The organism is Streptosporangium sp. NPDC048886 (assembly GCF_055586905.1).
On the sequence record NZ_JBVJHH010000025.1, the window covers coordinates 7,363 to 63,596 of the forward strand.

Consider the following 56,234-nt stretch of genomic DNA (forward strand, 5'->3'; position numbering starts at 1 on the left):
ACGGCCGGTCCCTCGCCACGACGGGGGAGGACGGCACGGTCAGGCTGTGGGACCCCGTCACCGGCCGGCAGCTCGGGCAGCCCCTCACCGGCCACGACGGCCCGGCCGAGGACGTGGCGTTCAGCCCCGACGGCCGGTCCCTCGCCACGACGGGGGAGGACGGCACGGTCAGGCTGTGGGACCCCGTCACCGGCCGGCAGCTCGGGCAGCCCCTCACCGGCCACAGCGGCGCGGTCTACGGGGTGGCGTTCAGTCCCGACGGGCGGACGCTCGCCAGCGCCGGAGTCGACGGTTCCGTCAGGTTGTGGGACCCCGCCACCCGCCGCCGGCTCGGCCGCCCGCTCGGCAACCCCGGTCCGGTGTACGACGTGGCGTTCGGCTCCGACGGCCGCACCCTCGCGACGGGTGGCAACGACAAGGTCGTCCGGCTGTGGGACGCGGTCACCCGCCGCCGGCTCGGCCGGCCGCTCTCCGGGCACACCGAGACGGTGCTGCGGGTGGCGTTCAGTCCCGACGGGAAGACGCTGGCCAGCGCGGGGGACGACGGCACGGTCAGGTTGTGGGATCCGGCCACCCACCGGCAGCTCGGGGAGGCACTCACCGGCCACACCGACAACGTCATCTGGGAGGTGAGGTTCAGCCCCGACGGCCGGTCCCTGGCCAGCGCGGGAGGCGACGGCACGGTCAGGTTGTGGGATCCGGCCACCCACCGGCAGCTCGGGGAGGCACTCACCGGCCACACCGACCAGGCCAGGGCCATGGTGTTCAGCCCCGACGGCGGCACCTTGGCCAGCGCGGGTAACGACGGCATGATCAGGTTGTGGAATCCCGCCGTCCATCGCCGGCTCGGGCGGCCCCTCACCGGTCACACCGGCCCGATCAGGGCGTTGACGTTCAGCCCCGACGGCAGGACCCTCGCCACCGCCGGGGACGACAAGACGGTCAGGTTGTGGGACCCCGTCACCCGTGAGGAGACCGCCGCGCCGCTCACGGGTCACACCGACGCCGTCCTGGGGGTGGCGTTCAGCCCGGACGGCCGTGTGCTCGCCGGCGCCGGAGGAGACGGGACCGTACTGCTCTGGGACGCCGCCACCGGCCGGCGGCTCGGGGCGCCGCTCACCGGGCGCTCCGGCCCGGTGTACGACGTGGCGTTCGGTTCCGGCGGGCGGATCCTGGCAGGCGCCGGCGCCGACGGGACGATCAGGCTGTGGGACGTGCGGACGCGCCGGCCGCTGGGCCGGCCGCTCACCGGGCACACCGACACGATCTGGACGGTGACCTTCAGCCCCGACGGGAAGACCCTCGCCACCGGTGGCCTCGACACCACGATCAGGTTCTGGGACGCCGCCACCGGCCGGCGGCTCGGGGCGCCGCTCACCGGGCACCCGGGTCCGGTGTACGACCTGGCCTTCAGCCCCGACGGCAGGACCCTCGCCGGCGCCGGAGTCGACGGGACGGTCAGGCTGTGGGACGTGCGGACGCGCCGGCAACTGGGCCAACCGCTCACCGGGCACACGGGCACGGTGCTGCGGGTGGCGTTCAGCCGGGACGGACGGCTGCTCGCCAGCACCGGGATCGACGGGACGGTCAGGTTCTGGGACCCCGAGGCGTACCGGCAGATCGGCCGGCCGATGACGGACTCCGGCGGCTCGTCCCTGGGGGTGGCGTTCAGCCCCGACGGCCGTACCCTCGCGACCGCGGGCGAGGACGGCGCCGCGCGGCTGTGGGGGACCGCGACGGTGGCCGACCCGGTGGCGCTGCTCTGCGCGACGGCGGGCCGTACTCTCACCGACGCCGAGTGGAACCTGCACCTGAAGGACGAGCCGCGCCGGCCGATCTGTCCATAGTGCGGTGACCGGAAAGGTTCACCGGGTCTGACCGGTTACGACATGAATGGGAGGAGATGCGCTCCGCCCGCCCCACAGGCGGCGACGTATGCACGTCGGTCACCTTCATCGGTGACGCGCTGACGGCCCCTGTCGCTGTACTTTCCTGCTGTGCCGCAGAGTGCCTGGGCCGGCGGACGGTGCAAGGCGCCGCGGCTTCGATCCGACTTCCGAGCGGACATCGGTCAGTCTGGCACCGGCGAGGACCGGGCGACAGCCGCCAACTGAGACCGAGAGGTGATACCAAGCTTGGGGAACGCCTTGTAGAGGTGATAGCCGACGGTCCGCGGGCTGAGGAAAAGCTGAGCGGCGATGTCGCGGTTGGAGGTGCCGTTGGCCGCCAGCCGTACGATCTGGCGTTCCCTGGGGGTGAGTACGCTGAGCGGGTCGTCGGCCTTGCGCGGCGCCGCCGGCACGTCTCCGGTCGCGCGCAACTCCGCTCGGGCGCGCTCGGCCCACAGCTCCGTGCCGAGCCGGTCGAAGATCTCCAGCGCACCCCGTAACTGCGCGCGGGCGTCCGCTCGCCGCCGTGCCCGTCGCAGCCACTCGCCATAGGCGAGCTGCGTCCTCGCCCGCTCGTACGGCTGATCGCCTGCCTCATGGCAGCGCACGGCATGCACGAAGTGCGCCTCGTCCTTCTCGACGAGGGCACGGCAGCGCAGGGCGATCGCGTCCGACGACGGCTGGCGGACGTGCCGTGCCCACTCCAGGTATCTGGCGAGCGGCTCCTTCGCCCGCTCGGGCCGGCCGCCACGGATGGCGGCCTCGACCTGGTCAGCGGCGGAGAGGACGGTGAGGCCCGTCGACAGGATGCCCTCAAACTGCTGGAGGGCGGCGTCCGGACGGCCCAGGCCGAGTTCGAGCCGGCCGAGCGCCCAGCGCCCGATGGCCGCCGCGAGGACCAGTCCCTGGTCGTCGGCTCTCGCGATGCCCTCCTCGGCGTTGGCGCGACACTGATCCACATCCCCTTGGTGAGCGAGCACCCAGGCGAGAGAGCACATGAGATGACTGACCTGATGCTCGTGCCCCAGTTCCGCCGCCAGCCGCAGCCCTGCGTTGAGGGTCGCCTTGGCCTCGCCGTACCGGCAGAGCCACCCCTGCGCGAGACCATGATCCTGGAATGCGGCGGCGAGCCAACCGATCATTCCGCTTTTCTGGCACTCCGCCACGACCCGTCCGGCGATCTCCTCGTAGCGGGCGGCGCGGCCCAGCGGGAAGCACAGGGAGGCGGTGAAGGTCAGCCCAGGCACTCCCAGCTCGGCAAGCGCATGTCCGTCGACCGCCTCGCCCATGAGCTTGGCCCCACCTCCGATGTCGCCGCTCAGCAGGCGGGTCAGCCCGAGCGCCCCGGAGACCAGCGGCGAGCCGATCTCCGGGAGCGCGCGGAGGCCGGTGGCCGCCTCCTCGGCCAACCCCGCATCGCCGGCGGACCAGGCGCAGCGGACGGCTTCCACCAGCAGCCAGGCGGCCCGCTCGGAGGAACGGGCCAGCACACGAGGAACACCGTCCATGATGATCCGGCCCGCCGCGAGCGGTGTGCCCTGCTCGAATTCGCGATGGGCACGTACCTGGATCAGCGCGCCGATCACGATGGGGTCATCCACGTCAGGCGTGGCGCTGTCAGCGAGCGCGGCCGCACGCCCCATCAGCCCGGCATCGCTTGCCGCCAACGCGGCAGCGGCCAGCCGTCCCGACCGCCGTACCGGATCGGCGGTGAGCTCGGCAGCACGCTCGTAAGCGGCCGCGATCGCGGCGTGGCCACTGCGAGTACGTGCCCGTTCCGCCACCTCCTCCAACTCTCGCGCGACCTCCTCGTCAGGGCCGAGCACGGCGGAGGCCAGGTGCCATGCCCGCCGGTCGGCCGCGTCCACGGCGACGGAGGCGGTCAGGGCGTCGGCAAGGGCTCGATGTACGGCAAGGCGCCGGGTGACCGGCGCGCTCTGGTAGGCGGCGGCCCTGATGAGGGGATGGCGGAAACCGACGGTCGCCCCCCTGATCTCCATCAGGCGGTTCCGCTCGGCTGACTCAAGGCCCTGGAGGGAGGCACCCGCACCCACCACCGTCTCAAGCTCACCGGACCCGTCCGCCGCCGCGATCAGCAGCGCGGTGCGCGCCGCCTCGGGAAGGGCGGCTATCTGGTTTCGGAACATCTCCTGAACCCGGTCGGCGACGGGCATCGCACCCACCGGCGACAATCGCCCGGCGCGCTGTTCGGCGGTGAGCGCGGCGGGCAGTTCGATGAGCGCCAGGGGGTTGCCGTCCGCTTCCTCGATGAGACGTTCTCGCACCTGCGGTGGGAGAACGTCCGGAAGCAGGGCGGCGGCGGCGGCATCGTCCAACCCACCCAGCCGGAGCTCGGGCAGCCCTGCGGCGGGGAAACCCTCTCGAGCGGCGAAGATCATAGCGACGCCTTCAGCGTCGAGGCGGCGGGCGGCGAACAACAGCGCGTCGATGGATGCCTGGTCGAACCACTGTGCGTCATCGATGAGACAGAGCAGCGCGCCATCCCCTGCGACTTCGGAGAGAAGACTCAGCGTGGCCAACCCGACCAGGAACCGGTTTTCCGGTGCGATGTCGCCCAGGCCCAAGGCCCCGCTGAGCGCGGTGGCCTGCGCGTCCGGCAGGGTGCGGATCTGGCCCAGCCCGGTGCGAAGGAGGGAATGAAGCGCGGCGAAGGGCAGCTCGGCCTCTGATTCGATGCCGACGCCGCGCAGCACTCGCATGTCTTCCGCTCGCGCGGCGGCATGGTGCAGGAGCGCCGACTTACCGATGCCCGCCTGGCCCCGAACAACAAGAGTCCCGCTCTGGCCGGCCCTGGCCTCCGCCAGGAGCCGTTCGATGTCCGCTTGTTCCCTGGATCGTCCGTACAGCACGTTCAGGAACCTACCGTCACGATGACTGATTCGGGGTTGTGCAGACCTGCGTAGCTTCGTGATCACACGCACGTCAGCACTGCGAAGGGAACTCCCGAATGGCCACCGTCGCCAGCACCGTCAAGACCGTCGCCGACGCCAAGCTCCTCCGTTTCGCCCTCAAGCAGGATGCGATGGCCTCGGGCGCCAATGGAGTCGTCTACGCCGCCGCTGCGGCGATCTTCGGCGAGTTGTTCGGCCTCCCCGCCGCCTTCCTCTACCCCGTTGGCGCGTTCCTGGTCGCCTGGGCGGCCGCCCTGTTCCTCCTCGCCTCCCGGCCGACGATGAGCAAGGCCGCCGTGGGCATCGTGATGGCTGTCAACGTCGCCTGGGTCGTCGCGAGCGCGGAACTGCTCATCGCCGGTTGGTTCCCGCTGACCAACCTGGGCACCGCACTCGTGATCGTCCAGGACATAGTGGTCGCCGGTTTCACCGGTCTGCAGTTCGCCGGTCTTCGCAAGACCAGGTGAACTCACCGCAGTCCATCGGTGCCCGTCGCTTCACGGTCTGGCGCGCGAGGAGCAAGAGCCGATCGGGCACGCGACGGGCACGGCGCCGAGGTTGCTGGACAGCACCGGAGGCCGTCGCCCTGTACGTTAGGGAAGCCAGCAGATGCGCGCACAGTACGCGGGTGAGCAGTCATGGGCTTCAACCCGGCCGATGAGGTGAGGCGGGCAGCGTGCGGGCGAGGTTGCGAAAGCTGTATGCGGGCGGGCGAGAGTTCGTATGGACGGGCCCGGTCCACCACGTGTCCGGTGAGCGTGACTGTCACAGGTGTATTCGCTTGCGGGTCTGGGGTGCCGGGAAGAACAGCCGTGCACTCCAGGCGGATCTGTCGTCAAAGGCGGTCCTGCCGGGGGGCTGCGCGACTGATTCCACCTATCCGACCCCCAAGGACGTGCGGAGGGTCATCGACTACGCCTTGACACATGGCTGGGATCCCGACCTCGTCGGCGGGGCCTTCTTCCTGAGCGAGAACGAGCACGCTTCCGGGTTCGAACTGGCTGACTTCCTCCCCACCGATCGCCTTCGGGACGATGGGGCACCAGATCCAACCGTGCGAGTGTTCCGGGCCTTCGACGAACGCGGGACCGCTGAGATCGGATCGTTGGTTGAGCCCTTTCTCGCGGCCCAGCTGTTCGCCGCGATGTTCCTTCTCACCGCCTTCTCCGGCCCCGCGCGTGCCGACACCCCTCAGAGCGACGCCGAGCTCGCCGCCGAGTGGCAGGCCGCGTGGGACACCTACAGGTTCTACGACTCCGCGCCCCCTCCCTCTCCGGGCTCGGGGCGGAGCAGGGAGAAGGCCATGATCTCGATCGAGATCGACGCCCCGGTGGAGCATGTGTTCGACAAATATTCGAACATCAACAACCACATCGGCATGCATTCGTTCCTGAAGCGTGTCGTCACCCACGACGACCGGCTTCAGGCCGGCACGCGCTACATCGACTTCACGGCCATCGAGGAGATCCCCTACCAGGGCGCGATCGTCACCAGCAAGACCCACGCGCAACAGCGCATCGACCGCGCCGCCCTCAAGTACGAGACGGACACCTGGTCGCTGCCCGGTGTCGTCACGCACCAGAAGATCGTCTTCGAGGAACTGGACAGCGGGACGGCCAGGGTCACCGAGCAGCTCGTCTTCGACGCAGACACCTCGCTGATCGACTTCGTCGTCACGAACGGCGTCGCCTCCCACCAGGCGACGCAGGCGGCCCTCAAGCAGGCGATCGAGAGCGGCCAGCTCTGATCCGTCACCGGGCGGGACCCGCTCTTCGGCGCGTCCCGTCCGGTCCACCGCTCCTGTCCGCGGCGGGGTGCGGCGACTCAGTCGGCAAGTCGGGCCCGGCTCCGGCCGTCCACCGGACGACCGCTCATGAAACACCCTCCGCCCCCAAGGCGGGCCTGTCGGAGCGTTGCCGATCAGCCGCCGACTGCCCGTCCCGGGGTTGCGAGGGTGTCGAGGTCGCCAGAGTGCTCGCCGTGAGGCTTCCTGACCTTTCCGCCCGTCTTCTTCGCTGGTCGGCTGCATCGAGGACGCCTGATCCACCTCGTGCTCTACAGCAGGGCCCCGACGGCCGAGCCCGCCGCGGCCCGCTCCCGCGTGATGCGGCGGCGCCGGGTCGGCAGCCCGAGCGTCGGGTTGGCGACGCCCCAGGCGGCGCCCTTGCAGACCAGCTCCTTGTAGACGGCGGCGAGCCGTCCGGTCAGGACCGCCTGCACGGCGCGGTCGTCGGCGGTGACGTACTGGATCAAGCCCTCCTTGCGGCCCAGTGAGATGCACTGATTGAAGTAGCGGATCGGCACAGTCGAGAGCTTCCCGCCGGTCAGGCGCGCCGCGATCGCGTCGGCGGCCTGCCACGCGGTCGGAGTCCCCGAGGCGCACGACATCCGCAGCGGCTTGTCCCCAGGGCCCATCACCATGGCCGCGTCGCCGACGGCGTACACGTCCGGGTGCGAGACCGAGCGCATGGTCCCGTCGACCACGATCTGGCCGGTGCCGGTGACCTCCAGGGCGGTCGCCTCCGCGATCGGATGGACCGCGAAGCCGGTGGTCCACACGGTGACCGCGGCCGGGATGGCCTTGCCGTCGGCGGTGGCGACGCGCTCGGCTTCGACGCCGGTGACGGCGGTGTGCTCGTGCACGGTGATCCCGAGCTCGCCGAAGACCTTCCGCAGGTGCTCGCGGCCCTTGGGCGAGAGCCAGTCCCCAAGGTCGCCGCGGGCGGCGAGGGCGACGTCGAGGTCCGGGCGGGCCTCGGCGATCTCGGTCGCGGCCTCCAGGCCGGTGAGGCCGCCGCCGACGACGACCACACTCTGCCCGGCGTCGAGGCGGGCCAGACGCTCGCGCAGCCGGAGTGCTCCGGGGCGGCCGGCGACCTCATAGGCGTGCTCGGCGGTCCCGGGGACACCTTGAGCGTCCCAGCCGCTGCCCAGGGCGTAGACGAGCGTGTCGTAGCCGAGTTCTTCGGTGCCGTTCGCGCCGACGACCGCGACGCTCTTGCGGTCCACGTCGACGCCGGTGACCTCCGCGAGCCTGAATTCGACGCCGGTGCCCGCGAACATCTCGCGCAACGGCCGCAGCTTGAGGTCCTGACCGGCCGCCAGCTGATGCATGCGGACGCGTTCGACGAAGTCGGGCTCGGCGTTGACGAGGGTGATGGCGACGTCCTCGCGGCGGAGCCGCTTGGCCAGGCGGCCGGCGGCGATGGCTCCGGTGTATCCGGCCCCCAGGACGATGATGCGGTGCTGCATTTCCTTGCTCCTGTCTTGCGCGGGTTTGCCTCTTGAACCGGGTGGCCCGTCGTTTCCTGACAGGAACGCGATGTGAAGCACCTCACATAGCGATCAGAAGGCGTCGAACAGGGGCTCCCCGTGGTCGGCGGCCGCCCAGTGCGCGGTCGCGCGGTCGAGCTTGTCGGGGTTGACCTGGTTGCGGAACGCGGCGATGCCCTCGGCGGTGACCTCCAGGCACATGACGCCGACGACCCGGCCGTCCACGACGGCCACGACGGCGGGGTCGCCGTTGGCGGTCCAGGCGTAGACCTTGAGCGCGCCGCCGACGATGGCGCGCTTGGCCGTGCTGGGTTTGAACAGGCCCCGCAGGAACTTCGCGACCGCGACGACGCCCTCGAACGCCTTGGCGCGGGCCGGGACCTTCCCTCCGCCGTCTCCGATCGAGATGGCGTCCTCGGTGAGCAGGCGCACGAGCGGTTCGGTCTGGCCGCTGGTGGCGGCTGCCAGGAACTCCTCGACGATCCGCCGGGCGGCGGCCTCGTCGATCTCGGTCCGGGCCCTGCCGTCCGCGACGTGTTTCTTGGCGCGGTGGAAGACCTGCTGGCTGGCGGCCTCGGTGATGTCGAGGATCTCGGCGATCTCCCGGTGCGGGTAGCCGAAGGCCTCCCGCAGCACGTACACCGCCCGCTCGTTGGGGGACAGGCGCTCCATGAGGGTGAGGACCGCGTAGGAGACCGATTCGCGCTGCTCGGCGGTTTCGGCCGGGCCGAGCATCGGGTCCCCGGCGAGCAGCGGCTCGGGAAGCCATTGGCCCACGTAGGTCTCGCGGCGCGCCCGCGCTGAGGTGAGCTGGTTGAGGCACAGGTTGGTGAGGACCTTCGTCAGCCAGGCCTCAAGGACCTCGATGCGGTCGACGTCGGCGGCCTGCCAGCGCAGGAACGTCTCCTGCACGGCGTCCTCGGCCTCCCCGGCGGAGCCGAGAAGGCGGTAGGCGATGGCCTCCAGGCGCGGCCTGACGGCTTCGAACCGGTCGACGTCGTTCGCGGTCAAGGGCATGGCCCGATCCTAGATCGCGCGACGCGGGTGCCGCGAGGCGATGCCGCGGGCCGGGACGCCGGTCATGGTGTCGCCGGAGCGTTCCTGCCGGCTGGTACGCCCGCTGGTACGCCATGTCCCCCCGGCAGCAGGCCATTTTCTCAGATGAACGATCAGGCCGGCTCACATTCCCGGCGGAAACCAGGCCTGAAGGTTCTGGGGGTCGATCGGCACCGAGACATGTTCATGCGTGATCAACCACTTGTCGTTCGACCGTCGGCAACAGACCGTCGACCGCACCCATATCGCGCTCTGGAGTCCGTTCTTCCGCGTTCCGCTGTCCAGGTGAAGCATGTGCGCAAGCGCGAAATCTGCACTCGCCGCAATGGCAAGGTCATGCGTTTCCAGGCCGATGGGGCCGTCGTATTCATCGAACCACCGCACGAAGTTGCCGCGGACTTCATCGGATCCCGCGAACTGGAGAGGCGGAACGACATCGTAATAAACGATGTCGGAAGAATAATGTGACATGAGTCGATCGATATCCTTTGCCTGGCAGGCCTCGACTCGACTGTCCAAGAGCGCCCTGACCTCGGAATCGTTCGAAGTCATCGCATCCTCCGTTCAAGAATCCGACCGCGACCAGCTCACCTGGCGGCGGCCCCTGTGGTCTCAGTAGTCCGACGACGCAGCCCACTGAAGTGTGAGGTGCCACAAGCTGACGGATCTGCCGTATCAGCCCCGCCGGGGTTGTCCTGGGCCAGTCGCTCCAGCGCGTACAGCCCGCCCGGCCGCACCGCGGCCTTGTCGCTGCCGAGCTGCTCGACGGCCTCCTGACATCCCGCTTACAGCGGGAGCCGGTCACGATGTAGAGGGCTCCCGGCCCTGGTTACGCGGCAGGCGCTGTCCGGTGATGTGTGATCGCGGCGGACTCGGGGCGGTTCACGTACGGCTCACATGGGGGAGCTACGTTCTACCGCATGGGTCTTGGCATATCTGTGGGAATCGAGTCGTGGGCGAGCGACGGAGAAGGCATCACGCACTACCGCGTCCAGATGGACAGGCTGAGCGCGGCCCTGATGCGGGAAGGGGTGACATGGCGTCAGCCGGAGGAACCGGTCTGGCGCGGGCCGGAGAGCACACCGCCGTTCATGCGCAGCCATGCGGCTTCGTTCCCCTACGGGTACCTGCACTATCTGCGCAGAGTTTTCGCCCTCATCAGAAGAGAGGAGCCGGTGACGCCGGTCTCCGGCCAGGAAGAACTCTCCCGAGACGACTACAAGGTCGAAGACGAGACCTTCAAGCTCTCCTCACACCTGCTCTGCCACTCCGACTGCGAGGGCTACTACGTTCCGGTCGACTTCTACGACCCGCTCTTCCTGTCCGATGAAACGGGGATCATCGGAGGCGGAACGGTCGGGTCAAGTAACCGTCTTCTGGCGGAGTTGCGCGAGTGCGCTCCGATGATCGGCGTCCAGATCGAGGAGGACGGGTCCCTGTCGGATGCCGAAGCCTCCCGGGTGTTCGCGCTGCCGGAGAGCGCACCGTTCGAGACCGAATCTGTGGTGTGGCTCGCCCTGCATGAGGCGTGCCGGGCCAGCATCGCGACCGGCTGCGCGGTCATTTTCCACTAGATGATCGATTCCAAGGGTTGGCAGGGAAATGAGTCGCCCCGGCGTGCAGAAGACCGTACCGTCGCGCGCATGAAGCTGCTCTCCGTCAATGTCGGCAAGCCCCGACCCAACCCGTGGAAGGGCCTCAGCGCGACAGGCATCGACAAGCGGCCTGTTGACGGCCCGGTTGCCGTCATCGCGCCCGGCCCCAAGGGCACCGGCGAGGTCGGTCTCGTAGGCGACCGCGTCTACGACGTGAAGCACCACGGCGGTTCCGACCAGGCCGTCTACGCCTATGCCCGCGAGGATCTCGACGGTTGGGAGGCCGAGCTGGGCAGGCCGCTTGCCAACGGCGTGTTCGGGGAGAACCTCACGACCCTCGGCCTCGACGTCAACGGCGCCCTGATCGGTGAACGTTGGCGCATCGGGCCAGACGTGGTCCTGGAGGTGTCGTGCGCGCGGATCCCATGCGCGACGTTTCAGGGCCGGCTGGAGCGAGAGGGCTGGATCAAACGGTTTACCCAGGCCGCGGTACCGGGCGCCTATCTGCGCGTGATCGAGCCGGGAGACATCCGGGCCTCCGACCCCATCGAGATCGCGCACCGGCCCGACCACGACGTGACCGTCGCGCTCGTCTTCCGCGCGATGACACTCGAACCGGACCTGCTGCCGCGACTGCTGGTCGCTGACGCGCTGAACGAGGAGGCCAGGGAACGGGCCCGCAGACGCACGACCACATAGGTGATCGATTTCAGGACATCGTCTGCGCGGATGCGACGAGGGAGGCCAACGTCGGCGGGTGAAGACAGAGCCGGACTCCCTCGCGACCGCACTTCACGTCCAGACCGACGATCTACTGAAGGATTCACCACAGCTCGCCCCCTGGCGGCCGGCCGTGGGCATCGCGCCGCGGCTCGGCGATGCCGAACTGGTCACCTCGGCGATGATGCAGGCAATCCTCGGGTTCACCTCCGAGGCCCGGTGGCTGCTGCGGGCCGTCGGCATGGTTCGCCAGGAAGGGTCTCTGAGGGCCGCACTTACATCCTCAAATATGGCGATATGTCCTCTTTAGATAGACTTCGCGGCTTGTGGAGATCTACCTGACCCAGGCGAAAATCGCCCTGCTTCTCGCCCCGCTGGCCATCGCGCTGCTGTTGCTGCCCTTCGTGTCCCGCCAATACAGCCGTTTCGGGCAAATCGGTCGATGGTCGGGGTTCGTCACGGCGGTGCTCGTCCTGTACGCCTGCGGCGTGGTGGCCTTCACCCTCTTTCCACTCCCTGAGGTGACGCCGGACTTCTGCGCGATCCGGCGGAGCCTCGCGACGCCACGCTGGCAGCCGCTGTCGAGCGTCCAGGACGTGATCAGAGAGAACGCAGGACGGGGCCTGCCCGCAGCGCTGTACAGCAGGTCGGTGCTGCAGATCGTGTTCAACGTCGCCCTGTTCGTGCCGCTCGGCTTCTTCTTGCGCTACCGGCAGGGGCTCGGCGTGGCGCGCACCTTGATGATCTCCCTCGCCGGTTCGCTGACGATCGAGTTGACCCAGCTCACCGGCCTGTGGGGCCTCTACCCCTGCGCGTATCGGCTGTTCGACCTGGACGACCTGATCATCAATACGGCCGGCGCCGGACTCGGCTGGACACTGGCGGGCCCGGCCACGCGGCTGCTGCCGGGGCCATGGCCGGCGCCCCGCCAGGACCTCGCCTCGCCCACCGCCGGCCGGCTGGCGCTCGCCATGCTGCTCGATGGCGTGGTGTGGTTCTTCGCCTCGCCGGTGTTCGGGTTGCTTTCCGTCCAGGGCTACCGGCTCGTCACGGGTGGCCCGATGCCCGACGATGCCCTCCTGAGGGACATCCTGCCCGGCTTGTCGTACGCGATGACCGGGCTGGCCATCTTCGTACTCTTCCCGGCGGTGCGCAGGGACGGCGCCACACCGGGCCGCGCGGCCGTACACGTCGCAATCTGCCACGCGGCGACCGGGCGGCCCGCGCCTGTGCTCGGGCGGCTGACCCGCTCGGCCGCGCCGTACCTCGCCCTCGTCGGGGGCGCGGCCGTCGGCAGCTTCGTGCCCGTCCTCGTCCTCCTCCCCGTCCTGGAACTGGAACGGCGCGGCGTCATGGCGCGCTGGACCCGGACGCGGCTCATCACCCGGGCCGCCGCCCGCCCGGATGCCCGCCGAGCGGGAGTCGCCGAGGAGTCCGTCGCTCACACTCCATAAGGGGTCCGGCCCACATAAGGTCAAACCCACATTCAGTGGATCATGAACGGGTGTTGCCTCCGGTGAGGGGCAGTCGGGGATGTCGAGAGCGCTCCGGGACGCATGTGCCTGACAAGGCTGTTGTCACGTACATATCCGCGCCCTGACCCTGGTCCTGTTACCGCAGGTCGGAGACAGGTTCGTTGGTTTTCCGCCATCGCTACCAGGACCCCGTCATGCCCTACACGGTGGATCGCGGGCGCGGCCGTCGTCTGGCTTCCCTGAGCTGGTCAGCCCGATCAGACAGCCGGCTGCGCGAGGACGCCGCCGCCCCTGTTTCGGGCTGAGCGCCCAGCCCTCTCATCCACCATGTGACCCAGGCCGCGAGCCTGTGGCGGCGATGCACCGATGCGGTGGCCCGCTGCTCACCTACGCCGCGACGTCGGCCATGGCCGCCGCTCGGCTCGCGGGGCACTACGAGACTCAGCACGCCCGACCCGTGTCCGAACTGCTGCAAGATCCGCTGCTGTCTGATCTGATCGTGGGCCGTCATGCACGCCCGGTATGACGCCGAGCAGGCCGCCGCCGCGGCCCGGATGCAGGAGGCCGCATCGGGCCGGCTGATCAGGTGGCGGCCGTTGCGGCGCTGCTTCACCGCGTTCGAGTCCCGCGATCCGCGATCCGCGCACGATGCGAATCGTTGAGGCGCGCACGGTCAACGACCTGTGCGGCCTGATGCAACAGGTCGGAATTGGGGTGCCGTTAAGAAACGTGTCACCGGCCGCGAACCACAACCTCTCTGCGGGTCAGGAGGGTATGCCCGCATAGAGGCATCGACCCGTCGGGCCCGTCGCAGTTCCTTGATGCAAGCCGCTGACCTGCCTCTTCTCTCTCATTTGCGGTCGGTGACACGTTTCTTAGCGGCATTCCGTCACGGTTCAGGTGGCTCGCGCACCTCGGCGAGCAGCTGTGAGACGGTGACGCGACGCGTTCTCAGCATGCGCCGGTGGCGGACGTGTCCGGTCCCGTGTCGCCGAGGGAGACGAGCAGGCGGCGCAGGAGCACGGTGATCTGGTCGCGGTCGGCGGAGCTCAGGCCGTCCAGGAGCCGCCGCTCGTTGGCGACGTGATGCTCGACGAGCCTGTTGACCAGGCTCAGCCCTTGATCGGTGAGGGAGATCAGGACGCGGCGCCGGTGGGCCGGATCGACGGCGCGGTCGACCAGGCCCTTTTCCTCGAGCCGGTCGATGCGGTTGGTCAGGGCGGCCGAGCTGACCATCGCCGCCGTGCTGAGTTCGCCGGCGCTGAGGACGTGGGGCGGCCCGGAGCGCAGCAGGGTGGCCAGCACATCGAACTCCCAGGGCTCGATGCCGGACACGGAGAAGTGGTCCCGGATGGCGCGTTCGAGGAGGCGGGAGACCCGGGACAGGCGACCGATGATCTCCATCGGTGAGCAGTCCAGATCGGGGCGCGCCCTCTGCCACTGGCTGATGATCACGTCCACTCCGTCGCGGGGTCCGTCGGTCGTCATGGTGAGTCCTGTCCTGAGCTGCCTTGAGCGTGGGCTTTGTGCAGAGGTTAACACTTAGACATCGAAGAGTTTGACTTTTGCGAAGGCCGTAGTTTAAGTTTTCGACATCGAAATTTTCGAGGGGAGACTTTGATGAAGATCTTGCTTATCGGTGCCGGCGGTTACCTCGGCTCGGCGGTTGCGGACCACCTGGACGAGGCCGGACACCAGGTCGTCGAACTGACCCGCGCCACCGACGACCGCCCGGAGAACGGGCGTGAACAGCGTGTCGGCGACCTGACCGATCCGCGTTCGCTCACTCGGGCGGTGACCCCCGACATAGACGCTGTGATCAACATGGCGACGCCCACCGGAGACGCCGAGACTGACGCCGCTGCGATCGCCGCGCTGACGGATCCGCTGCGCGGCACCGGGCGGGCTTTCGTCTACACCAGCGGCGTCTGGGTGCTGGGAGCCACCGGGCCCGGCCCCGTTGACGAGAACACCCCTGCCAACCCCATCCCGATCGTGGGATACCGGCCGACGATCGAGCGTCAAGTGCTCGACACCGCCGAGAGCGGTGTGCGCGCCATGGTGATCCGCCCGGGCATCGTGCACGGCCGGGGTGGCGGCATTCCCGCTCTCCTGGTGAACCTGGCCCGCGAACACGCGGCGCCGAGGTTCGTCGGGGAAGAGGCGGTGCGCTGGCCCATGGTGCACGTCGACGACCTCGCCGATCTGTTCGTCGTCGCAGTGGAGCGGGCGCCCGCCGGGTCGCTCTGGCACGGTGTGACCGAGACCTCGGTCGCCGTCCACGACCTCGCTTCCGCGGCCGGACGCGTCGCCGGTGTCGAGGCGGAACCGCAGGGCTGGCCGCTCGACCAGGCGCGTGAGGCGCTCGGCGCCCTGTTCGCCGACGCCCTCGCCCTCGACCAGAGCGTCAGCGGCGACGCCGCACGCGACAAGCTCGGCTGGCGTCCACAGCGTGACGGCGCGATCGCCGACCTCGTCGAAGGCTCCTACCGGTAGGACGACGGCAGCACCCCCGTATCGGGGGTGTCGGTAAGACTGCTGTCACCCGGTACACGGGATTGCATCGGCGCACGTCAACGAGAGTCTTTCCGGGACTGACGGCGAATCTTTCGCCGCTCATCGGCCCGTACGGTCAACGGTGGCCGCCGGGCGCGCGGCCGGGCCGCGCGCCCGGCGGCCTGCCGGACCCGGGCATGCGGCCTGGGGCCGGTCCCCGGCCCGGCGCCGCCGGCGCTCCCTGCCCTGCCGCACCCGCCAGTGTCGGGTTCTCTGTCAGGCCCGAGGCTGATCGGTGACATCGAGCGACTTGAACCACCAGGACACTCAAGAAGATCGGCGATCGTACCTGCCCCTATCTCCCCAGCGAACAGCTATAGTCTCGCCAGGATTACATGATTACATAGTTGTATATCTTCCTGTTTGAGGGGCGAAGGGGCCACAAGCATGAGCGCGAATGTCGACACGATGACCAACAGGAAGATCCTTATGGTCGCGTCCAACCCCGCCACGTCCGAGCAGACCGGCTGGCCGATCGGATTCTGGTGGTCGGAGCTGACTCACCCGTACTGGGAGTTCACCGAGCGGGGCTACCAGGTCGTGATGGCCAGCCCAAACGGAGGAGCGCTTCTGGCGGACAGCTGGAGCGACCCCCGCGACGAATCGGGGTATTCGGCGACCGACCTGATCACGCTGGGCTTCGTCAACTCACCTGACCACATGCGGCTCGTCGAGGACACCGTCCCCCTGACGGAGGTCTCGGTCGACGACTACGACGCGGTGTTCGTCGTCGGCGGCCAGGGGCCGATGTACACGTTCTACTCCGACAAGCGCGTCCACGACCTGGCGGCGGAGTTCTACGAGGCCGGCAAGATCACCGGCGTGATCTGCCATGCCACCTGCATCCTCCTGAATACCCGGCTGTCGAACGGCGAGCTGCTCGTGGCCGGCAAGACGTGGACCGGCTTCGCCGACTCCGAGGAGGACTACGCCGACGCATACGTCGGGCAGCGGATCCAGCCGTTCCGCATCGAGACGGAGGCCCGCAGGCTGCCGGACACCAACTTCATCGTGCACGGCCGATTCCGGCCCCATGCGGTGCGAGACGGTCTGCTCGTCACCGGCCAACAGCAGTACTCCGGCGCAGCCGCGGCGCGGCTCGTGATCGAGGCGCTCGGCCGGTAGGGCGCTCGGCGGCCGGGCGGGCCGGGCTGCGGCTCTCCGGCCGGTCCCGGCCCATGACGCCCAGATCCTCACAGGGGGTTGCCGAAAGAATCCGTGCCGCCCGGGCACGCCCAAGACATGAGCAAAGACAAGCCCACGCCGTGGGACGACAGCGCCAAGACGCGGATCATGTCCAAGGTCGCGAAGGACCCGAACAGCCCCGGCGCCAAGTGCGGCTTGGGCCGCAAGGCCCAGTCCGGCGCAGACAAGGGGCATGACGAGCATTCGACCGGAAAGTCACGGTAGGCCGCTCGAGTCTGCTCTGCTGACGGGACTTTCGCTCGCATGCCCGTCAACCCCCGAGTAGGCGGCGGAAACCCGCATGCGCTCGGGCGCGCTGATCTCGTAGGCTGCGCCCGTGCTTCCCGACCTGCCGTGGCCCTCGATGACCCACCGCGAGGCCATGGCAGAGCTGGTGCTGGCGGGCTGGACCCCGTGCGGCATCGGCGATTGGGCGACCGGCCTGCGCTCTCCTGACGGGCTGTGGGCGGCCAGGATCTGCCCGTTCGACCCGGCCTATGCCGCTTTCCTCGAGCTGTGCCGCCGCCAGCCCGGCAATCCCTACCTGCCCCGCGTGGCCTTCGACACCCCGCTGAACGGCGGCGGCACGCTGGCCGTGCTGGAATTCCTGGCCCCGCTCGAGTCGGTCCGAGCAGCGGAGGTCGCTCGCCAGTGGCGGGAAGGCGCGGGTGACCCGGCCCTGGCGGAGGTTCGGCAGGCCGCCGCTGCGGTCGACGCCGAGTTTCGGGCCCGGCTGCCCTGGTGGGACGGCATCGACCTGAACACCGGCAATCTGCGGCAGGCCCTCGACGGACGAGTGGCGATTATCGACGTGTTCTGCATGGACGGCGCCTCCATCTACGCACAGGTCCTCGAGGACGCCAGCGTGGTCCGCGGCAGGCTGCCCGACTGCCGCCACATCCTCGACATCCCGTATATCGCCCGCGAGAGCACCCCCGAGGAGATCCGGGCCCTCCACGCCGCCTGGCACCGAACGCCATAGGGGCGGCTGCGTGGACGTGGCGCGGACCAGTTCCGTGAGACCGGATCAGCTTCGCTGAGAACCGGCAATCGGGGTCCGGGCGGGTTCGGATATCCGGCAGAAGGTCGGCTGGATCTTCAAGGCCCTGCTGACCGGCCCGTTCCGACGCGGCGGACTGCGTGAGTCGGCGATGGCTGTCGCAGGACTGGACGGGGAGAAGGGCCGGCAGGCGCTCGACGCCGTCGTCCTGACGTTCACGCCCTTCAACCCGCGCAGGGAGAAGCTCCCGGTGTTCCACGACGACGCGTTGCGCGGTCTCACCATGCCCGTACTCGTCATCGTCGGTGGACATGACGCCATGTTCGACTCCCACCAGACCGCGCGGCGCGTCCGTGAGTGCATCCCGCTCTCGACGGTGAACCTGCTCCCCGAGGTCGGTCACGCCATCTTCGGCCAGGCCGAGCCAATCGCCGAGTTCCTCCGGGCCTGTCGCCGCGACCAGCCCCGCTCGCCTGGCCGGGCAGTGAGCGCGGACAGGGCCGGCCCGGACGCCGCGTCGGTGTGAAAAGTGATCGACTAGCGGTAGGTTGCCCGGGTGGAGTCCATAGCGCAGTGGTCGTCGCGCCTTCACCGCATGGAGGAGGACGCCGGTTCGAATCCGGCTGGGCTCCACACCGCGGCGGGGAGCCCGTAGCGCAGTGGTCGTCGCGCCTCCATGGCATGGAGGAGGACGCCGGTTCGAATCCGGCCGAGCTCCACCCCTCAGAAGGAGTGATGTGGACGTCCCCACCCTGCTGCGGCATCTCGGCCGGGCACGCGACCTCCCTCTCGATGATCCGGACCGTATGCGTCTGGAGCACGCCGCCCGGGCGCTGGTGCGCGACGGGCAGCGTCGCCGTCGGCGCGAACGCGAGCGGGCCGTTGCCCGCGCTGACGGAGAGGTGCTCACCGCGACCGCGATGGGGTCGCGCGAGCGGGTCACCGACGCCCCGGTGGAAGCCTCGACGGCGGCGGGAGACCTGCGCCGCTCACGCAGGTGCTACGTCTGCAAGGATCGCTACACGCGCGTGGGGGGCCTGTATCACCTGCTGTGTCCCGCGTGCGCGGCCAGCGGCGTCGCTCGCCGTACGGCCCGCACGGATCTGACGGGGCGGCGCGCGCTCATCACCGGCGGACGCGTGAAGATCGGCTACGAGCTCGCGCTCAAGATGCTGCGTGACGGCGCCCATGTCACCGTCACCACCCGCTTTCCGAACGATGCCGCCCGCCGGTTCGCCGGCACCGGCGACTGGGCCGGCCGCCTGCGGATCGTCGGCGTCGACCTGCGCGATCCACGCCAGGTCCTCGAGCTGACCGATCGGCTCCTGAAGGCCGGGGATCCACTGGACATCCTGGTCAACAACGCCGCCCAGACGATCCGTCGGCCCCCGTCGGCCTACACCGTGCTGGTCGAGGGTGAGAGCCGTCCGCTGCCCGGCGTGACCGCGCCGCCCGACGCCGGCTCGCCGGACGCGTCCGAGTCGCTGCCCGCCGTCGCACTCGACACGGGCTTGTTCGACACGGGCCTGCTGGACGTGACCGGGCTGTTGCCGGATGCGTCCCCGGTCAACTCGTGGTCGGTCAGGATCGGCGCCGTCGATCCGGCTGAGATGCTGGAGGCTCAGCTTGTCAACGCCGTCGCTCCGTTCCTCATGATCGACCGGCTGCTGCCGCTGCTGGCCGGCTCGCTCGCCGAGCGGCGCTACATCGTCAACGTCTCGGCGGTGGAGGGCCAGTTCGCGGCAGCCGGCAAGACGGGCCGTCACCCGCACACGAACATGGCCAAGGCGGCGCTCAATATGCTGACCCGCACGAGCGCCGCCGACCTGGCACGGCAGGGCATCCACCTGTGCAGCGTGGATACCGGCTGGATCACCGACGAGCAGCCCGCCCCGGTCCGCGAGCTGCTGGATCGGCGCACGCCGCTGGACGTGGTCGACGGCGCGTCCCGCGTGTACGACCCGATCATCCGCGGTGAGGCCGGCTACCCGGTGCACGGCGTCCTGCTCAAGGACTACGAGGTGGCCCCGTGGTGAACCTCGATGAGTTGCTGGCGTGGCTGCGCTCCGGCCGGCCGGTGAGGTCCCGTACCGACTTCCCGGTCGGGACGGTGATGCCGGACGGACGGCTGGACCTGTGCAAGCAGGCGATCGGCCCGCACGGCGTGCGCCTGGTCGCCGACGCCTTGCCGGTCGGCGGGCCCGCCAGGCATCTACTGCTGGGCACCGACGAGTTGGGCGACGACGGGGCCGACGCCGCGGCGGCGGGCGCGCTGCGCTCCGGCGCAACGACCCTCTATGTGGGTTGCAACGCCATCACCTCCGCCGGGGCCTGCCGGATCGCCGACCGTCTGGCCGCCTCGCCGGGGATCGTGCGGGGCCTGTGGCTCAAACGCAACCCGCTGGGCCCGGACGGTGGCCGGATCGCCGGCGTCGCCGTGGCGGCCGGTCTGGACACCCTCGACCTCGTGCAGACCGGCCTGGACGCCGGAGGGCTGAGCGTCCTGGTGGACCGGATCCTGGCCGCCGGGGGCGCGGGGCGGCTGTTCGTGAGCGGCAATCCGCTCGGCGGCGCGGGAGCCGTGCAACTCGCTCGGCTCGTCGCCGGTGACGGGGTCGAGGAACTGTACGCGTCGGCGGCCGACCTGGGCGACCGGGGAGGCGCCGTACTGGCGAGCGCCCTGCGGCCGGGGAGGCTGCGGCGCCTGTCGGTGGCCAGCAACGGCATCGGCGCGGCCGTCCTCGTGCGGCTGGTCGAGGCGGCGACGACGGTCGGGATCGAGGTCCTCGATCTTGGGCGGGTCCCCGCGGCCCGGCACCTCGGCTCGGCCGACAACCACCTCGGCGACGGCGCCGCGGCCCGGGTGGCGCACGCGCTGTCCGACGCCCCGCACCGGCTCGCACACCTGGACCTGCGTCACACGGGCGTCACCAGCCGGGGTGCCCTGCACTTCCTCACCGGCGCCCGCCAGGCCCTCACTCCCACCAGGTACACGCTGGGTGTGGGAGTGGCGTCGCGTGTGAAGCGGGACCTCAACGCGCTGGCCGCCGAGCTGCCCAGTCTGCGTCCGCATCCGGCCGTCGCCGCGGTCCGCAGTGTCTACCGAACCGCCGCGCGCCCATGACCCCGGGTGCGCCGGGCGCTGGTCGTCATGGCGTCCGCGTCGGGGACACCCGCCCTGGCCATCGGTGGTCACCGCACTAGCCGGAGAACCTCTCCGCGAGATCCCGGGCCCATTGCGCGGCCTTGGCCGCCTGGTCGCCGGTGACGGGCGCGCCAGGCATCCGGCTCAGACGCTCCACCTGCTCGGCGAAGCGCAGGTGCTCCCGGTGAGCGTGTTCCCGGCAGGCGAGGCAGGTGACGCTTTCCGGATGAGGAGAGGTCATCGCATAGGGCGCCTGGAGTCCGCAACCGGTGGTGACGACACTCGGTGCGTCGGGCACGAGCCCCAACGACGACACGATCACATTGCGGAAGGCGGCGCCGGCCTGCATCACCTTCTGCTCGACGTGGACATGCGGATCGGTCTCGCTCATCTGCGTCCACGCCTCCGTCCGAGTCGTCCCAGAGTAGTCGAGCGACGGGTTCCGGTCGACGGTCTCCCAGTACAGCATGGTCTCGTACAGCCGCCGTCCCAGCAGATGGACGCCGACCTTGCGTACCTCGTCGGTGGCGAGGTCGAAGACCTCCTCGTCGGGTGCCGTCCAGTCGAAGGAGCCGTCCGGCCCGACGACGTAGCCGTCCAGCGACACAGCCATCGAATAGGTCACGCTGCGCATCAGGAGCCCTCCTCGGTAACTGGTTCGACAGTACGACCGCCGGACGCCGCAGGATTCATCACGGCTCGCGGGATTCTCCGACGAGCCCGGCAGGGCTTGGTGCGCCGGGTGGAGAAGGCGCCGTGGATTCCCGACGAATGGGACCGGCGGCAGACCTTGCAGGCCGGTGCCGCCCAGCCGCTGCGCAACCATGAGCCGGTTTATAGCCTCCCCGGAAGATCGTCATGAACCTCTTCGTGCGCAGGTCGCCTCAGTCATCCTGGCGGAAGATGATCGCGGCGCCCAGGGCGGCGCCGGCGGGCACGAACATCTCCTCGGGACCGGTCCGCGTGACCGGGACGTCGTTGTCGCGCAGGAGCCGCTCGGTGGCAGCGATGTCGCGTACCGACACCGTGTAGGCGACGAACGCCGGCAGGGTCGCCGGACGCTCACCGGGCAGCAGACCGGCGAGCGCCGAGGCGGACACGACGGTGATGTTCGCCCGGTCGAAGTGCGTCGTGCCCGCGCCCGGCGCCACCTGACCGTCCCGCAGCTGGCCGAAGTAGGTACCGTAGCGCCGCCTCAGCTCGGGCAATGCCGAGTCGGCGACGCACAGCACGCATTCGACCAGACCTGTCGCACCGTTGGGATGGTCGGTGTGCCGCTGGTCCTCCAGCGCCTCGACCGGCGTGTTCTCGGCGAACCCGATCCTGCCTTCTGGTACGCGCCCCGCTGGAAGATCGGGATCGGAGATCTCCAAGTAGCGAGCGGGCTCCATCCTGGTCCCTGTGCTGGTCTCGACGGGCCGCTGGATGGCGTGCACGCCGCCGTGGCCGACGCCGCCGGCCGTCAGCCGCGCGGCGACGCTGTCGATGTCTGGCGTATTGGCGATCATGATGTGGAGGCCCTCGAGACGCTGGAGCAGGGACCTGATGTTCGCGGCGGTGGCGCGGATGGCGGTCACCAGCCTCGGCAGCTTGTCGTCGGGCACCCGCAGCGGGATCGGGCGGGCTTCGCCGGGCATGCGGCCGGTCTCGTCGATGACGGCCACGAGCTCGACGAAGTTGCCGGGAAAGTACACGTGGGTGTTGGCCACCCCGAACGGCTCGGCAGGGCCTCCCGCCACGCGGGGGAGAACCGGATAAGCAGGTGCCGGCACCGTGAAGCCCAGCCGGCGATACCGCTCCATCGCCTGGTCCATGTCCCGCACGATGTGACCCACATGATGCAGGCCGTTGATGTCGTCGCCCATAACGGGCCACCTCCGTTGTCATGGATGAAGCGCTCGGATGTCGTGTGCAGGCGGCCGTGAAGGGGCATCGCCGACGAGGTCGCGGCGGAGCTTCGCCGGTTGGACGGACGCGGCCCGCAGCTGTCACGGCTTCTCCCGCTACAAATTTTAAGAGACGACTACCTTTTGAGAGCAAGCTATCATTTGAGTGTGCGGTAAAGTTCGATGCATGGGTGACAGCGGGCTACGCGAACGCAAGAAGGCCAGGACCAGGGAGGTGATCCTGCGCGAAGCGTTCACGCTCTTCCGCGAGCGCGGCTATGGCGCCACCACCGTCGAGCAGATCGCTGAAGCCGCCGAGATCTCTCCCGCCACCTTCTTCCGCTACTTCCCGACGAAGGAGCATCTGGTCACGCTCGATCGTTTCCCGCCTCTCATCGAGGTCCTGGCCGCTCAGCCGCCGGGCGCACCGGTCACCGTGCTGCGCAGCGCGTTCCGCGCGGCATTCGCCACCCTGTCCGCCGAAGAGATCGCCGCGGGCCACGCGCGGGAGGTGTTCGCCGCCACCGTGCCCGAGTTGCTGGTTGCCAACCTGCGCAGGAGTCCGCGTTTGATCCGCGAGGTCTGCGAGATCGTGGCGGACAAGGCTGGATGCAGTATGGACGACCCGCGGATCCGGAATGCCGTCGGCGCGGTCTTCGGGGTCGTGGCCATGGTCTGGGTGCAGTGGGCACAGGACGCGAGCATGGACGGGCCGGTCGAGATCGACAGGGCGCTGGCGCACCTGGAGTCCGGCCTGAGCCTGTGATGTGTGGCTGTGTGAGGGGTTCCAGTAGTAATCGCGGAAAATCCAACGGGTATCGCTGACCGGCGTCGACGTAGCGCATCCGGGCCGGCCTGGAGCGCGTCTGCCACCGGCTGGCCGACCTGGTGCCCGTCATGCCCAGCGTGCTCACCCACGGCGACCTGCGGCGCGGCAACCTGGTCGGCACCAGGACAGGCCGGCCCGCCGTCATCGACCCGGCGATCCTGAAAAGACACGCCTGAGCACGGGGGACCACCCGCTCCGCTTCACCGCCGGACGCTCTCGGTCGTCGGGGACGGCCCCTACCCGATCGCGCTGACCGTGGGCGTTCTCGGGCCGGGGCTCGGTGTCGCCGTGCCCCGGCCACGCCGTGGCCGCCCTCGGCGGCGTGGCGGCCGCGCTCTTCCAACCGGAGAGGACCGCGCTCCTCCAGCCGGAGAAGATCCGTGTCTTCTTAGGGACTTTCGGCCCTGCAAGTGCGGACATTCGCCTCGGTGAACGGTCTGCCGGGTCCTTCTAGCCTGGTCCGGGCCGCAGTCAGCGGGTCCCCTTCACCGTGCTTCTGGAGGCTTCATGCTGTCCGCGGAATCAGCCGCGATCGTCCGTGCCACGCTGCCGGTTGTCGGCGCCTCGCTCGACGCCATCACCACGCGGTTCTACGAGACGATGTTCAGCGAGCGGCCCGAGCTGCTCGACGGCCTGTTCAACCGAGGCAACCAGGCCAACGGCGAGCAGCGCAGGGCGCTGGCCGGCTCCATCGCCTCGTTCGCCACCGTGCTCCTGGACCACCCCGACGAGCGGCCCGACGCCCTGCTCGCCCGCATCGCCCACAAGCACACCGCGGTGGGCGTCACCGACGACCAGTACGTGATCGTTCACAAGTACCTGTTCGGCGCCATCGCCGAGGTGCTGGGCGAGGCCGTCACCGCGGAGGTCGCCGCGGCCTGGGACGAGGTGTACTGGCTGATGGCCGGCGCGCTCATCGCGATGGAGGCCCGCATCTACGCCGAGGCCGGCGCGCGCGGCGGCGACACGTGGCGGCGGTGGCGGGTCGTCGCCCGCCGGGACGAGACCCCGGACGTGGTCTCGTTCCTGCTGCGCCCGGCCGATGACGACCCGGTCCCGCCCGCGCGCCCCGGCCAGTACGTCAGCGTCCGCGTCCGCATGCCCGACGGCGTGCACCAGCTGCGCCAGTACACGCTGTCGAACGCCGGCGAGGACAGGCTGCGCAGGATCACGGTCAAGCGCGTGGACGGCGACCCCGCCGGCGAGGTGTCCACGCTGCTGCACACCACCGTGCGGCCGGGTGACGAGCTCACCCTGTCGGCGCCGTTCGGCGAGGTGACGCTGGAGGACGGAGACGCGCCGCTGGTGCTGGTGTCGGCGGGCATCGGCTGCACGCCCATGGTGGCGATGCTCGACCACCTGGTCGCCACCGGCTCGCGCCGCCGCGTCCTGGTGCTGCACGCCGACCGCTCGCCGGCCGAGCACGCGCTGCGCGAGGACATGCTGCGGCCGGCCGTCGAGCGGGTCTTCTGGTACGAGAGCGGCGCGGCCGCCCCCGACCGCGACGGCCTGATGGACCTGGACGGGATCGAGATCCCGGACGGCGCGGTCGCCTACCTGTGCGGTCCGATGCCGTTCATGCGTGACGCGCGCGCCCGGCTGATGCGGGCCGGGGTGGCGGCCCGCGACATCCACTACGAGGTCTTCGGCCCGGATCTGTGGCTGGGGGCGAACTGATGGTCCATCGGGCCGGCGGTCAGGGACTTTGGTCCCTGCCACGGCCGGGTGGTCAGCCCGAATCATGATCTATGTCCGCTGTTACCCCTGGGGCGAGGAAGACCTGTGACTGATATCGACTCCACCCCCGGCATGGGGCCGTTGCTCGCCGCCCGTGCGTTCTTCACCAAATCGGAGGTGTCGGCCGACGGCCGCACCCTGCACCAGATCAACCCCAGCGGCTGGGACCGCTTCTACCGGGACCGGTGGGCGCACGACAAGGTGGTGCGCTCGACGCACGGTGTGAACTGCACGGGATCGTGCTCGTGGCAGGTGTTCGTCAAGGACGGCCTGATCACGTGGGAGCACCAGGCGACCGACTACCCGTCGGTCGGCCCCGACTCGCCCGAGTACGAGCCGCGCGGCTGCCCCCGCGGCGCGTCCTTCTCCTGGTACACCTACTCTCCCTCGCGGGTGCGCTACCCGTACGTGCGGGGCGTGCTGTTGGAGATGTGGCGCGAGGCCAAGGCCAGGCTGGGCGACCCGGTGCTGGCGTGGGCGGAGCTGACCGGCGACCCGGAGCGGGCGCGGGCGTACAAGCGGGCGCGCGGCAAGGGCGGGTTCGTCCGCTCCGACTGGGACGAGGTCCTGGAGCTGATGGCCGCGGCGCACGTGCACACGGTCAAGCAGTACGGCCCCGACCGGGTGGTGGGGTTCTCGCCGATCCCGGCCATGTCGATGGCGTCGTTCGCGGCCGGTACGCGGTTCCTGTCGATGATCGGCGGCACGCTGCTGTCCTTCTACGACTGGTACGCCGACCTGCCGATCGCCTCCCCGCAGGTGTGGGGCGACCAGACGGACGTGCCGGAGGCGGCCGACTGGTGGAATTCCCGCTACCTGATCATGTGGGGTTCCAACATCCCGGTCACCCGCACTCCGGACGCTCACTTCATGACCGAAGCCCGCTACCAGGGCACGAAGGTGGTCGCGGTCAGTCCCGACTACGCCGACAACGTCAAGTTCGCCGACGACTGGCTGGCGCCGCACCCGGGCACGGACGGCGCGCTCGCCATGGCCATGGGGCACGTCACGCTGACGGAGTTCTTCCGTGACCGCCAGGTCCCTTACTTCACCGACTACGTCCGGAAATATACGGACCTTCCGTTCCTGGTGACGCTGGAGCCGCGCGGCGACGCGTACGTGCCGCGCCGGTTCCTCACCGCCGCCGACCTGCTTGAGGACGGGGGCGAGACCAGCGAGAACGCCGAGTTCAAGACCGTCTTCCTGGACTCCGAGACGGGCGCGGCCGTCGTGCCGAACGGCTCGCTGGGCTTCCGCTGGGGCCAGGAGGGCGAGGGCCGCTGGAACCTCGGCCTGGACGGCGCGAGCCCGGAGCTGACGCTGATGGACCGGTCGGAGCGGGCGGTCGCCGTCGACCTGCCGCGCTTCGACGAGGGCGCCACCGAGGGCGGATCGATCATGCGCCGTGGCGTGCCGGTCACCGAGGTGGGCGGCAAGCTGGTCACCACGGTCTTCGACCTGCTCATGGCCCAGTACGGCGTCGCCCGCGACCTGCCGGGCGAGTGGCCGCAGTCGTATCTGGACGCGAGCCAGCCGTACACGCCGGCGTGGGCGGAGGAGATCACCTCGGTGCCCGCCGAGACGATCGCCAGGATCGCCCGCGAGTTCGCCCGTAACGCCGAGCGCACCCAGGGCAAGTCGATGATCGCGATGGGCGCGGGCACCAACCACTGGTTCCACTCCGACCAGATCTACCGCTCGTTCCTCACGCTGGTGCTGCTGACCGGCTGCCAGGGTGTCAACGGCGGCGGCTGGGCGCACTACGTCGGCCAGGAGAAGGTCCGCCCGATCACCGGCTTCCAGCACCTCGCCTTCGCCTTCGACTGGCAGCGGCCGACCCGGCACATGGCCGGGACCGCGTTCTGGTACCTGGCGACCGACCAGTGGCGTTACGAGCAGTTCGGGGCGGCCGAACTCGCCAGCCCGCTCGGCCCCGGCACCTTCGACGGCAAGTCGTTCGCCGACTGCAACGCCCAGGCCGCGAGGCTCGGCTGGCTGCCCTCGCATCCGACCTTCAACCGCAATCCGCTCACCCTCGCCGACGAGGCCGACCGGGCCGGCGTCCCGGTGGCCGAGCACGTCGTGAACGAGCTGAAGTCCGGAGACCTCCGCTTCGCCGCCGAGGACCCGGGCGACCCGGCCAACTTCCCCCGCGTGCTGACCGTGTGGCGGGCCAACCTGCTCGGCTCCTCCGGCAAGGGCAACGAGTACTTCCTGCGGCACCTGCTCGGCACCGACGCCGAGACCCGCAACCAGGAAGGGCTGCACCCGGCCGAGGTGACCTGGCGCGAGGAGGCCGCCGAGGGCAAGCTCGACCTGCTCACCGCGATCGACTTCCGGATGACGTCCACGGCGCTGTTCTCCGACGTCGTGCTCCCGGCCGCCACCTGGTACGAGAAGCACGACCTGTCCAGCACGGACATGCACCCGTTCGTGCACGCGTTCAACCCGGCCATCGCCCCGCCGTGGCAGACCCGCAGCGACTACGACACCTTCCTCGCCCTCGCCGACCGCTTCTCCGAGCTGGCCGCCGATCACCTGGGCAGGCGCACCGACGTGCTGGCCGTTCCGCTCACGCACGACACACCCGACGAGCTCGCCCAGCCGGGCGGCCGGGTGCGGGACTGGAAATACGGCGAATGCGAGCCCATACCCGGCAAGACGATGCCGAAGATCGTGACGATCGAGCGCGACTACGCCGCCGTCGGCGAGCGCATGCGCTCCATCGGGCCGCTCTTCGCCGAATTGGGACTGACGACCAAGGCCGTGACCTACCGGGTCGGCCCGGAGCTCGACTACCTGGCCGGAAAGAACGGCACCACCGGCGAAGGACGCGTCTCGCTGGACACCGCCGACCGGATGTGCGAGGCCATCCTCGCGCTGTCGGGCACCACCAACGGCCGCCTGGCCACCCAGGGCTTCGAGAGCCTGGAGCGGCGCACCGGCACGGAACTGGCCGACCTGGCGGCCGAGCACGAGGGCAAGCGCATCACGTTCGCCGACACGCAGTCCAGGCCGCAGCCGGTGATCACCTCGCCCGAGTGGTCCGGGTCGGAGACCGGCGGGCGCCGCTACTCCGCCTTCGTTATCAACGTCGAGCGGGACAAGCCCTGGCACACCTTGACAGGCCGCCAGCAGTTCTTCCTCGACCATGACTGGATCATCGAGCTGGGCGAGCAGCTGCCCGCCTACCGGCCGCCGCTCAACATGCGCCGCCACTACGGCGACCAGGGCGACGGCGGGGCGGCCGAGGTCACCGTGCGCTACCTGACCCCGCACTCGAAATGGTCCATCCACTCCGAATACCAGGACAACGCCTACATGCTCGCCCTCTCGCGCGGCGGGCCGACGATCTGGATGAGCGTCGAGGACGCCGCCGCGATCGGGGTCGCCGACAACGACTGGATCGAGGCGTACAACCGCAACGGCGTGGTCGCGGCCAGGGCGGTCGTCTCGCACCGCATGCCGGCCGGGACCGTGTACATGTACCACGCCAAGGACCGCAACGTGAACGTGCCGCTCACCGAGAGATCGGGCCGGCGCGGCGGCGTGCACAACTCCCTCACCCGGCTGCTGCTCAAGCCCAGCCACCTCATCGGCGGGTACGCGCAGTTCACCTACGCCTTCAACTACTACGGACCGACCGGCAACCAGCGTGACGAGGTCACCGTGATCCGCCGCCGCGGCCAGGAGGTGACCTACTAATGCGTGTCATGGCACAGGTAGCCATGGTGATGAACCTGGACAAGTGCATCGGCTGTCACACCTGCTCCGTCACCTGCAAGCAGACCTGGACCAACCGGGACGGCGTCGAGTACGTCTGGTTCAACAACGTCGAGACCAAGCCGGGTGTCGGCTACCCCAAACGCTACGAGGACCAGGAGCGCTGGCACGGCGGCTGGGAGCTCGACCGGCGCGGGCGGCTCAAGCTCCGCGCCGGCGGCCGGGTCAAGCGGCTGCTCAACCTGTTCGCCAACCCGGACCTGCCGGACCTGGACGACTACTACGAGCCGGCCACCTACGACTACGACACCCTCATCAACGCCCCCGCCGGGCCGCACGTCCCGGTCATCCGCCCCAAGTCGGCCATCACCGGGCAGGACATGGCGATCACCTGGGGCGCGAACTGGGAGGACGACCTGGGCGGCGCCCCCGAGCACGCCCTGGCCGACCCCAACCTCGCGGCCATGGTGGAGAAGGTGAAGATGGAGTTCGACAAGACCTTCATGTTCCACCTGCCGCGCATCTGCGAGCACTGCCTCAACCCGGCCTGCGTCGCCGCCTGCCCCTCCGGCGCGATGTACAAGCGGGAGGAGGACGGCATCGTCCTGGTGGACCAGGACCGCTGCCGCGGCTGGCGCATGTGCGTCTCGTCCTGCCCGTACAAGAAGGTGTACGTCAACCACAAGACCGGCAAGGCCGAGAAGTGCACGTTCTGCTTCCCCCGCATCGAGGCGGGACAGCCGACCGTGTGCGCCGAGACCTGCGTCGGCCGGCTGCGCTACATCGGTCTCATCCTGTACGACGCCGACGCCGTCCTCGACGCCGCCCGCGTCGCCGACCCGCGCGACCTGCTGGAGGCCCAGCGCCAGGTCTTCCTCGACCCCGACGACCCCGAGGTGGCCGCGGCCGCCCGGGCGGGCGGGATCAGCGAGGACTGGATCGAGGCCGCGCGACGCTCGCCGATCTACCGGCTGGCCATGCGCTACCGGGTGGCGCTGCCGCTGCACCCCGAATACCGCACGCTGCCCATGGTCTGGTACATCCCGCCGCTGTCGCCGGTGCTCGACGCCGTCACCGGCAGGGGCGCCGACGCCGACGACCCGGACAACGTCTTCCACGCCATCACCGACCTGCGCATCCCGCTGGAGTATCTGGCCGGCCTGTTCTCGGCCGGGGACACCGAGGTCGTGGCCGGGGTGCTGATGAAGCTGTCGGCCATGCGCTCGTACATGCGGGCCCGCACCCTCGACGGCAGCGTGGCCTCGGACCTGCTGGAGTCGGCCGGGATGACGGCGGAGGACATGGAGGAGATGTACCGGCTGCTGGCCATCGCCAAGTACGACGAGCGCTACGTCGTGCCCGCCGCCCACCGCGAGGACGCCGCCGCGCTGTCCGCCCAGATGGACGGGTGCAGCCTGGACGGCGACGGCGGGCCCGGGATGAGCGAGTTCCACCCGGCCGGCGTGACCGGGCGCCGCGGCGACGGCCGTACGGGGCTCAAGCTCTTCGTCGGCAGGGGAGGCACGGCGTGAAGCTCCGCACCTGGCCCCGCCGTCCCGCGCCCGCCGCGCCCGGCCCGCACAGCGGGCCCGCCCGGCGCGCTGGGCGGGCGCTGCCCGAGCTCTGCCCGCAGGACCGGGCGACGCTGCTCCGGCTGGTGTCGCTGCTGCTCCAGTATCCCGACCCCGGCCTGATCGCCGCGCGTGATGAGCTGGCCGTGGCCGTGGGCCGGTTGCCGGAGTCGGCGGCGCGCGAGTCGCTGACGGGGTTCGTCGAGTGGTTCCGCGCCACCGAGCCGATGGCGCTGGCGCGCGCCTACGTCGAGACGTTCGACCTGCGCCGCAAGTCCAGCCTCTACCTCACCTACTACCTGCACGGCGACACCCGCCGCCGCGGCATGGCCCTGCTGACGATCAAGCAGCGCTACCGGGTGGCCGGGCTCACCCCGCCGGAAGGTGAGCTGCCCGACTTCCTCCCCGTGGTCTGCGAGTTCGCCGCCCTGGCCGGGCCCGCAGCCGGCGAGGCGGCGCTGCGCCAGCACCGCAAGGGCCTGGAGCTGATCCGCACCGCGCTGCACGAGGGCGGCTCGCCGTACGCGCGGGTCCTCGACGCGCTCTGCGCCGAGCTGCCCGGCCTGTCGGAGGCCGAGCGGGCCGCGGTGGCCGATCTCGCACTGGCGGGACCGCCCGCCGAGGAGGTGGGGCTGGCCCCGTTCGGCCCGCCCCTGAACGGATTGGAGGTGCGGCCGTGAGCGTCGCGCTCTGGGTGGTCGTGCCCTACATCGCTTTGACGATCTTCGTTGTCGGTCACGTCTGGCGCTGGCGCGTCGACCAGTTCGGCTGGACGACGCGTACCACGCAGGTGCTGGAGAGCCGGCTGCTGCGGCTCGGCTCCCCGCTGTTCCACCTCGGCGCGTTCGCCGCCATCGGCGGTCACGTGCTCGGCCTGCTCGTCCCGAAGAGCCTGACCGAGGCGGTCGGCGTCGACGAGCACCTCTACCACCTGGTGTCGGTGAGCGCCGGAACCGTGGCCGGGGTCATGGTGGTCGCGGGACTGGGGCTGCTGCTGGCCCGCCGCTTCACCAGCCCGCGGGTGCGCCGCACCACGACCCGCGCGGACAAGGTCCTGTTCACCGTGCTGGCGGCGGTGATCCTGCTCGGCATGACCGCGACCGTGGGCAAGAACCTGCTCGGCGGCGGCTACGACTACCGCGCCACCATCGCCGTCTGGTTCCGCGGCGTCCTGACCTTCCGCCCCGACCCCGGCCTGATGGCGGACGTGCCGCTGATCTTCCAGCTGCACGCGCTGTCGGCATGGGTGCTCACCGCGATCTGGCCGTTCACCAGGCTCGTCCACGTGTGGTCGGCGCCGCTCGCGTACCTGTGGCGGCCCTACGTCGTCTACCGGCGACGCGCCCCGCTCGGCGTGCGCCGATGACCGGCATCCAGCGTTTCACGGCAAGGAGCGAGCAATGAGCGTTGTCCAGGTGGCGGCGGTGCCGCCGGACGGCGGACCCATGCGGACCGGCACTCCCGTCACCGCGCGAGCGCCCATCCCACAGCTGGAGGACTGCGTGCTGTCCATCGCCGACCACTTCACCGAAGCGTTCCACGCCGAGCATCGCGAGGTCAGGGATCTGCTGCTCACGCTGATCGACGCCTTCAAGAGCGGCGACTCGGCACGGGTCAGGAAGCTGGTGGAGACACTGTCGGCGGCCATCGGGCCGCACTTCCGCTACGAGGAAGAAGCCATGTACCCGGGCCTGCTGCCCATCTTCGGCGGAGATCACGTGGACAAGCTGCTCAGCGACCACGACGACACGATCCGCAACATCCGCGAGCTCGCCGAACTGGCGGAGCTGGCGATGCTCAACGACCTGGAGGAGGTCGGCGAGGACCAGGCCGCGCGGGGAATCGAGCTGGTGCGCGAGATCCTGCCGCACGTGAGCGACTGCGACGGCCTGTCGATCATGGTGGAGACGCTGCCGGAGGACGACGTCGTGCACATCCTCGCCACCCGCGACGTGGCCAGGGAGATGGACACCGACCTGCTGACCTGGGCGCGTACGATGCGGGCGCGTCGTGTCTGAGGCCGCGCTCCCCGTCCTGATCCAGGGTGGCATGGGCGTCGCGGTGTCCGGGTGGCGGCTGGCGCGCGCCGTCGCCCGGACCGGGCAGCTCGGCGTGGTGTCGGGCACCGCGCTGGACGTCACCCTGGCCCGCCGGCTGCAGCTCGGCGATCCCGGGGGGCACCTGCGCCGGGCGCTGGCCTGCTTCCCGGTGCCCGCGATCGCCGAGCGGGTGCTGGGCCGCTACTTCGTGCCCGGCGGGACGGAGCCCGGGCAGCCGTACCGGCCGGTGCCCCGGCTCGGGCTGCGGCCCAATCGCGCCCGCGACGAGCTGATCGTGGTCGCCAACTTCGCCGAGGTCTTCCTCGCCCGGCAGGGGCACGACGGCCTGATCGGCGTCAACTACCTGGAGAAGATCCAGCTGACCACGCCGGCCGCCGTCTACGGGGCGATGCTGGCCGGTGTCGACTACGTGCTGATGGGCGCCGGCATTCCGGCGGAGATCCCGCACCTGCTCGACGAGTTCGCCGCGCACCGCCCGGCCGAGATCACGGTCGCCGTGGCCGGCGCCGACGACACGCGGTACACGATCGGCCTCGACCCGGTCGCGCTGTCGCCCCGCCCGGCCGAGCCGCTGCGGCGGCCGAAGCTGCTGGCGATCGTCTCCTCTCACGTGCTGGCCACCTACCTGGCCCGCTCCCCGCAGGCGCGGCCCGACGGGTTCGTCCTGGAGACGCCGGTGGCCGGTGGGCACAGCGCGCCGCCGCGCGGCCGCCTGCAACTGGACGCGGCCGGCGAACCTCTGTACGGCCCGCGCGACGAGGTCGACACCGGCAAGGTCGCGGCGCTCGGGCTGCCGTTCTGGCTGGCCGGCGGCTACGGCACACCCGACGGGCTGGCCCGGGCGCTGGCCGCGGGGGCCACCGGCATCCAGGTCGGCTCGGCGTTCGCGCTGTGCCGCGAATCGGGACTCGACGACGGGCTCAGGCGCCGCCTGCTGCGCGAGGCCGCCGCCGGAACCCTGGAGGTCCGCAACGACCCGCGCGCCTCGCCGACCGGCTTCCCGTTCAAGGTCGCGCAGGTGCCCGGGACCCTGTCCGAGCCCGGGGTCCACGAGCGGCGGCCCCGGCTGTGCGACCTGGGCTACCTGCGCACCCCGTACGTCAAGCCCGACGGCGCGGTCGGCTACCGCTGCCCCGCCGAACCCGTCGACACCTACGTGCGCAAGGGCAGGCCCGCCGAGGAGGCCGCGGGCCGCCAATGCCTGTGCAACGGTCTGACCGCCGCCATCGGCCTGGGCCAGCACCGCGGCGACGGCTACCGTGAGCCCGCCCTGCTCACCCTGGGCCAGGACGCCGCCTTTCTCGACGGGCTGCCCGAGGACCACTCGGCCGCCGACGTCGTGCACCGCATCCTGCTGGGGGCACCCGCATGACCGGCACCTCACCGAGGGCCTTGATCGGCACCCCGCACCGGACCCCTGGGCCGGGATGTAACAGACAGCACGCGCTGGTGCGTGATGACAGCAATGAGGGAAGATGACGATGACCGACAAGAAGGACCCGGCCGCCGTCGGCGGCAGACCCGCGCTCATGCTCGGCCTGGCGACCCTCGGATTCGCACTGAACTTCTGGGCCTGGGCGCTGCTCAGCCCGCTGGGGCCGCGGTTCAAGGACCTGCTCGGCCTGTCGTCCGCCCAGCAGGCCCTGCTGGTCGCCGTCCCGGTGATCGTCGGCTCGCTGGGCCGTATCCCGGTCGGCGCGCTCACCGACCGCTTCGGCGGCCGGTTGATGTTCCCGCTGATCTCGGCCGCCAGCATCGTGCCCGTCGTGTTCATCGGTGTGGCCGGGCAGAGCTCGCTGCCGATGCTGCTGGTCGGCGGCTTCTTCCTGGGCATCGCCGGAACGGTGTTCGCGGTGGGCGTGCCGTTCGTCAACGCCTGGTTCCCGCCGCACCGCCGTGGCCTGGCCATCGGCATCTTCGGCGCCGGCATGGGCGGCACCGCGATCAGCGCCCTGACCACGGTCAAGCTCGTCAAGGCCGGCGGCTCGGCCACCCCCTTCCTCATCACCGCGATCGCGCTGGCCGTCTACGCCGTCGTCGCCTGGCTGGTCATGCGCGACGCGCCGGGCCGCACCGTCTCGGCGCAACCGCTGTCAGGACGGCTCGCGGCCACGGCCAAGCTAGCGATCACCTGGCAGGCCTGCGTCCTGTACGCCGTGGCGTTCGGCGGCTACGTCGCCTTCTCCGTCTACCTGCCCGCCTACCTGCAGACCGGCTACGGGCTGGAGCAGGCCGACGCCGCCGACCGCATGGCCGGATTCGTGGTCCTCGCGGTCGTGATGCGGCCGATCGGCGGCTGGCTGTCCGACCGGATCGGCCCGATCCCGGTCCTGGCCGGCGTGTTCGCCGTGGTCGCGATCGCGGCGGCGGTCCAGGCCCTCACACCCGGTCTGATGCCGGTGGGCACGATCGCCTTCCTGACCATGGCCGCCGCGCTGGGCGCGGGCAGCGGCGCCACCTTCGCGCTCGTCGCGCAGGCCGCGCCGGCCGACCGGGTCGGCGCGGTCACCGGGCTGGTCGGCGCCGCAGGAGGGCTGGGCGGGTTCGTGCCGCCGCTGCTGATGGGCTTCCTCTACGGCGAACTCGGCTCCTACGGGTTCGGCTTGGCGCTGCTGGCCGCGACCTCGGCGCTGACTGTGGTGCTGACGATGACCGTGGTCCGCCTGACGGCCTCGCGACGTCTCACCGCGGCGACGTAGCCATCGGGGTATGTGGTGGGCCGTGTCCGTTCGATGTCGTGCCCGCCACCGCCTTGCCCGCGACCTGACCCGGTCGCCGGGGTGGTCCGGCTGCTCACCCCGGCCCCGGACAGGGGATGATCGGAGCAGGGGACCGTCCGCCGGGGGCGGGCGGCCCGCGGGGCGAGCGGTGAGGAGAGGCGGCCGATGAACAGGGCACGCGGTCGGCTGCGCGTCTATCTGGGCGCGGCCCCCGGCGTCGGCAAGACCTTCGCGATGCTCGATGAGGGGCACCGGAGGCTGTCGCGGGGCACCGACGTGGTCGTGGGCCTCGTCGAGACCCACGGCCGCCCCCGCACCGCCGAGCTGATCGAGGGCATCGAGGTCGTCCCCCGCAGGACCGTGCCCTACCGGGGGACGACCTTCACCGAGCTCGATGTCGAGGCGGTCGTCGCGCGCGCGCCGAAGGTGGCGCTGATCGACGAGCTGGCGCACACCAACGTGCCGGGCTCGAAGAACGCCAAGCGCTGGCAGGACGTCGAGGAGATCCTCGACGCCGGCATCGACGTCATCTCCACCGTCAACATCCAGCACCTCGACTCGCTCAACGACGTCGTCCAGCAGATCACCGAGGTGCCGCAGCGCGAGACCGTGCCCGACGAGGTGGTGCGGCGGGCCGACGCGGTGCAGCTGGTGGACATGCCGCCCGACGGGCTGCGCCGCCGGATGGCCCACGGCAACATCTACGCCCCGGAGAAGATCGACGCGGCGCTGTCCAACTACTTCCGGGTGGGCAACCTGACCGCCCTGCGCGAGCTGGCCCTGCTCTGGCTCGCGGGCAAGGTCGACGACCAGCTCGACCAGTACCGCGCCGACCACGGCATCGCCGGGACCTGGGAGGCCCGCGAGCGCGTCGTGGTCGCGCTGACCGGCGGCCCCGAAGGCGACACGCTGGTACGGCGGGCCGCCCGCATCGCGGCCAGGACCAAGGGAGCCGACCTGTTGGCGGTGCACGTCACCCTCTCCGACGGGCTGGGCGGGGGCGACCCGGCGCACCTGGCGCGCCAGCGGGCGCTGGTGGAGAGCCTGGGCGGCACCTACCACCAGGTGGTGGGGGAGAACGTGCCACGCGCGCTCCTCGACTTCGCCGGCGGCGTGAACGCCACGCAGCTGGTGCTCGGCGCCTCCCGCAGGGGCCGGTTCGCCCAGCTGTTCTCCCGGGGCGTCGGGGTGACCGCCACCGCGCTGTCCGGCTCCATCGACGTCCACATGATCACCCATGCCGAGGTGGGCAGGGGCGGGCGGGCCGTCCGGCCGCGGGCCGCGCTCACCCGCACCCGCAGACTCGCCGGCTGGGCCATGGCACTGCTGGGCATCCCGGCGTTCACCGCCGCGCTGCTCCCCTTCAGGGCCGACCTGACGCTGCCCGGCGCGATCCTGCTGTTCCTGCTCATGGTCGTCGGCGTCGCGCTGGTGGGCGGCATGTGGCCGGCCCTCACCGCCGCCGTGGCCGGTTTCCTCCTGCTCAACTACCACTTCACGCCGCCCTTCGGCAGGTTCACCGTCTCCGACCCGCACAATCTGCTCGCGCTGAGCGTCTACGTCCTGGTGGCCGCCATGGTGAGCGCGGTCGTGGACCTGGCGGCCCGGCGCACGCGGGAGGCGGCGCGGGCGCGGGCGGACGCCGAGGTGCTGTCGACCCTGGCGGGCCACGTGCTGCGCGGCGAGGCGGCGCTGCCGTCCCTGCTGGCGCGGCTGCGCGAGACCTTCGCCCTGACCTCGGTGACGCTGCTGGAACGCGCCGGCGAGCCCGCCCCGGACGACCAGTCCGCGCCGGGGGCGTGGCGGATCGTGGCGACGTCGGGCGGCCCGCCCTGTGGCTGCCCGGGGGACGCCGACACCGACGTGGCGATCGACGGGGACCTGGTGCTCGCCGCGCGCGGCCGGCTGCTCGACGCCGCCGACCGGCGGGTGCTGGAGGCGTTCGCCGCGGAGGCGGCGGTGGCGCTGCGCCAGGAGCGCCTGCGCCGGGAGGCGGACCTGGCCGGGCCGCTGGCCGAGGCCGACAAGATGCGCACCGCCCTGCTCGCCGCGGTCAGCCACGACCTGCGCAGCCCGCTCGCCTCGGCCAGGCTCGCCGTCGGGAGCCTGCGCGGCACCGAGATCGAGTGGAGCGCGGAGGACCGCGAGGAACTGCTGGCCACCGCCGAGGAGTCCCTGGTCAAACTCGACCGGCTGGTCGCCAACCTGCTCGACATGAGCCGCCTGCAGGCGGGCGTGCTCGGCCTGACCCTGCAGCCGGTCGCGCTCGAAGAGGTCATCCCGCGCTCGATCGACGACCTCGGCCCGCTCCGCGACCGCGTCGAGGGCGACATCTCCGTGGACCTGCCCGAGATCCTCGCCGACCCCGCGCTGCTGGAGCGGATCCTGGTCAACGTCATGTCCAACGCCGTGCGCTACAGTCCGGCGGGCAGGAAGGTGCTCATCACCGCCAGCCGGCACGGCGACCACGTCGAGATCCGGATCGTCGACCGCGGCCCCGGCATCCCGCCCGAGGCGCACGACCGCGTCTTCATGCCGTTCCAGCGGCTGGGCGACCGGGACAACCACACGGGCGTCGGGCTGGGGCTGGCCCTGTCCCGGGGGCTGGCGGAGGCGATGGGCGGGATGCTTGTTCCGGAGGAAACGCCAGGGGGAGGTCTCACCATGATCCTTACGCTGTCCGTCCCCTCGCGGGCGCGCGCATGACGCGCGTCCTCGTCGTCGACGACGAACCGCAGATCCTGCGGGCCATGCGGATCAACCTCCTCGCCCGGCACTTCGAGGTGGCGCTGGCCCCGGACGGGGGCTCGGCCCTGCGGCAGGCCGCCGACTGGCACCCCGACCTGATCGTTCTCGACCTCGGGCTGCCCGACATCGACGGCGTGGACGTCATCCACGGGCTGCGCGGCTGGACCGCCGTGCCGATCATCGTGCTCTCCGGGCGGGCCGGGAACCAGGACAAGATCGAGGCCCTGGACGCGGGCGCCGACGACTACGTCACCAAGCCGTTCAACATCGAGGAGCTGCTGGCCCGCATGCGGGCGGTGACCCGTCGCACCGCCGTCCAGGACGCCGAGCCCGCCCAGGTCCGGATCGGCGGCCACACGGTGGACCTGGCCAACAAGACGATCTCCGGGGGAGTGCGGCTGACCCCCACCGAGTGGCGCATGCTCGAACTCCTGCTGCGTAACCCGGGCAAACTGATCAGCCAGCGGCAGATGCTCACCCAGGTGTGGGACAGCAGGCACACCACGGAGACCAACTACCTGCGCCAGTACATGGCCCAGCTCCGCCGCAAGCTCGAACCCGACCCCGCGCGCCCGGTCCACCTGCTCACCGAACCGGGGATGGGCTACCGGTTCCAGCCCTGACCCCCGCCGCCGCCCGGCCGTCCTCGCCCGGCCGCCGTCACCGGGCCTCCACCGCCCGGCCGCCGCCGTCACCCGGCCGGCAGGGTGACGGCGGTGACGGCCAGGCCGTCGGCGACGAGCCAGCGTCCGGTGAAGCCGGTCAGCCGCCGGCCCGCGACCAGCGGCCCGGGGACGAGGAGGCGGGCGGTGAAGGTGCCGGAGGGCTCGAAGGCGACCAGGGCCTCCTCGAAGTCGAGCCAGCGCCGGGCCAGCGGGAACCACGCCTTGTAGACGCTCTCCTTGGCGCTGAACAGCAGCCGGTCCCAGTGGACCGGGCCGCCGAGCCGTTCCAGCGCGTCCCGCTCCCGGTCGAGGGCGATGGCCTGCAGGACCCCCGGGGGCAGCGGCCCGTGGGGCTCGGCGTCGATGCCGACGGCGACGGCCTTCAGGGAGACGGCCGCCGCCCGGTATCCGGCGCAGTGGGTGATGGCGCCCGCCACCCCGTCGGGCCACATCGGGGCGCCGTCCCCGTCGGCCGGGATCGGCGCCGGCGGCAGTCCGAGCCGGGACAGGGCCTGGCGGGCGCAGTGACGGGCGGTGGTGAACTCGCGCCGCCTCTTGTCCACCGCCCCGGCGACGACGGCCTCCTCCTCGGGGAACAGCGCCGCGCCGGGCGGGTCCCGGAAGGCGTCCGCGCAGGCGACCCAGGACGGCAGGATCCTCTCGATCACGCAACGGCCTGCGGGGCGGGCAGGATCACGCGCGGTCGGCCGGGCGGGGTGGAGCGGGGCCGCCACTCGCGGGGGTAGCCCAGTGAGACCTCCTCGAAGCGCACGCCGTCGTGCCAGGTGGTGCGGGGGATGTGCAGGTGTCCGTAGACGACCGCCCGGGCGTTGAAGCGCACGTGCCAGTCGGCGGTCTGCTCGGTGCCGCACCAGATCGCGAACTCCTGGTGGTGCATGACCAGAGTCGGCTCGCGGACCAGCGGATAGTGGTTGACGAGCACGGTCGGCATGTCCGGGGGGCAGGCCGCCAGGCGGCGCTCGGTCTCGGCGACCCTGGCCGAGCACCAGGCCGGGCGGGAGGGGTGGGGGTCGGGGTGCAGGAAGACCTCGTCGGTGCAGACCACGCCCTTGTCGTAGGCGAGGGCGAGCGCCTCCTCCGCCGTCGCGACGCCCGGCACGCGGAAGGTGTAGTCGTACAGCACGAACAGCGGGGCGACGGTGACCGGCCCGCCCGGCCCGTCCCAGACCGGGTAGGGGTCCTCGGGGGTCGTCACCCCGAGGTCGCCGCAGATCTTCACCAGGTGCCGGTAGCGTTCCTCGCCGCGCAGCTGGACCGGGTCGGAGGGGTGGGTCCACAGCTCGTGGTTGCCCGGGACCCACACCACCTTGGCGAAGCGCTCGCTGAGCAGGCCCAGCGCCCACTCGACGTCGGAGACCTTCTCGGAGACGTCTCCGGCCACCAGCAGCCAGTCGGAGGCGGAGACGGGCCGCAGCTCCTCGACGATGCGCCGGTTCTCCTGGTAGCCGATGTGCAGGTCGCTGATGGCCAGCAGCGACGTCATGCCCGGACCTCCCCGGCCGCGACGGTCTCCGGGCCGGGTACGGCGAGCGGCCCGGCGGACGGCGGCAGGGCCCCGGACGGCGCGGCCCCTCCTGCCCGGGGGAGACGGCCTCCCCGGGCGTCGCTCCGTGGCGCTGGGTGGAAGCGCCGGATCCGGGAACGGGCTGCCGTCAAGGTTCTTCTCCTTCGGTCGGGCCTGTGGGGATGTCGCCGTGCCGCCCCGCCTCCGGGGCGGGGGCCAGTTTCTTGCTATGAGCGATGTTTGTCCAGGATCCGCTGGATCGGTGGCACACGTCCACCGCCGAGCGGGATGAGGGCCCGCGCGGTCCGTGCGGCCCGCGTCCGGGGTCTTCTACCAGCGGTGGTGGACCAGGGGCCGCAGGAGCTCGTCGTGGACCTCCCGCACGCCCGCGAGCGTCTCCTCCGTCAGGGGAGCGGACCCGAGGGCGGTGTCGGCCCGCGCCTGGCCGGCGTCGCGCGCGCCGGGGATCACGGCCGCCGGGTGGAGCCGCGCGGGACCACCCTCCATTCGACCGGCCCGCCGCCGCTCTCCTCGTCGAGGACCAGCCGGGCGCAGCGGGCACCCTGGTCGCGCAGGGACTGCGCGACGGTCGTCAGGCCGGCGGCGGCGGCCGCGTCGGTGTCGTCCCAGCCGGTGACGGCGAGGTCGCCGGGCACGGAAAGGCCCATGCGGCCGGCCGCCCGCAGCAGGCCCAGCGCGAGCTCGTCGCTCATCGCCGCGACGGCGTCCGGGACGTCCGGGCCGGCCAGCAGGCCGGCGGCGAGCCGTTCGGCCTCCCGGGCGCTGTTCCTGGAGCAGACGGCCACGCGCACCTGCGACCACGGGCCGCCGGTCTCCACCCACGCGTCGCGGAACCCCCGCAGGCGCTGGCGGGTCACCCGGAAGCTCGCCCTGGCCGGATCCAGCTCCCGGTGCACGCCGGCGGCCCGCGCGCGGTCGAGGGGGAAGCTGAGCACCATCGGCCGGCGGGCGCCGGCGAAGGCCGCCGCGGCCACCGCGCGGGCCGCGGCCCGGTCGTCGACGGCCACGAACGACAGGTCGTCGCGGCGCGGGCCGCCGTGCACGACGGCGGGGAGACCTGTGGCGGCGACCGCGTCCACCACCGGGTCGTCGTCGGAGGTGGTCCACACCACGAAGCCGTCCACGGCCGCCTCGGCCACCCGGTCGACGTCGCCCGGAGCGCCGGTGACGGGCACGATCGTGAGCCCCAGACCGTGGCCGGCGCACACCTCGGCGACCCCCGCCAGGAAGCGGGCGGCCTGCGGATCCTCGAAGGCGTAGGTCAGGTGCTCACCGAGGATCACCCCGAGGCTGCCCGCGCGGCCGCGCCGGAGCGAGCGCGCACCCGGGTGGGGGCCGGGGTAGCCCAGCCGCTCGGCGGCCTCGCGGACCCTGGCGCGGGTCTGCTCCGAGACCCGCTCCGGCCGGGCGTAGGTGTAGGAGACGGTCATCACCGACACCTCTGCCGCCCGGGCCACCTCCGCCATCGTCGGCCGCCGGCGCGATGCAGCTCTTGTCATCCCTCACCTTAACGTGTGTATCGTTACACACATGTCTCTCCAAGCGACCGGAGCGCGGGTCAGGGCGGCCTACTGCGGGTTCGCCGTCTTCGGAGCCTTCTGGGGGGTGTGGGGGGCGTCCGTCCCCGCGATCCGGGACCAGGCCGGGCTCACCGACGGGGAGCTGGGCACGGCGCTGCTGTACGTCGGCGCCGGGGCGCTGCCGGCGATGCTGACCGCCGGACGGGCCGTCGACCGGTGGGGGCACCGGCTGACCGCGCTCCTGCTCGTCCTGCTCGGCGCCGCCGGCGTCGCGGTGGCCGTCACCGCGAGGGACCTGCCGAGCCTGTCCGCCGGGCTGGCGGTGCTCGGCGCGGTGTCGGGCGCCGCGGACGTGGCCGTCAACGCGGCCGCCGGTTCCGCCGAGAGCGCCGCCGGCCGGCCGGTCATCACCCGGGCGCACGGCCTCTTCTCCACCGCCGTGGTCGTGGCCAGCCTCGCCACCGGCCTGCTCGGCGGCGTCGCGGCGCCCGTGGTGGTGCCGTTCGCACTGGTCACGGCCGCCGCCATGGGGGCGGGCCCGGTCATCGCCGCCGTCGCCCGCGACCGCTCCGGTGTCCCCGGCCGGTACGGCCCGCCGCCGGGGTCCGGCGCCTCCGACGATCGTGGTCGGCGGACGGTGTCCGGCGCCTCCGACGGTCAGCGGCCCGAGTCCGCCGTTTCCGGCGGGTACGGCCCGCCGCCGGGGTCCGCCGCCCGCGGCGGACCGGCGCTGCGGGCGTATCTGCCGCTCCTGCTGGTCGCCGGCACGCTGGGCGCGCTCGCCTTCGCCGTGGAGAACGCCCACCAGAGCTGGAGCGCGGTCTACCTGGCGGACATGCTGCGCGCCGACCCCGTGCTCGCCGCCGCGGGACCCGCGGTCTTCGCCGCCGTCGTCGCCGCCACCCGGTTCGCCGCCGGCGCCCTGCCATCCGGCCACGCCATGACCGTCCTGATCCTCGGCGCGGTCACGGCGGCGGCGGGGACGGCCGTGCTGGCCGTCTCCGCGTCCGTCCCGGCGGCGCTGCTCGGCCTCGCCCTGGCCGCCGCCGGCACCGCCGTGCTGTTCCCGACCCTGCTCAGTGTGGCCTCCGCCGGTATCCGGGACTCCGCGCGGGGGGCCGCCACGTCGGTCGTGAGCACCGTGGCCTACCTGGGCTTCCTCGCGGGGCCGGTATACGTGGGCCACTGGGCCCAGGCCGCGGGGCTGCCGGGCGCGATGCTGGCGGTGTCCGTGCTCGCCGGGGCGCTGGCCCTGCTGACGTGGCCGGCGCTGCGGGCCGCCGCCCGGCCGGGGGCGGGGGGCGGCCGTCCGGCCGGGGAGCCTCCCGGGAAGACCGGCGGGTCCCGGGACGGCCGTCCGGCCGGAGCACCGTCCTCAGCGGAGGTCGCGCGCGGCGGCCACGGCGGCCTGGCCGAGGCTGAGACCCCCGTCGTTGGGAGGGACGCGCCGGTGGGTCAGCACCCGGAAGCCGCGCAGCCGGAGCGCCTGGACGAGCCTGCCGAGCAGTAACCGGTTCTGGAAGACGCCGCCGGACAGGGCGACCGTCCCGATGCCGGTGCCGGAACGGAGCCGGGCGCAGCTCGCCGCGGCGGCCTCGGCGAGCCCGTTGTGGAAGCGGGCGGAGACGGCCGCCGGGCCGGTCCCGGCGCGCAGGTCCTCGACGACGGCCCGGACGAGGTCGCCGGTCCGGATCGTCAGCAGCCCACCGTCGGCGCGGAGCCGGACCGGGTAGGCGGACTCCTCGCCGGGATCGGCCCGCTGCTCCAGCGCGATCGCGGCCTGTCCCTCGTAGGTGACGGTGTCGCGGAGCCCGAGGATCGCCGCGACGGCGTCGAACAGCCGCCCGGCGCTGGAGGTCAGCGGGGAGTTCACCCCGGACCTGGCCAGCGCCACCACCTCCTGCCAGCCCCGGTGGCGGGAGCTCACCGCCAGACCGTCGGGCGGCGCGCCGTCGTAGGCGTCGTCCAGGTGCGCGGCAGCCATCCGCCAGGGCTGCCTGATCGCCGCCGTGCCGCCGGGCAGCGGCACCGGCGTCAGGCGGCCGGCCCGGGTGAAGCCGGTGAGGTCGGCCACCAGGAGCTCGCCGCCCCACAGGGTGCCGTCGGTGCCGTAGCCGAGGCCGTCGAAGGCCACGCCGATGACGGGCCCGGTCTCCTGGTTGTCGGCCAGGCAGGAGGCGATGTGCGCGTGGTGGTGCTGGACCCCCACCAGGTCGGCCCCGTCCACGTCGTGGGCGTATTTGGTGGACAGATACTCCGGGTGGAGGTCGTGCGCGACGACCAGCGGCGTGATGCCGAACAGCCGCCGGAAGTGGTCGATCCCCTCCGTGAACGAGCGGAGCGTCTCGTAGTTCTCCAGGTCGCCGATGTGGTGGGAGACGAAGGCGCGCTCGCCCTCGGCGAGGCAGAAGGTGTTCTTCAGCTCCGCCCCGCACGCCAGCACCGCCCGCCGTACGGGGCACGGCAGCCGCAGGGGCTCGGGGGCGTAGCCCCGTGACCTCCGCAGCGGGATCGCGCGCCCTCCGGCCGCGAGGACCACCGAGTCGTCGGCGCGGACGTGGATCGGGCGGTCATGGGTGAGGAAGCGGTCGGCGACGCCGGCGAGCCGGATGAGCGCCTCGGGGTCCCGGTGGGCGATGGGCTCGTCGGAGAGGTTGCCGCTGGTCAGGACGTACGGCCGGCCGACCTCCCGGGCGAGCAGGTGGTGCACGGGCGTGTAGGGCAGCATGAGGCCGAGCCGGCGCTCGCCCGGCGCCACGGCCCCGGCCACCGGGGCGCCGGGGCGCCGGGGCAGCAGCACGATCGGCCGGCGGGGGCCGGCGAGCAGCCGCTCGGCGTCGCCGTCCAGCTCGCACAGCGCGCGTGCGGCGTCGAGGTCGGCGACCATGACGGCGAACGGCCTGTCCTCGCGGTGCTTGCGCGAGCGCAGGGCCCGCACCGCGTCCTCGTCGGTGGCGTCGGCCGCCAGGTGGTAGCCGCCGAGGCCCTTGACGGCCAGGACGCCGCCGGAGCGCACCAGCTCGGCCGCGAGCCCGACCGGATCGCCGTCGCCGTCGCCGTCGCCACGGCCGCCGCTGCCACCGGCGACGGCGACGGGGTGGCCGTCCGCGCCGAGCAGCCGCAGCGCCGGGCCGCAGGCCGGACAGCAGATCGGCTGGGCGTGGAACCTGCGGTCGTGCGGATCGAGGTATTCGGCCGTGCACTCGGCGCACATGGCGAACCCGGCCATCGTCGTGGCCGGCCGGTCGTAGGGGACGTCCCGGACGATGGTGAACCTCGGCCCGCAGTTGGTGCAGTTGATGAAGGGGTGGCGGTGGCGGCGGTCGGCCGGGTCGAACAGCTCGGCCAGGCAATCGGCGCACGTCGCGACGTCGGGGGAGATCAGCGTCGTCCTCCCGCTCCCCGCCCGGCTGGCGGCGATGCGGAAGCCGCGGTCGCCGCGCGCGGGTATGGCGGTGACGGTCACGCGGTGGATCACCGCCAGCGGCGGAGGATGGCCCCGCAGATCCTCCTGGAAGCGCGCCACGTTCTCGCGCGTCCCCTCCGCCTCGATGAACACGCCCTCGCCGTCGTTGCCCACCCACCCCGACAGCGCCAGCCGCCGGGCCAGGGAGTGGACGTGGGGGCGGAACCCCACCCCCTGCACGATCCCCTCGACCCGGATCCTGATCCGCGTCCGGGACGCGGCCCGGGTCCCTCCGGTGCTCATCCGGCCATCTTCCCGGCCTCCCCAGGGCCGGTGGCGGCGGACGCGCGCGGTCCCGGAGAGAAGGTTGCGCCCATGATCAGACCTTTACTCCGGTTTGTAGCGGTGAAGGTGTCGAGTCCGCGAACACTCACCGTAATCTGACGACTACCGTAAATAACGGAGCGTCTACATGTCAGTGACATCGACCATGCAACTAGCCGTCGGTGAGGCCTTCGCCCGGCGCGAGCGCGCCGGACTCGCCCTCGCCGAGGACTCCGCGCGCATCGCGCGGGCCTGCCAGGACATGGCGGCCCGCTTCCACCGGGGCGGGAAGCTGATCGTCTTCGGCAACGGCGGCGGCGGCACGGACGCGGCCCACATCGCGGTCGAGTTCATGCACCCGGTCATCGTGGGCAAGAGGGCCCTGCCCGCCGTGGCGCTGAGCAACGACGCCGCCACGGTCAGCGGGGTGAGCAGCCGTGAGGGACTGGCCGAGGCCTTCGCCCACCAGGTGCACCGCTGGGCGGACCCGGCCGACATGGCGCTGGGCGTCTCCCGCGACGGCCGGTGCGCGAACGTCCTGCGCGGCCTGGAGATGGCCAAGACGCTGGGCCTGTTCACCCTCGCCCTGACCGGCGGCGACGGAGGCCCCATCGGGCGGAGCCCGGCGGCCGACCACGTCCTGACCGTCGCCTCGGACGACCCCGCCGTGGTCAAGGAGATCCACGTCACCGCCTACCACGTGCTGTGGGAGCTGGTCCACGTGTTCTTCGAGCAGTCCGGCCCGCCCGCCGGCGGGGCGCGCAGCGGGGCGACCTCATGACCGGCCCCGCTGACTGTCCGGCCGGCGCGTGCCTCACCTGCTCCGACGAGGCCGTGCCGATGACGGTGGTCCGGCTGATGGACCCCGACCTGGCGGTGGCCCGCACCGGCGCTGTCACCGAGGAGGTGAGCGTGGCGCTGGTCGACGCGGCGGTGGGCGACACCGTCCTCGTGCACGCCAAGGAGGCCATCGCCGTGATCGCGAAAGGAGACGGCGATGAGCACGCTTGAGGAGCCGCGGGCCGAGGGAGTGCGGGACCTGTACCCCTTCCTCTACGAGAGCCGGGCCGACGTCGAGTCGGTGCTGGCGCAGGCGTGCCGGTCCACCGAGGAGAAGGCGGCCGAGATCGTACGGCTGCGCTGGCAGGTGGCCGAGGCGTCGGCCGACGCCCTCATGGAGTGCGCCGAGGAGATGGCACTCCGCTTCGCCTCCGGCGGGCGGCTGTTCGCCTTCGGCAACGGCGGCAGCAGCACCGACGCCCAGGAGATGGCCACCGCCTTCCTCCACCCGCCCTACGGCCTGTCCCTGCCCGCCCTCTCCCTGACCAGCGACGTCGCCGTGGTCACCGCCCTCTCCAACGACGTGGGGTTCGACGTCGTCTTCGCGCGCCAGCTGGCGGCGCTGGGGCGGCACGGTGACATCGCCGTCGGCCTGTCGACGAGCGGCGGCTCCGCCAACGTCGTCCAGGCGTTCGAGGAGGCCACGCGCAGGGGCATGCTCACCATCGGCCTGACCGGGGAACAGGGGGGCCGGCTGGCCGAGCTCGACCTGCTCGACTACCTGTTCGCGGTCCCCTCGTCGTCGGTGCACCGCATCCAGGAGGCCCAGACGACGGTCTACCACGTGCTGTGGGAGCTCACCCAGCACGCGCTGGGGGCGGCCCCCGACTCATAGGCCCGCCGCACCGGCCGATCCGCCGCCGCCGGCGATCCCGGCAGAAGGGACGCGTCATGACCCGTACCGCACAGGCCCCCCGCACCGAGAACGACCTATCGCCATCGACGAGGAGTGGGGAGGCGGGATGACAGCGCCGACGGAATCAGCGGGCGGCAGGCCGCGGGAGCAGGAAGAGCCGGTCGTCCACATTCTCTGGATCAACGCCGGGCTGAGCTGTGACGGCGACTCCGTCGCGCTCACCGCGGCGATGCAGCCGAGCATCGAGGAGATCGTGCTGGGCGCGCTCCCCGGGCTGCCCAGGGTCGCGGTGCACTGGCCGCTGATCGACTTCGAGTCCGGTCCGATGCAGGGCGCGGACGTGTTCATCGAGTGGTTCTTCAAGGCCGACCGGGGGGAGCTCGACCCCTTCGTGCTGGTGGTGGAGGGCTCGATCCCGAACGAGTCGATCAAGCAGGAGGGTTACTGGTGCGGGTTCGGCAACAACCCGGAGACCGGTCAGCCCATGACCACCAGCGAGTGGCTGGACCGGCTGGCGCCCAAGGCGACGGCGGTGCTGGCGGCCGGCACCTGCGCGACCTACGGCGGGATCCACGCGATGGCCGGCAACCCCACCGGGGCCATGGGCGTCGCCGACTACCTGGGTTGGGACTGGAGGTCGAAGGCCGGGCTGCCGATCGTCAACGTCCCGGGCTGCCCGATCCAGCCGGACAACCTGTCGGAGACGATCCTCTACCTGCTCTACCAGGTGTCCGGCCAGGCGCCCATGATCCCGCTGGACGACGCGCTCCGCCCGACGTGGCTGTTCGGCCAGACCGTGCACGAGGGCTGTGACCGGGCGGGCTACTACGAGCAGGGGCAGTTCGCCACCGAGTACGGCTCGCCCAAGTGCCTGGTCAAGATCGGCTGCTGGGGGCCGGTGGTCAAGTGCAACGTGCCCAAGCGCGGCTGGATGAACGGCATCGGCGGCTGCCCCAACGTGGGAGGGATCTGCATCGCGTGCACGATGCCCGGATTCCCGGACAAGTTCATGCCGTTCATGGACGAGCCGCCGGGAGCCCGGGTGTCCTCGACGATCAGCGGCGCCTACGGCGGTGTGATCCGCACCCTGCGCTCCATCACCCTCAAGACAGTCGACAAGGAGCCGAAGTGGCGCAAGAAGGGCCGCGAGCTGCTCACCGGTTACAAGGCGTCCTGGAGATGAAATGAAGACCTCACCGAGACCAGGGCAGCCCGGCCCGCAGGGTCAGCCGCGCGAGCTGGTCGAGATGTCCTGGGATCCCATCACGCGGATCGTCGGGAGCCTGGGCATCTACTGCAAGGTCGACTTCAAGAACCGGCAGGTGGCCGAGTGCTACAGCACCTCGTCGATCTTCCGCGGCTACAGCATCTTCATGAAGGGCAAGGACCCGCGGGACGCGCACTTCATCACCAGCCGGATCTGCGGGATCTGCGGCGACAACCACGCCACCTGCTCGGTCTACGCCCAGAACATGGCCTACGGCGTCCAGCCGCCGGCGCTGGGGGAGTGGATCCTCAACTGCGGTGAGGCCGCCGAATACATGTTCGACCACAACATCTACCAGGAGAACCTGGTGGGGGTCGACTACTGCGAGAAGATGGTGCGCGAGACCAACCCCGGCGTGCTGGCCCAGGCCGAGCGGACCGAGGCCCCGCACGCGGCCGACCACGGCTACCGGACCATCGCCGACATCATGCGCTCGCTGAACCCCCTGGAGGGGGAGTTCTACCGCGAGGCGCTGGCGGTGAGCCGCACCACCAGGGAGATGTTCTGCCTGATGGAGGGGCGGCACGTGCACCCCTCCACGCTCTACCCCGGCGGGGTGGGCACGGTCGCGACGGTGCAGCTGTTCACCGACTACCTGAGCCGGCTGATGCGCTACGTGGAGTTCATGAAGCGCGTGGTGCCCATGCACGACGACCTGTTCGACTTCTTCTACGATGCGCTGCCCGGCTACGAGGAGGTCGGCCGCAGGCGCGTGCTGCTGGGGTGCTGGGGCACCTTCCAGGATCCGGCGCACTGCGACTTCACCTACGGGAACATGAGCGCCTGGGGGCGCGAGATGTTCGTCACCCCGGGTGTGATCGTCGACGGCAGGCTCGTCACCAACGACCTGGTGGACATCAACCTCGGCATCCGGATCCTGCTGGGCAGCTCCTACTACGACGACTGGCAGGGGCAGGAGCCGTTCGTCACCCACGACCCGCTGGGCAACCCGGTCGACATCCGCCACCCGTGGAACCAGCACACCATCCCGCGCCCGCAGAAACGCGACTTCAACGACAAATACAGCTGGGTGATGTCGCCCCGCTGGTTCGACGGGCAGGACATGCTCGCCCTGGACACCGGCGGCGGCCCGATCGCCCGGCTCTGGTCGACCGCGCTGTCGGGCAAGGTGGACATCGGCTACGTCAAGGCCACCGGCCACAGCGTGCAGATCAACCTGCCACGCACGGCCACGCGGCCGGAGAAGACGTTCGAGTGGAAGATCCCCGAGCGCAACGGCGAGCTGCTGTCCAACGCGCTCGAGCGCAACCGGGCCCGCACCTACTTCCAGGCCTACGCGGCGGCGTGCGCGCTGCACTTCGCCGAGCAGGGACTGGCCGAGGTGCGCGCGGGACGCACCCAGACCTGGGCGCCGTTCACGGTCCCCGACGAGGCGATCAGCTGCGGCTTCAGCGAGGCGGTCCGGGGCGTGCTCTCCCACCACATGGTGATCAGGGACGGCCGGATCGCCAACTACCACCCGTACCCGCCGACGCCCTGGAACGCGAGCGTCCGCGACGTCAACGGCGTGCCGGGGCCGTACGAGGACGCGGTGCAGAACACCCCGATCTTCGAGGAGAACCCGCCGGAGAACTTCAAGGGCATCGACATCATGCGCGCCGTGCGCAGCTTCGACCCCTGTCTGCCGTGCGGGGTCCACATGTACCTCGGCGGTGGCAAGGAACTGCGCAAGCTGCACACCCCCCATGCCGCCAGCACCCTGTGATCGATCGGCCGCCGGGGAGCCGTCGGCTCCCCGGCGTGAGGACTGAGGAAAGGTGGCCCGGGCACAATGCTGCAAGCCCATGACGTCCAGGCGGCCGGCGGCCGCGTCGAGGCGCTGATCGCCGAACTCGCCACGCTCAGCGATCCCGCGACGCGCGCCAAGGCCGAGGAACTCGTCCGGGTCCTGGTCGAGCTGTACGGCGCCGGTCTGGAACGCGTCGTCGAGATCGTCACCGAGGCCGAGGCGGCGGAGGTGCTCCACCGCCTCGCCGGCGACGACCTCGTCTCAAGCCTGCTCGTGCTGCACGACCTGCATCCGCTGAGCACCGCCGAGCGTGTCCGCGAGGCGCTCGACGGCGTCCGGCCCCGCCTCGGGCTGGGCGAGGACGGGATCGAGCTGCTCGGCGTGGACGAGGCCGGGGTCGTCCGGCTGCGGCTGCGGGGCACCTGCCACGGCTGCTCCTCCTCCCGCTCCGCCGTCACCGACGCCATCGAGCGCGCCGTCGTCCAGGCCGCGCCGGAGGTGTCCGGGGTGGACGTCGAGGAGCAGGCCGACGACCGGGCGCCGCTGCTGCAGATCCAGCGGCACCGGCCCGGCCCGCGCCCGGAGCCGGAGAAGATCCCGTGACGGCCACCGGGCTGCGCCGCTTCCGCGGGCCCCGGCAGGCGCAGGTGGCGCGGTGCGAGCTGTGCGCCGAGCCGGCCGGCGAGGACCACGGCCACGTGGTGAACCTCGAGAACCGGGCGCTGCTGTGCGCCTGCCGGGCCTGCCGCCTGCTGTTCGACCACGGCGCGGGCGCCCGCGGGCGCTACCGCGCGGTGCCGGAGCGCTACCTCCACGCCCCGTCGTTCAGCGTCGGCGCGGCCGACTGGGAGGAGCTCCAGATCCCGGTCCGCACGGCGTTCTTCTTCCGCAACTCCGCGCTCGACCAGATGGTCGCCTTCTACCCGAGCCCCGCGGGGGCGACGGAGTCCCTGCTCCCGATGGAGACCTGGGAGCGCGTCATGAAGGCCAACCCGATGCCGGCCGACGTCCTGCCGGACGTCGAGGCGTTCCTGGTGGACCGCCGGCCGGAGGGCGGCACCGCCTGTTACCTGGTGCCGATCTCCGCCTGCTACGAGCTCGTCGGCCTGGTGCGGCTGCACTGGAAGGGCTTCGGCGGCGGCCAGGAGGCGTGGGAGGCCATCGAGGGCTTCTTCGCGGAGCTGCGCGGCCGCAGCCGCGTCGTGCCGGCCGGAGCCGGAGGACAAGACGATGACCGATGAGCTCCGTTTCGCCTGCGTGGGCGCGAGGGCCGAGCCGCACGCGGCCTTCCCGACGCTGGTCTTCCGGCTGCGGATCACCGAGCCGTCCCCCGGCGGGGTGCACGCCATCGCGCTGCGCTGCCAGATCCGGGTGGAACCGCACCTCAGGCGGTACGTCCCGGCGGAGGCGGAGCTGCTGGAGGACCTCTTCGGAGACCCCTCGCGCTGGGGCGACACGCTGAAACCCCTGCAGTTCGCCAACGTCTCGGTCACCGTCCCCGCCTTCAGCGGGACCACCGAGATCGACCTGCCCGTGCCCTGCAGCTACGACCTGGAGGTGGCCGCGGGCAAATACTTCGCCGCGCTGGACGGTGGCGAGGTCCCCCTCCTGCTGCTCTTCAGCGGCACCGTGTTCGCCCGGGCGGAGAACGGTTTCACCGTGGGACAGGTGCCGTGGCACTGCGAGGCCCGCCACGGGCTGCCGGTGACCGTCTGGCGGGAGCTGATGGACCGCTACTTCCCCGAGACCGGATGGCTGAGGCTGCGCCGGGACACCCTGCGGGCCCTGCACCGCTTCAAGACCGGACGCGCCCTGGCGACATGGGACGCGGCGGTGGAACAACTACTCAAGGAGACGCCGGGGTGAGCGTGCCGATGGAGATCGCCCGGAGGGTGGCCGACGCGGTGCTATACGAGGGCTACCTGCTCTACCCCTACCGGGCGTCGGCGGCCAAGAACCGGGTGCGCTGGCAGTTCGGGGTGCTCGTGCCCCCGGGGTTCTCCGCCACCGCCGAACCCTCCTCCAGCGTGACCGAATGTCTCCTCGAACGGGCCGACGACGCCGTGGTCCGCCTGCGCCTGCGGTTCCTGCACGTCAGGACCCGCAGCGTCGAGCGGGCCGAGGACGGTGGCCACCGGCCGGTGGAGGAGCTGACCAGCGGCGGCCGGACCTACCTCACCTTCGAGGAGGCGACCGAGCGCGAGGTGGAGGCCGTACTGCCCGTCGCCGCCCTGCTCGGCGCCGAACGGACGGTCGAGGTGCGCCTCCCCGGAGACCGCTCGGCCGAGCTGATCCTCGCCCCGTCCGGCGAGCGGGAGGGCCGCGTCGTCTCCGAGCACCTGCCGCTGCAGGCGGTGCTCAGAGCCGGGGCCGAGCGGGTGCCGGGCCCGTACGGCCTGATCAGGCTGCGCGTCCGGGTGGAGAACACCTCCGGCTGGACCGGGCCGGACGCGACGCGCGAGCAGGCGCTGCGGCGCTCGTTGATCTCGGCGCACCTGCTCGTCGGGGTGACCGGAGGCGCCTTCGTCTCCCTGCTCGATCCGCCGGAGTGGGCCCGGCCGGCCGCGGAGGGCTGCCGCAACGAGCACACCTGGCCCGTGCTCGTCGGCGAGCCCGGCCACCGCGACGTGCTGCTGTCCTCGCCGATCATCCTGTACGACTACCCGGACATCGCCCCGGAGAGCCCGGGCGAGCTGTTCGACTCCACCGAGATCGACGAGATGCTCCACCTGCGCACGATCACCCTCACCGAGGAGGAGACGCGGCAGGCCAGGGCGACCGATCCCCGGGCGGCCCGGCTCATCGACATGGTCGGTGACATGCCGCCCGAGATGGTGGAGCGGCTCCACGGCGTGATCCGCTACCTGGGCGCGCCCGCGCGGGAGGCCGGCACGCCCTGGTGGGACCAGGGGGCCGACCAGGACGTGTCGCCGGACACCGACAGCGTGGTCGTCTCCGGGGTGGAGGTCGCCCGGGGGAGCCGGGTCCGGCTGGTCCCCGGCAGGCGCCGCGCCGACGCCCACGACATGTTCCTGGCCGGCCGGACCGCCCGGGTGGAGGCCGTGCTCCTCGACCTCGACGGAGCCCGGCACCTGGCCGTCACCCTGGAGGAGGACCCGGGCGCGGACCTGCACCGATCCCACGGCCGCTTCCTCTACTTCGCCCCCGACGAGGTCGAGCCGCTGGAGAACGGGGAGGCCATCGCATGAGGGTCCTCGTCGCGGGGGTCGGGAACGTGTTTCTCGGCGACGACGGCTTCGGCGTCACGGTGGCCAGGCGGCTGGCGGGCACGGAGCTGCCCGACGGGGTCTTGGTCACCGACTTCGGCATCCGCGGCGTCCACCTCGCCTACGAGCTCACCGGCGGCGGCTACGACGCCACGATCCTCCTCGACGCGGCCTCGCGCGGCAGCCCGCCCGGCACGCTGTACGTGCTGGAGCCGTCGCCCGGGGAGTGCCCGGGGTCCTTCGTCGACGCCCACGCCATGACGCCCGAGTCGGTGCTCGCGCTGGCGGGCACGCTCGGCGGCGTGACCGGCCGGGTCCTGCTCGTCGGTTGCGAGCCCGCCGACCTGTCGCCCGGCATGGAGCTGAGCGCCCCGGTCGCCGGCGCCGTCGACGCGGCGGTGGAGCTGGTCCGGGAGCTGCTCCTGGAGCTGGTCGGGCAACAGACCGCGCCGGTGCGCGCCGGCACGGGTCACGAGGAGGAACGGACATGCTGAAACGTCTGATCGTCGGAGCGCTCGTCGTCGGGGTGGCGGTGCTGGTCATCCAGTCGATCCCCGACATCAAGCGCTACCTGCGGATCAGGAAGATGTGACGGCCCCGACGCCTGCGCATCTGACGGCGGGCCGTGACGCGGCCCGGTGGAACGACAAGTGGGACCGAACGGAACGAGGTGAAGTTCAGCCATGCATGAATTCGGGATCGCGGAGGCGATCCTCGACGCGGTGGAGAGACGGGCGGCCGGCCGGCGGGTGGAACGGGCACGGGTGCACGCGGGTGCCCTGCTCCGCATCACGGAGCCGGTGATCAACCAGGCGTTCGCCATGGTCGCGGACGGATCGCTGGCCGAGGGCGCGAAGGTGGACCTGGTCATCGTCCCGGTGCAGCTGCTGTGCCGCTCCTGCGGGCAGACGGCCGCCTCCGTCGACCCCTTCGCCACCTGCCCCGAATGCGGCGGCACCGATATCGACACCGAGGGGGGCGACGACCTCGTCCTCGAATCCATCCAGATGGCGGAGGCCGCTCATGTGCCTGGGGATCCCCGGCGAGATCGTGGAACTCCTGTCGGACCATCCTGACCTGGCGATGGTCGACGTCAGCGGGGTACGGCGGGCGATCAACATCGGCCTGCTGGAGGAGGAGTCCCTCGCACCCGGCGACTGGGTCCTCATCCACGTCGGGTTCGCGCTGTCGAAGATCGACGAGGTGGAGGCCCGGGCCGCGCTCGACTTCCTGGAAAGCATCGGCGAGGCCTATGAGGACGAGATCGCGGCTCTCCGCGAATCCATGATCGAGCAGGAGTGAGGTCGGATGCGCTTCGTCGACGAATACCGCGACGCCGCCAGGGCCCGGACGCTGGCCGAGCGGATCGCCGCGCTGTGCGAGCCCGGCCGCGCCTACAAGTTCATGGAGGTGTGCGGCGGGCACACCCACACCATCTACAAGCACGGGCTGGAGGACTACCTGCCCGAGGCCGTCACGCTCGTGCACGGCCCGGGCTGCCCCGTCTGCGTCATCCCGATGGGACGGGTGGACGACGCCATCCACATCGCCGGGCAGCCGGATGTGATCATGACGTCGTTCGGCGACATGATGCGCGTCCCCGGCGGGAAGGGCTCCTTCCTCGACGCCAAGGCGCGGGGGGCCGACATCCGCATGGTCTACTCCCCGCTGGACGCCCTGAAGATCGCGCGGCAGAACCCCGGCAGGCGCGTGGTCTTCATGGCGATCGGATTCGAGACCACCGCCCCCTCGACGGCGATGACCGTCCTGCGCGCGGCCGCCGAGGGGATCGACAACTTCTCGATCTTCTGCAACCACGTGACGATCATTCCGGCGATCAAGGCGATCCTGGACTCGCCCGACCTGCGCCTGGACGGCTTCGTCGGGCCGGGCCACGTCTCGGCCGTCATCGGCTGCCGGCCGTACGGGTTCATCGCGCGCGAGTACGGCAAGCCCCTGGTGGTGGCCGGTTTCGAGCCGCTCGACGTGCTCCACACGGTCTACCGGATCCTCGCGCAGCTCGCCGAGGGCCGGGCGGAGGTGGACAACCAGTACGCCCGGGTGGTGCCGTGGGAGGGCAACCCCAAGGCCCTGGGCGTCATCAACGAGGTGATGGAGCCGCGGCCGTACTTCGAATGGCGGGGACTGGGGTTCATCTCGCATTCGGCGCTCAGGGTGCGGGAGCGGTACGCCGCCTTCGACGCCGAACGGATCTTCCAGATCCCCGGCGGGCGGGTGGCCGACCCCAAGGCGTGCCAGTGCGGCGAGGTGCTCAAGGGCGTGCTCAAACCCTGGGAGTGCAAGGTGTTCGGCACCGCCTGCACCCCGGAGACCCCGATCGGCACCTGCATGGTGTCGTCCGAGGGCGCGTGCGCGGCGTACTACAACTTCGGCCGCTTCTCGCGCGAGCGGGTCAAGGAGGCGACCCGCTGATGGACATCGAGGAAGGCGCCGCCCTCCGGGCGGAGGGCGCGGCACGCGAGAACGGTCTCGCCGGCCAGGAACGGCCGGCCCCGCAGGCGCCCACCTGCCCGGCGCCCGGGCAGCGGGTCCGGCGGGGCGGCGCGGTCCCGGGCCGCGAGCAGGAGGTCCTGGACCGGATCGAACGGGTGCGCCGCGGCAGGGCCCGGATCCGGGAGGACCTGATCACCCTCGCGCACGGCGCCGGCGGCAAGGCCACCCACACCCTGATCGAGGCGGTGTTCCTGGAGGCGTTCCGCAACCGGCTGCTGGAGCCCCTGGAGGACGGCGCG

Annotated in this window: 50 protein-coding genes, 2 tRNA genes and 3 pseudogenes (1 of these 55 running past the window's edge); 43 read left to right on the forward strand and 12 right to left on the reverse strand. The window is 71.5% G+C overall.

Going from position 1 to position 56,234, the window contains the following annotated elements; translation table 11 throughout:
* A pseudogene (locus ACZ6R6_RS28635) lies at positions 1 to 1,847 on the forward strand (hypothetical protein); the annotation flags it as partial.
* 224 nt (positions 1,848 to 2,071) lie between these two features.
* On the opposite strand, the gene ACZ6R6_RS28640 reads toward ACZ6R6_RS28635, so the two are convergent.
* Complete coding sequence (locus tag ACZ6R6_RS28640) at positions 2,072 to 4,759, reverse strand: ATP-binding protein (RefSeq protein ID WP_470098413.1); 2,688 nt, start codon at positions 4,757 to 4,759, stop codon at positions 2,072 to 2,074.
* Positions 4,760 to 4,857: 98 nt separating this feature from the next.
* On the opposite strand from ACZ6R6_RS28640, the gene ACZ6R6_RS28645 reads away from it, so the two are divergent.
* Both ACZ6R6_RS28645 and ACZ6R6_RS28650 read left to right on the forward strand, forming a co-directional pair.
* Complete coding sequence (locus ACZ6R6_RS28645; protein WP_470098415.1) at positions 4,858 to 5,268, forward strand: hypothetical protein; 411 nt, start codon at positions 4,858 to 4,860, stop codon at positions 5,266 to 5,268.
* 638 nt (positions 5,269 to 5,906) lie between these two features.
* A complete protein-coding gene (locus tag ACZ6R6_RS28650) occupies positions 5,907 to 6,548 on the forward strand; it encodes a hypothetical protein (RefSeq protein WP_470098417.1) in 642 nt (213 codons plus the stop codon).
* Between the two features lie 308 nt (positions 6,549 to 6,856).
* Here ACZ6R6_RS28650 and ACZ6R6_RS28655 read toward each other — a convergent pair whose 3' ends face one another.
* The 3 genes from ACZ6R6_RS28655 to ACZ6R6_RS28665 form a co-directional block, all read right to left on the reverse strand.
* On the reverse strand, positions 6,857 to 8,053 hold the full coding sequence (locus ACZ6R6_RS28655) for an NAD(P)/FAD-dependent oxidoreductase (protein ID WP_470098419.1): 1,197 nt from the start codon (positions 8,051 to 8,053) through the stop codon (positions 6,857 to 6,859).
* A gap of 93 nt (positions 8,054 to 8,146) precedes the next feature.
* Positions 8,147 to 9,091 (reverse strand): RNA polymerase sigma-70 factor, encoded by a 945-nt coding sequence (locus ACZ6R6_RS28660; RefSeq protein ID WP_470098421.1) that lies wholly within the window; start codon positions 9,089 to 9,091, stop codon positions 8,147 to 8,149.
* A 162-nt stretch (positions 9,092 to 9,253) separates the two neighbouring features.
* On the reverse strand, positions 9,254 to 9,682 hold the full coding sequence (locus tag ACZ6R6_RS28665) for a YybH family protein (protein WP_470098423.1): 429 nt from the start codon (positions 9,680 to 9,682) through the stop codon (positions 9,254 to 9,256).
* A 368-nt stretch (positions 9,683 to 10,050) separates the two neighbouring features.
* Here ACZ6R6_RS28665 and ACZ6R6_RS28670 point away from each other — a divergent pair, with 368 nt between their 5' ends.
* The 4 genes and pseudogenes from ACZ6R6_RS28670 (at position 10,051) to ACZ6R6_RS28685 (ending at position 12,899) form a co-directional block, all read left to right on the forward strand.
* Entirely contained in the window at positions 10,051 to 10,704 is a 654-nt protein-coding gene (locus ACZ6R6_RS28670) for a hypothetical protein (protein ID WP_470098425.1), read from the forward strand.
* Positions 10,705 to 10,773: 69 nt separating this feature from the next.
* Positions 10,774 to 11,424 (forward strand): MOSC domain-containing protein, encoded by a 651-nt coding sequence (locus ACZ6R6_RS28675; RefSeq protein ID WP_470098427.1) that lies wholly within the window; start codon positions 10,774 to 10,776, stop codon positions 11,422 to 11,424.
* A gap of 58 nt (positions 11,425 to 11,482) precedes the next feature.
* Positions 11,483 to 11,680: pseudogene (locus ACZ6R6_RS28680) on the forward strand (IS982 family transposase); the annotation flags it as partial.
* A gap of 91 nt (positions 11,681 to 11,771) precedes the next feature.
* On the forward strand, positions 11,772 to 12,899 hold the full coding sequence (locus ACZ6R6_RS28685) for a VanZ family protein (RefSeq protein WP_470098429.1): 1,128 nt from the start codon (positions 11,772 to 11,774) through the stop codon (positions 12,897 to 12,899).
* A 972-nt stretch (positions 12,900 to 13,871) separates the two neighbouring features.
* Here ACZ6R6_RS28685 and ACZ6R6_RS28690 read toward each other — a convergent pair.
* Positions 13,872 to 14,408 (reverse strand): MarR family winged helix-turn-helix transcriptional regulator, encoded by a 537-nt coding sequence (locus tag ACZ6R6_RS28690; protein ID WP_470098431.1) that lies wholly within the window; start codon positions 14,406 to 14,408, stop codon positions 13,872 to 13,874.
* Between the two features lie 132 nt (positions 14,409 to 14,540).
* Here ACZ6R6_RS28690 and ACZ6R6_RS28695 point away from each other — a divergent pair, with 132 nt between their 5' ends.
* From ACZ6R6_RS28695 to ACZ6R6_RS28735, 9 genes are all read left to right on the forward strand, one after another.
* The gene (locus tag ACZ6R6_RS28695; protein ID WP_470098433.1) at positions 14,541 to 15,416 is read left to right on the forward strand and encodes an NAD-dependent epimerase/dehydratase family protein; all 876 of its coding nucleotides are present in this window, start codon (positions 14,541 to 14,543) and stop codon (positions 15,414 to 15,416) included.
* A gap of 447 nt (positions 15,417 to 15,863) precedes the next feature.
* On the forward strand, positions 15,864 to 16,601 hold the full coding sequence (locus ACZ6R6_RS28700; RefSeq protein ID WP_470098435.1) for a type 1 glutamine amidotransferase domain-containing protein: 738 nt from the start codon (positions 15,864 to 15,866) through the stop codon (positions 16,599 to 16,601).
* A 117-nt stretch (positions 16,602 to 16,718) separates the two neighbouring features.
* Entirely contained in the window at positions 16,719 to 16,886 is a 168-nt protein-coding gene (locus tag ACZ6R6_RS28705; RefSeq protein ID WP_470098437.1) for a hypothetical protein, read from the forward strand.
* A gap of 112 nt (positions 16,887 to 16,998) precedes the next feature.
* Positions 16,999 to 17,643 carry a hypothetical protein gene (locus ACZ6R6_RS28710; protein WP_470098439.1) on the forward strand — a complete coding sequence of 215 codons (645 nt, stop codon included), beginning with the start codon at positions 16,999 to 17,001 and terminating at the stop codon, positions 17,641 to 17,643.
* A 169-nt stretch (positions 17,644 to 17,812) separates the two neighbouring features.
* Positions 17,813 to 18,187, forward strand: a complete 375-nt coding sequence (locus ACZ6R6_RS28715; protein ID WP_470098441.1) for an alpha/beta fold hydrolase — start codon at positions 17,813 to 17,815, stop codon at positions 18,185 to 18,187.
* Between the two features lie 32 nt (positions 18,188 to 18,219).
* Positions 18,220 to 18,294: transfer RNA gene (locus ACZ6R6_RS28720), tRNA-Ala, on the forward strand.
* Between the two features lie 11 nt (positions 18,295 to 18,305).
* Positions 18,306 to 18,380, forward strand: a tRNA-Ala gene (locus ACZ6R6_RS28725).
* 18 nt (positions 18,381 to 18,398) lie between these two features.
* Entirely contained in the window at positions 18,399 to 19,697 is a 1,299-nt protein-coding gene (locus tag ACZ6R6_RS28730; protein WP_470098443.1) for an SDR family NAD(P)-dependent oxidoreductase, read from the forward strand.
* Positions 19,691 to 20,785, forward strand: a complete 1,095-nt coding sequence (locus ACZ6R6_RS28735) for a leucine-rich repeat domain-containing protein (protein WP_470098445.1) — start codon at positions 19,691 to 19,693, stop codon at positions 20,783 to 20,785. Before ACZ6R6_RS28730 ends, ACZ6R6_RS28735 begins: the two co-directional genes overlap by 7 nt.
* A gap of 76 nt (positions 20,786 to 20,861) precedes the next feature.
* Here the strand turns inward: ACZ6R6_RS28735 and ACZ6R6_RS28740 are convergent, their stop codons facing one another.
* On the reverse strand, positions 20,862 to 21,440 hold the full coding sequence (locus tag ACZ6R6_RS28740) for a hypothetical protein (RefSeq protein WP_470098447.1): 579 nt from the start codon (positions 21,438 to 21,440) through the stop codon (positions 20,862 to 20,864).
* Positions 21,441 to 21,690: 250 nt separating this feature from the next.
* Complete coding sequence (locus tag ACZ6R6_RS28745; RefSeq protein ID WP_470098449.1) at positions 21,691 to 22,671, reverse strand: VOC family protein; 981 nt, start codon at positions 22,669 to 22,671, stop codon at positions 21,691 to 21,693.
* 208 nt (positions 22,672 to 22,879) lie between these two features.
* Here ACZ6R6_RS28745 and ACZ6R6_RS28750 point away from each other — a divergent pair, with 208 nt between their 5' ends.
* From ACZ6R6_RS28750 to ACZ6R6_RS28800, 11 genes are all read left to right on the forward strand, one after another.
* Positions 22,880 to 23,458, forward strand: a complete 579-nt coding sequence (locus tag ACZ6R6_RS28750) for a TetR family transcriptional regulator (RefSeq protein ID WP_470098451.1) — start codon at positions 22,880 to 22,882, stop codon at positions 23,456 to 23,458.
* A gap of 570 nt (positions 23,459 to 24,028) precedes the next feature.
* On the forward strand, positions 24,029 to 25,198 hold the full coding sequence (locus ACZ6R6_RS28755; RefSeq protein WP_470098453.1) for a globin domain-containing protein: 1,170 nt from the start codon (positions 24,029 to 24,031) through the stop codon (positions 25,196 to 25,198).
* A gap of 132 nt (positions 25,199 to 25,330) precedes the next feature.
* Positions 25,331 to 28,963 (forward strand): nitrate reductase subunit alpha, encoded by a 3,633-nt coding sequence (locus tag ACZ6R6_RS28760; protein WP_470098645.1) that lies wholly within the window; start codon positions 25,331 to 25,333, stop codon positions 28,961 to 28,963.
* On the forward strand, positions 28,963 to 30,513 hold the full coding sequence (narH, locus tag ACZ6R6_RS28765; RefSeq protein WP_470098455.1) for a nitrate reductase subunit beta: 1,551 nt from the start codon (positions 28,963 to 28,965) through the stop codon (positions 30,511 to 30,513). The genes ACZ6R6_RS28760 and narH overlap by 1 nt, the downstream gene beginning before the upstream one ends.
* Positions 30,510 to 31,232: a nitrate reductase molybdenum cofactor assembly chaperone gene (narJ, locus tag ACZ6R6_RS28770; protein ID WP_470098457.1), complete on the forward strand. Its 723-nt coding sequence runs from the start codon at positions 30,510 to 30,512 to the stop codon at positions 31,230 to 31,232. The genes narH and narJ overlap by 4 nt, the downstream gene beginning before the upstream one ends.
* Positions 31,229 to 31,918, forward strand: a complete 690-nt coding sequence (narI, locus tag ACZ6R6_RS28775; RefSeq protein WP_470098459.1) for a respiratory nitrate reductase subunit gamma — start codon at positions 31,229 to 31,231, stop codon at positions 31,916 to 31,918. Before narJ ends, narI begins: the two co-directional genes overlap by 4 nt.
* A 34-nt stretch (positions 31,919 to 31,952) precedes the next feature.
* Entirely contained in the window at positions 31,953 to 32,570 is a 618-nt protein-coding gene (locus ACZ6R6_RS28780; protein ID WP_470098461.1) for a hemerythrin domain-containing protein, read from the forward strand.
* The gene (locus ACZ6R6_RS28785) at positions 32,563 to 33,984 is read left to right on the forward strand and encodes a nitronate monooxygenase (RefSeq protein WP_470098463.1); all 1,422 of its coding nucleotides are present in this window, start codon (positions 32,563 to 32,565) and stop codon (positions 33,982 to 33,984) included. The genes ACZ6R6_RS28780 and ACZ6R6_RS28785 overlap by 8 nt, the downstream gene beginning before the upstream one ends.
* Positions 33,985 to 34,087: 103 nt before the next feature.
* Complete coding sequence (locus tag ACZ6R6_RS28790; protein ID WP_470098465.1) at positions 34,088 to 35,311, forward strand: MFS transporter; 1,224 nt, start codon at positions 34,088 to 34,090, stop codon at positions 35,309 to 35,311.
* Between the two features lie 186 nt (positions 35,312 to 35,497).
* On the forward strand, positions 35,498 to 38,038 hold the full coding sequence (locus ACZ6R6_RS28795) for a sensor histidine kinase (protein ID WP_470098467.1): 2,541 nt from the start codon (positions 35,498 to 35,500) through the stop codon (positions 38,036 to 38,038).
* Entirely contained in the window at positions 38,035 to 38,703 is a 669-nt protein-coding gene (locus tag ACZ6R6_RS28800) for a response regulator (protein WP_306875018.1), read from the forward strand. Before ACZ6R6_RS28795 ends, ACZ6R6_RS28800 begins: the two co-directional genes overlap by 4 nt.
* Before the next feature lie 68 nt (positions 38,704 to 38,771).
* On the opposite strand, the gene ACZ6R6_RS28805 is transcribed toward ACZ6R6_RS28800, so the two are convergent.
* The 4 genes from ACZ6R6_RS28805 to ACZ6R6_RS28820 all read right to left on the reverse strand — a co-directional run bounded on the left by ACZ6R6_RS28805 (position 38,772) and on the right by ACZ6R6_RS28820 (position 41,790).
* On the reverse strand, positions 38,772 to 39,413 hold the full coding sequence (locus tag ACZ6R6_RS28805) for a 4'-phosphopantetheinyl transferase family protein (RefSeq protein WP_306875015.1): 642 nt from the start codon (positions 39,411 to 39,413) through the stop codon (positions 38,772 to 38,774).
* Positions 39,410 to 40,249 carry a metallophosphoesterase family protein gene (locus ACZ6R6_RS28810; protein ID WP_470098470.1) on the reverse strand — a complete coding sequence of 280 codons (840 nt, stop codon included), beginning with the start codon at positions 40,247 to 40,249 and terminating at the stop codon, positions 39,410 to 39,412. The genes ACZ6R6_RS28805 and ACZ6R6_RS28810 overlap by 4 nt, the downstream gene beginning before the upstream one ends.
* Before the next feature lie 351 nt (positions 40,250 to 40,600).
* Positions 40,601 to 40,741: a hypothetical protein gene (locus ACZ6R6_RS28815; RefSeq protein ID WP_470098472.1), complete on the reverse strand. Its 141-nt coding sequence runs from the start codon at positions 40,739 to 40,741 to the stop codon at positions 40,601 to 40,603.
* On the reverse strand, positions 40,738 to 41,790 hold the full coding sequence (locus ACZ6R6_RS28820; protein ID WP_470098474.1) for a LacI family DNA-binding transcriptional regulator: 1,053 nt from the start codon (positions 41,788 to 41,790) through the stop codon (positions 40,738 to 40,740). Before ACZ6R6_RS28820 ends, ACZ6R6_RS28815 begins: the two co-directional genes overlap by 4 nt.
* A gap of 31 nt (positions 41,791 to 41,821) precedes the next feature.
* Here ACZ6R6_RS28820 and ACZ6R6_RS28825 point away from each other — a divergent pair.
* Positions 41,822 to 42,724, forward strand: a pseudogene (locus ACZ6R6_RS28825) (MFS transporter); the annotation flags it as partial.
* Between the two features lie 462 nt (positions 42,725 to 43,186).
* On the opposite strand, the gene hypF reads toward ACZ6R6_RS28825, so the two are convergent.
* The gene (hypF, locus tag ACZ6R6_RS28830; RefSeq protein WP_470098476.1) at positions 43,187 to 45,520 is read right to left on the reverse strand and encodes a carbamoyltransferase HypF; all 2,334 of its coding nucleotides are present in this window, start codon (positions 45,518 to 45,520) and stop codon (positions 43,187 to 43,189) included.
* 169 nt (positions 45,521 to 45,689) lie between these two features.
* Here hypF and ACZ6R6_RS28835 point away from each other — a divergent pair, with 169 nt between their 5' ends.
* The 15 genes from ACZ6R6_RS28835 to hypE form a co-directional block, all read left to right on the forward strand.
* A complete protein-coding gene (locus tag ACZ6R6_RS28835) occupies positions 45,690 to 46,322 on the forward strand; it encodes a D-sedoheptulose-7-phosphate isomerase (RefSeq protein WP_470098478.1) in 633 nt (210 codons plus the stop codon).
* Positions 46,319 to 46,552 carry a HypC/HybG/HupF family hydrogenase formation chaperone gene (locus ACZ6R6_RS28840; protein ID WP_470098480.1) on the forward strand — a complete coding sequence of 78 codons (234 nt, stop codon included), beginning with the start codon at positions 46,319 to 46,321 and terminating at the stop codon, positions 46,550 to 46,552. Before ACZ6R6_RS28835 ends, ACZ6R6_RS28840 begins: the two co-directional genes overlap by 4 nt.
* Positions 46,539 to 47,216, forward strand: a complete 678-nt coding sequence (locus tag ACZ6R6_RS28845; RefSeq protein WP_451931534.1) for a D-sedoheptulose-7-phosphate isomerase — start codon at positions 46,539 to 46,541, stop codon at positions 47,214 to 47,216. Before ACZ6R6_RS28840 ends, ACZ6R6_RS28845 begins: the two co-directional genes overlap by 14 nt.
* Before the next feature lie 127 nt (positions 47,217 to 47,343).
* Positions 47,344 to 48,420 (forward strand): NADH-quinone oxidoreductase subunit B family protein, encoded by a 1,077-nt coding sequence (locus ACZ6R6_RS28850; RefSeq protein ID WP_470098482.1) that lies wholly within the window; start codon positions 47,344 to 47,346, stop codon positions 48,418 to 48,420.
* Between the two features lies 1 nt (position 48,421).
* Positions 48,422 to 50,230, forward strand: a complete 1,809-nt coding sequence (locus ACZ6R6_RS28855) for a nickel-dependent hydrogenase large subunit (protein WP_470098484.1) — start codon at positions 48,422 to 48,424, stop codon at positions 50,228 to 50,230.
* Between the two features lie 66 nt (positions 50,231 to 50,296).
* Positions 50,297 to 50,857, forward strand: coding sequence for a NifU family protein (locus ACZ6R6_RS28860; protein ID WP_470098486.1), 561 nt, complete (start codon positions 50,297 to 50,299; stop codon positions 50,855 to 50,857).
* Complete coding sequence (locus ACZ6R6_RS28865; protein WP_470098488.1) at positions 50,854 to 51,495, forward strand: DUF5947 family protein; 642 nt, start codon at positions 50,854 to 50,856, stop codon at positions 51,493 to 51,495. The genes ACZ6R6_RS28860 and ACZ6R6_RS28865 overlap by 4 nt, the downstream gene beginning before the upstream one ends.
* Positions 51,485 to 52,120 (forward strand): DUF6084 family protein, encoded by a 636-nt coding sequence (locus tag ACZ6R6_RS28870; protein WP_470098490.1) that lies wholly within the window; start codon positions 51,485 to 51,487, stop codon positions 52,118 to 52,120. Before ACZ6R6_RS28865 ends, ACZ6R6_RS28870 begins: the two co-directional genes overlap by 11 nt.
* A complete protein-coding gene (locus ACZ6R6_RS28875; protein ID WP_470098492.1) occupies positions 52,117 to 53,463 on the forward strand; it encodes a hypothetical protein in 1,347 nt (448 codons plus the stop codon). The genes ACZ6R6_RS28870 and ACZ6R6_RS28875 overlap by 4 nt, the downstream gene beginning before the upstream one ends.
* A complete protein-coding gene (locus ACZ6R6_RS28880; protein WP_470098494.1) occupies positions 53,460 to 53,975 on the forward strand; it encodes a hydrogenase maturation protease in 516 nt (171 codons plus the stop codon). Before ACZ6R6_RS28875 ends, ACZ6R6_RS28880 begins: the two co-directional genes overlap by 4 nt.
* Entirely contained in the window at positions 53,969 to 54,073 is a 105-nt protein-coding gene (locus ACZ6R6_RS28885; protein WP_470098496.1) for a DUF6893 family small protein, read from the forward strand. Before ACZ6R6_RS28880 ends, ACZ6R6_RS28885 begins: the two co-directional genes overlap by 7 nt.
* Positions 54,074 to 54,164: 91 nt before the next feature.
* Complete coding sequence (locus tag ACZ6R6_RS28890) at positions 54,165 to 54,557, forward strand: hydrogenase maturation nickel metallochaperone HypA/HybF (protein WP_470098498.1); 393 nt, start codon at positions 54,165 to 54,167, stop codon at positions 54,555 to 54,557.
* Entirely contained in the window at positions 54,532 to 54,783 is a 252-nt protein-coding gene (locus tag ACZ6R6_RS28895; protein ID WP_470098500.1) for a HypC/HybG/HupF family hydrogenase formation chaperone, read from the forward strand. Before ACZ6R6_RS28890 ends, ACZ6R6_RS28895 begins: the two co-directional genes overlap by 26 nt.
* A gap of 6 nt (positions 54,784 to 54,789) precedes the next feature.
* On the forward strand, positions 54,790 to 55,914 hold the full coding sequence (gene hypD, locus ACZ6R6_RS28900; protein WP_470098502.1) for a hydrogenase formation protein HypD: 1,125 nt from the start codon (positions 54,790 to 54,792) through the stop codon (positions 55,912 to 55,914).
* A protein-coding gene (hypE, locus tag ACZ6R6_RS28905; protein ID WP_470098504.1) for a hydrogenase expression/formation protein HypE crosses the window boundary here: on the forward strand, positions 55,914 to 56,234 show its 5' end (the start). 882 nt of this gene lie beyond the right edge of the window; only the first 321 of its 1,203 coding nucleotides appear in the window; the start codon lies at positions 55,914 to 55,916; the stop codon falls past the right edge of the window. Before hypD ends, hypE begins: the two co-directional genes overlap by 1 nt.

What these genes read in the sequence shown, in the direction of transcription:
- ACZ6R6_RS28645 (WP_470098415.1), top strand. Translation starts at nt 4,858, where the DNA reads ATGGCCACCGTCGCCAGCACCGTCAAGACCGTCGCCGACGCCAAGCTC.
- ACZ6R6_RS28655 (WP_470098419.1), bottom strand. Translation starts at nt 8,053, where the DNA reads ATGCAGCACCGCATCATCGTCCTGGGGGCCGGATACACCGGAGCCATC.
- ACZ6R6_RS28660 (WP_470098421.1), bottom strand. Translation starts at nt 9,091, where the DNA reads ATGCCCTTGACCGCGAACGACGTCGACCGGTTCGAAGCCGTCAGGCCG.
- ACZ6R6_RS28665 (WP_470098423.1), bottom strand. Translation starts at nt 9,682, where the DNA reads ATGACTTCGAACGATTCCGAGGTCAGGGCGCTCTTGGACAGTCGAGTC.
- ACZ6R6_RS28670 (WP_470098425.1), top strand. Translation starts at nt 10,051, where the DNA reads ATGGGTCTTGGCATATCTGTGGGAATCGAGTCGTGGGCGAGCGACGGA.
- ACZ6R6_RS28675 (WP_470098427.1), top strand. Translation starts at nt 10,774, where the DNA reads ATGAAGCTGCTCTCCGTCAATGTCGGCAAGCCCCGACCCAACCCGTGG.
- ACZ6R6_RS28690 (WP_470098431.1), bottom strand. Translation starts at nt 14,408, where the DNA reads ATGACGACCGACGGACCCCGCGACGGAGTGGACGTGATCATCAGCCAG.
- ACZ6R6_RS28695 (WP_470098433.1), top strand. Translation starts at nt 14,541, where the DNA reads ATGAAGATCTTGCTTATCGGTGCCGGCGGTTACCTCGGCTCGGCGGTT.
- ACZ6R6_RS28700 (WP_470098435.1), top strand. Translation starts at nt 15,864, where the DNA reads ATGAGCGCGAATGTCGACACGATGACCAACAGGAAGATCCTTATGGTC.
- ACZ6R6_RS28705 (WP_470098437.1), top strand. Translation starts at nt 16,719, where the DNA reads ATGAGCAAAGACAAGCCCACGCCGTGGGACGACAGCGCCAAGACGCGG.
- ACZ6R6_RS28715 (WP_470098441.1), top strand. Translation starts at nt 17,813, where the DNA reads ATGGCTGTCGCAGGACTGGACGGGGAGAAGGGCCGGCAGGCGCTCGAC.
- ACZ6R6_RS28740 (WP_470098447.1), bottom strand. Translation starts at nt 21,440, where the DNA reads ATGCGCAGCGTGACCTATTCGATGGCTGTGTCGCTGGACGGCTACGTC.
- ACZ6R6_RS28745 (WP_470098449.1), bottom strand. Translation starts at nt 22,671, where the DNA reads ATGGGCGACGACATCAACGGCCTGCATCATGTGGGTCACATCGTGCGG.
- ACZ6R6_RS28750 (WP_470098451.1), top strand. Translation starts at nt 22,880, where the DNA reads ATGGGTGACAGCGGGCTACGCGAACGCAAGAAGGCCAGGACCAGGGAG.
- ACZ6R6_RS28755 (WP_470098453.1), top strand. Translation starts at nt 24,029, where the DNA reads ATGCTGTCCGCGGAATCAGCCGCGATCGTCCGTGCCACGCTGCCGGTT.
- ACZ6R6_RS28760 (WP_470098645.1), top strand. Translation starts at nt 25,331, where the DNA reads ATGGGGCCGTTGCTCGCCGCCCGTGCGTTCTTCACCAAATCGGAGGTG.
- narH (WP_470098455.1), top strand. Translation starts at nt 28,963, where the DNA reads ATGCGTGTCATGGCACAGGTAGCCATGGTGATGAACCTGGACAAGTGC.
- ACZ6R6_RS28780 (WP_470098461.1), top strand. Translation starts at nt 31,953, where the DNA reads ATGAGCGTTGTCCAGGTGGCGGCGGTGCCGCCGGACGGCGGACCCATG.
- ACZ6R6_RS28790 (WP_470098465.1), top strand. Translation starts at nt 34,088, where the DNA reads ATGACGATGACCGACAAGAAGGACCCGGCCGCCGTCGGCGGCAGACCC.
- ACZ6R6_RS28795 (WP_470098467.1), top strand. Translation starts at nt 35,498, where the DNA reads ATGAACAGGGCACGCGGTCGGCTGCGCGTCTATCTGGGCGCGGCCCCC.
- ACZ6R6_RS28800 (WP_306875018.1), top strand. Translation starts at nt 38,035, where the DNA reads ATGACGCGCGTCCTCGTCGTCGACGACGAACCGCAGATCCTGCGGGCC.
- ACZ6R6_RS28810 (WP_470098470.1), bottom strand. Translation starts at nt 40,249, where the DNA reads ATGACGTCGCTGCTGGCCATCAGCGACCTGCACATCGGCTACCAGGAG.
- ACZ6R6_RS28820 (WP_470098474.1), bottom strand. Translation starts at nt 41,790, where the DNA reads ATGACAAGAGCTGCATCGCGCCGGCGGCCGACGATGGCGGAGGTGGCC.
- hypF (WP_470098476.1), bottom strand. Translation starts at nt 45,520, where the DNA reads ATGAGCACCGGAGGGACCCGGGCCGCGTCCCGGACGCGGATCAGGATC.
- ACZ6R6_RS28835 (WP_470098478.1), top strand. Translation starts at nt 45,690, where the DNA reads ATGTCAGTGACATCGACCATGCAACTAGCCGTCGGTGAGGCCTTCGCC.
- ACZ6R6_RS28840 (WP_470098480.1), top strand. Translation starts at nt 46,319, where the DNA reads ATGACCGGCCCCGCTGACTGTCCGGCCGGCGCGTGCCTCACCTGCTCC.
- ACZ6R6_RS28845 (WP_451931534.1), top strand. Translation starts at nt 46,539, where the DNA reads ATGAGCACGCTTGAGGAGCCGCGGGCCGAGGGAGTGCGGGACCTGTAC.
- ACZ6R6_RS28850 (WP_470098482.1), top strand. Translation starts at nt 47,344, where the DNA reads ATGACAGCGCCGACGGAATCAGCGGGCGGCAGGCCGCGGGAGCAGGAA.
- ACZ6R6_RS28855 (WP_470098484.1), top strand. Translation starts at nt 48,422, where the DNA reads ATGAAGACCTCACCGAGACCAGGGCAGCCCGGCCCGCAGGGTCAGCCG.
- ACZ6R6_RS28860 (WP_470098486.1), top strand. Translation starts at nt 50,297, where the DNA reads ATGCTGCAAGCCCATGACGTCCAGGCGGCCGGCGGCCGCGTCGAGGCG.
- ACZ6R6_RS28870 (WP_470098490.1), top strand. Translation starts at nt 51,485, where the DNA reads ATGACCGATGAGCTCCGTTTCGCCTGCGTGGGCGCGAGGGCCGAGCCG.
- ACZ6R6_RS28880 (WP_470098494.1), top strand. Translation starts at nt 53,460, where the DNA reads ATGAGGGTCCTCGTCGCGGGGGTCGGGAACGTGTTTCTCGGCGACGAC.
- ACZ6R6_RS28885 (WP_470098496.1), top strand. Translation starts at nt 53,969, where the DNA reads ATGCTGAAACGTCTGATCGTCGGAGCGCTCGTCGTCGGGGTGGCGGTG.
- ACZ6R6_RS28890 (WP_470098498.1), top strand. Translation starts at nt 54,165, where the DNA reads ATGCATGAATTCGGGATCGCGGAGGCGATCCTCGACGCGGTGGAGAGA.
- hypD (WP_470098502.1), top strand. Translation starts at nt 54,790, where the DNA reads ATGCGCTTCGTCGACGAATACCGCGACGCCGCCAGGGCCCGGACGCTG.